The sequence below is a fragment of the Vibrio sp. NC2 genome, assembly GCF_025195005.1.
In the GTDB taxonomy this organism is placed as follows: Bacteria; Pseudomonadota; Gammaproteobacteria; order Enterobacterales; family Vibrionaceae; genus Vibrio; species Vibrio splendidus.
This window is the reverse complement of the sequence record NZ_JANVFC010000005.1, coordinates 1-57,671: the sequence shown is the minus strand read 5'-3', so window position 1 is coordinate 57,671 and position 57,671 is coordinate 1. Positions and strand designations below refer to the sequence as shown.

51 protein-coding genes and 1 riboswitch (1 of these 52 running past the window's edge) are annotated in these 57,671 nt (G+C 44.6%); of the genes, 27 read left to right on the top strand and 24 right to left on the bottom strand.

What is annotated here, in order from left to right:
- The 10 genes from holA to lipA form a co-directional block, all read left to right on the top strand.
- Nucleotides 1-52 carry the 3' portion of a DNA polymerase III subunit delta gene (gene holA, locus NX845_RS09195; RefSeq protein ID WP_065682572.1) on the top strand. 974 nt of this gene lie to the left of the window's left edge, so the window shows 52 of its 1,026 coding nt (coding positions 975-1,026); its start codon lies off the left edge, out of view; the stop codon is at nucleotides 50-52.
- 64 nt (nucleotides 53-116) lie between these two features.
- Nucleotides 117-434, top strand: a complete 318-nt coding sequence (gene rsfS, locus NX845_RS09190) for a ribosome silencing factor (RefSeq protein ID WP_004735247.1) — start codon at nucleotides 117-119, stop codon at nucleotides 432-434.
- Between the two features lie 3 nt (nucleotides 435-437).
- A complete protein-coding gene (rlmH, locus tag NX845_RS09185; protein WP_108175885.1) occupies nucleotides 438-908 on the top strand; it encodes a 23S rRNA (pseudouridine(1915)-N(3))-methyltransferase RlmH in 471 nt (156 codons plus the stop codon).
- 6 nt (nucleotides 909-914) lie between these two features.
- Nucleotides 915-2,807: a penicillin-binding protein 2 gene (gene mrdA, locus NX845_RS09180; protein ID WP_260256771.1), complete on the top strand. Its 1,893-nt coding sequence runs from the start codon at nucleotides 915-917 to the stop codon at nucleotides 2,805-2,807.
- The gene (gene rodA, locus NX845_RS09175) at nucleotides 2,807-3,928 is read left to right on the top strand and encodes a rod shape-determining protein RodA (protein WP_004735244.1); all 1,122 of its coding nucleotides are present in this window, start codon (nucleotides 2,807-2,809) and stop codon (nucleotides 3,926-3,928) included. Before mrdA ends, rodA begins: the two co-directional genes overlap by 1 nt.
- Before the next feature lie 3 nt (nucleotides 3,929-3,931).
- On the top strand, nucleotides 3,932-4,771 hold the full coding sequence (locus tag NX845_RS09170) for a septal ring lytic transglycosylase RlpA family protein (RefSeq protein WP_065682570.1): 840 nt from the start codon (nucleotides 3,932-3,934) through the stop codon (nucleotides 4,769-4,771).
- A gap of 93 nt (nucleotides 4,772-4,864) precedes the next feature.
- Nucleotides 4,865-6,046, top strand: coding sequence for a serine hydrolase (locus NX845_RS09165; RefSeq protein ID WP_017079939.1), 1,182 nt, complete (start codon nucleotides 4,865-4,867; stop codon nucleotides 6,044-6,046).
- A gap of 235 nt (nucleotides 6,047-6,281) precedes the next feature.
- Nucleotides 6,282-6,557, top strand: coding sequence for a DUF493 family protein YbeD (gene ybeD / locus NX845_RS09160; protein ID WP_017079938.1), 276 nt, complete (start codon nucleotides 6,282-6,284; stop codon nucleotides 6,555-6,557).
- 195 nt (nucleotides 6,558-6,752) lie between these two features.
- Nucleotides 6,753-7,412, top strand: coding sequence for a lipoyl(octanoyl) transferase LipB (lipB, locus tag NX845_RS09155; RefSeq protein WP_017079937.1), 660 nt, complete (start codon nucleotides 6,753-6,755; stop codon nucleotides 7,410-7,412).
- A gap of 4 nt (nucleotides 7,413-7,416) precedes the next feature.
- Nucleotides 7,417-8,382 (top strand): lipoyl synthase, encoded by a 966-nt coding sequence (lipA, locus tag NX845_RS09150; protein WP_004735240.1) that lies wholly within the window; start codon nucleotides 7,417-7,419, stop codon nucleotides 8,380-8,382.
- A gap of 207 nt (nucleotides 8,383-8,589) precedes the next feature.
- Here lipA and NX845_RS09145 read toward each other — a convergent pair whose 3' ends face one another.
- The 3 genes from NX845_RS09145 to NX845_RS09135 form a co-directional block, all read right to left on the bottom strand.
- A complete protein-coding gene (locus tag NX845_RS09145; protein ID WP_260256770.1) occupies nucleotides 8,590-9,951 on the bottom strand; it encodes a sodium-dependent transporter in 1,362 nt (453 codons plus the stop codon).
- Nucleotides 9,952-10,285: 334 nt separating this feature from the next.
- A complete protein-coding gene (locus NX845_RS09140) occupies nucleotides 10,286-11,080 on the bottom strand; it encodes a YggN family protein (RefSeq protein WP_083994940.1) in 795 nt (264 codons plus the stop codon).
- Between the two features lie 86 nt (nucleotides 11,081-11,166).
- On the bottom strand, nucleotides 11,167-11,640 hold the full coding sequence (locus NX845_RS09135; protein WP_017080322.1) for a GreA/GreB family elongation factor: 474 nt from the start codon (nucleotides 11,638-11,640) through the stop codon (nucleotides 11,167-11,169).
- A 145-nt stretch (nucleotides 11,641-11,785) separates the two neighbouring features.
- On the opposite strand from NX845_RS09135, the gene NX845_RS09130 reads away from it, so the two are divergent.
- On the top strand, nucleotides 11,786-13,720 hold the full coding sequence (locus NX845_RS09130; RefSeq protein ID WP_065682568.1) for an ATP-dependent DNA helicase RecQ: 1,935 nt from the start codon (nucleotides 11,786-11,788) through the stop codon (nucleotides 13,718-13,720).
- 144 nt (nucleotides 13,721-13,864) lie between these two features.
- Here the strand turns inward: NX845_RS09130 and dinB are convergent, their stop codons facing one another.
- Nucleotides 13,865-14,941 carry a DNA polymerase IV gene (dinB, locus tag NX845_RS09125; protein WP_065682567.1) on the bottom strand — a complete coding sequence of 359 codons (1,077 nt, stop codon included), beginning with the start codon at nucleotides 14,939-14,941 and terminating at the stop codon, nucleotides 13,865-13,867.
- 163 nt (nucleotides 14,942-15,104) lie between these two features.
- Here dinB and NX845_RS09120 point away from each other — a divergent pair, with 163 nt between their 5' ends.
- Nucleotides 15,105-16,346, top strand: a complete 1,242-nt coding sequence (locus NX845_RS09120; protein WP_017079932.1) for a diguanylate cyclase — start codon at nucleotides 15,105-15,107, stop codon at nucleotides 16,344-16,346.
- A 127-nt stretch (nucleotides 16,347-16,473) separates the two neighbouring features.
- Here NX845_RS09120 and nqrM read toward each other — a convergent pair whose 3' ends face one another.
- From nqrM to bolA, 9 genes are all read right to left on the bottom strand, one after another.
- Nucleotides 16,474-16,728 carry a (Na+)-NQR maturation NqrM gene (nqrM, locus tag NX845_RS09115; RefSeq protein ID WP_004735214.1) on the bottom strand — a complete coding sequence of 85 codons (255 nt, stop codon included), beginning with the start codon at nucleotides 16,726-16,728 and terminating at the stop codon, nucleotides 16,474-16,476.
- A gap of 16 nt (nucleotides 16,729-16,744) precedes the next feature.
- On the bottom strand, nucleotides 16,745-17,749 hold the full coding sequence (locus NX845_RS09110) for an FAD:protein FMN transferase (protein WP_004735213.1): 1,005 nt from the start codon (nucleotides 17,747-17,749) through the stop codon (nucleotides 16,745-16,747).
- Between the two features lie 174 nt (nucleotides 17,750-17,923).
- A complete protein-coding gene (nqrF, locus tag NX845_RS09105; protein WP_004735212.1) occupies nucleotides 17,924-19,150 on the bottom strand; it encodes an NADH:ubiquinone reductase (Na(+)-transporting) subunit F in 1,227 nt (408 codons plus the stop codon).
- Between the two features lie 29 nt (nucleotides 19,151-19,179).
- Entirely contained in the window at nucleotides 19,180-19,776 is a 597-nt protein-coding gene (gene nqrE / locus NX845_RS09100; RefSeq protein ID WP_004735211.1) for an NADH:ubiquinone reductase (Na(+)-transporting) subunit E, read from the bottom strand.
- A 7-nt stretch (nucleotides 19,777-19,783) separates the two neighbouring features.
- Nucleotides 19,784-20,416: an NADH:ubiquinone reductase (Na(+)-transporting) subunit D gene (locus NX845_RS09095; protein ID WP_004735210.1), complete on the bottom strand. Its 633-nt coding sequence runs from the start codon at nucleotides 20,414-20,416 to the stop codon at nucleotides 19,784-19,786.
- Nucleotides 20,416-21,183 (bottom strand): Na(+)-translocating NADH-quinone reductase subunit C, encoded by a 768-nt coding sequence (locus NX845_RS09090; RefSeq protein ID WP_065682566.1) that lies wholly within the window; start codon nucleotides 21,181-21,183, stop codon nucleotides 20,416-20,418. Before NX845_RS09090 ends, NX845_RS09095 begins: the two co-directional genes overlap by 1 nt.
- Entirely contained in the window at nucleotides 21,173-22,417 is a 1,245-nt protein-coding gene (locus tag NX845_RS09085) for an NADH:ubiquinone reductase (Na(+)-transporting) subunit B (RefSeq protein WP_004735208.1), read from the bottom strand. Before NX845_RS09085 ends, NX845_RS09090 begins: the two co-directional genes overlap by 11 nt.
- A gap of 5 nt (nucleotides 22,418-22,422) precedes the next feature.
- Nucleotides 22,423-23,763, bottom strand: a complete 1,341-nt coding sequence (locus NX845_RS09080) for a Na(+)-translocating NADH-quinone reductase subunit A (protein WP_017080319.1) — start codon at nucleotides 23,761-23,763, stop codon at nucleotides 22,423-22,425.
- A 521-nt stretch (nucleotides 23,764-24,284) separates the two neighbouring features.
- Nucleotides 24,285-24,593: a transcriptional regulator BolA gene (bolA, locus tag NX845_RS09075; RefSeq protein ID WP_017079929.1), complete on the bottom strand. Its 309-nt coding sequence runs from the start codon at nucleotides 24,591-24,593 to the stop codon at nucleotides 24,285-24,287.
- 175 nt (nucleotides 24,594-24,768) lie between these two features.
- On the opposite strand from bolA, the gene NX845_RS09070 reads away from it, so the two are divergent.
- The 4 genes from NX845_RS09070 (at nucleotide 24,769) to NX845_RS09055 (ending at nucleotide 28,517) form a co-directional block, all read left to right on the top strand.
- The gene (locus tag NX845_RS09070) at nucleotides 24,769-25,920 is read left to right on the top strand and encodes a methyltransferase (RefSeq protein ID WP_065682564.1); all 1,152 of its coding nucleotides are present in this window, start codon (nucleotides 24,769-24,771) and stop codon (nucleotides 25,918-25,920) included.
- A gap of 66 nt (nucleotides 25,921-25,986) precedes the next feature.
- The gene (locus NX845_RS09065) at nucleotides 25,987-26,556 is read left to right on the top strand and encodes a YajG family lipoprotein (protein ID WP_017084461.1); all 570 of its coding nucleotides are present in this window, start codon (nucleotides 25,987-25,989) and stop codon (nucleotides 26,554-26,556) included.
- Complete coding sequence (locus NX845_RS09060) at nucleotides 26,556-27,104, top strand: peptidylprolyl isomerase (RefSeq protein ID WP_065682563.1); 549 nt, start codon at nucleotides 26,556-26,558, stop codon at nucleotides 27,102-27,104. Before NX845_RS09065 ends, NX845_RS09060 begins: the two co-directional genes overlap by 1 nt.
- A 54-nt stretch (nucleotides 27,105-27,158) precedes the next feature.
- The gene (locus NX845_RS09055) at nucleotides 27,159-28,517 is read left to right on the top strand and encodes an AmpG family muropeptide MFS transporter (RefSeq protein WP_017079927.1); all 1,359 of its coding nucleotides are present in this window, start codon (nucleotides 27,159-27,161) and stop codon (nucleotides 28,515-28,517) included.
- 76 nt (nucleotides 28,518-28,593) lie between these two features.
- On the opposite strand, the gene NX845_RS09050 is transcribed toward NX845_RS09055, so the two are convergent.
- Entirely contained in the window at nucleotides 28,594-29,940 is a 1,347-nt protein-coding gene (locus NX845_RS09050; RefSeq protein WP_065682562.1) for a DUF4397 domain-containing protein, read from the bottom strand.
- 586 nt (nucleotides 29,941-30,526) lie between these two features.
- On the opposite strand from NX845_RS09050, the gene NX845_RS09045 reads away from it, so the two are divergent.
- The 3 genes from NX845_RS09045 (at nucleotide 30,527) to csdA (ending at nucleotide 33,630) form a co-directional block, all read left to right on the top strand.
- On the top strand, nucleotides 30,527-31,327 hold the full coding sequence (locus tag NX845_RS09045; RefSeq protein WP_004735200.1) for an outer membrane protein OmpK: 801 nt from the start codon (nucleotides 30,527-30,529) through the stop codon (nucleotides 31,325-31,327).
- A gap of 110 nt (nucleotides 31,328-31,437) precedes the next feature.
- Nucleotides 31,438-32,331 (top strand): 2-dehydropantoate 2-reductase, encoded by an 894-nt coding sequence (gene panE / locus NX845_RS09040; RefSeq protein WP_065682561.1) that lies wholly within the window; start codon nucleotides 31,438-31,440, stop codon nucleotides 32,329-32,331.
- Nucleotides 32,332-32,418: 87 nt separating this feature from the next.
- Nucleotides 32,419-33,630 (top strand): cysteine desulfurase CsdA, encoded by a 1,212-nt coding sequence (csdA, locus tag NX845_RS09035; protein ID WP_065682560.1) that lies wholly within the window; start codon nucleotides 32,419-32,421, stop codon nucleotides 33,628-33,630.
- A 75-nt stretch (nucleotides 33,631-33,705) separates the two neighbouring features.
- On the opposite strand, the gene csdE is transcribed toward csdA, so the two are convergent.
- The 4 genes from csdE to NX845_RS09015 all read right to left on the bottom strand — a co-directional run bounded on the left by csdE (nucleotide 33,706) and on the right by NX845_RS09015 (nucleotide 36,798).
- Nucleotides 33,706-34,134 (bottom strand): cysteine desulfurase sulfur acceptor subunit CsdE, encoded by a 429-nt coding sequence (gene csdE / locus NX845_RS09030; RefSeq protein WP_065682559.1) that lies wholly within the window; start codon nucleotides 34,132-34,134, stop codon nucleotides 33,706-33,708.
- Between the two features lie 73 nt (nucleotides 34,135-34,207).
- Nucleotides 34,208-35,017 (bottom strand): tRNA cyclic N6-threonylcarbamoyladenosine(37) synthase TcdA, encoded by an 810-nt coding sequence (tcdA, locus tag NX845_RS09025; RefSeq protein ID WP_004735196.1) that lies wholly within the window; start codon nucleotides 35,015-35,017, stop codon nucleotides 34,208-34,210.
- Nucleotides 35,018-35,130: 113 nt separating this feature from the next.
- A complete protein-coding gene (mltA, locus tag NX845_RS09020) occupies nucleotides 35,131-36,243 on the bottom strand; it encodes a murein transglycosylase A (protein ID WP_065682558.1) in 1,113 nt (370 codons plus the stop codon).
- An 81-nt stretch (nucleotides 36,244-36,324) separates the two neighbouring features.
- Nucleotides 36,325-36,798: a DUF2850 domain-containing protein gene (locus NX845_RS09015; RefSeq protein ID WP_004735194.1), complete on the bottom strand. Its 474-nt coding sequence runs from the start codon at nucleotides 36,796-36,798 to the stop codon at nucleotides 36,325-36,327.
- Between the two features lie 164 nt (nucleotides 36,799-36,962).
- Here NX845_RS09015 and argA point away from each other — a divergent pair, with 164 nt between their 5' ends.
- A complete protein-coding gene (argA, locus tag NX845_RS09010; protein WP_065682557.1) occupies nucleotides 36,963-38,300 on the top strand; it encodes an amino-acid N-acetyltransferase in 1,338 nt (445 codons plus the stop codon).
- A 283-nt stretch (nucleotides 38,301-38,583) separates the two neighbouring features.
- Complete coding sequence (locus NX845_RS09005) at nucleotides 38,584-38,775, top strand: hypothetical protein (RefSeq protein WP_004735192.1); 192 nt, start codon at nucleotides 38,584-38,586, stop codon at nucleotides 38,773-38,775.
- Between the two features lie 81 nt (nucleotides 38,776-38,856).
- Here the strand turns inward: NX845_RS09005 and recD are convergent, their stop codons facing one another.
- The 5 genes from recD to NX845_RS08980 all read right to left on the bottom strand — a co-directional run bounded on the left by recD (nucleotide 38,857) and on the right by NX845_RS08980 (nucleotide 49,769).
- Nucleotides 38,857-41,082 carry an exodeoxyribonuclease V subunit alpha gene (gene recD / locus NX845_RS09000; protein WP_065682556.1) on the bottom strand — a complete coding sequence of 742 codons (2,226 nt, stop codon included), beginning with the start codon at nucleotides 41,080-41,082 and terminating at the stop codon, nucleotides 38,857-38,859.
- Nucleotides 41,082-44,756: an exodeoxyribonuclease V subunit beta gene (recB, locus tag NX845_RS08995; RefSeq protein ID WP_065682555.1), complete on the bottom strand. Its 3,675-nt coding sequence runs from the start codon at nucleotides 44,754-44,756 to the stop codon at nucleotides 41,082-41,084. The genes recD and recB overlap by 1 nt, the downstream gene beginning before the upstream one ends.
- Nucleotides 44,757-45,016: 260 nt before the next feature.
- Nucleotides 45,017-45,163 (bottom strand): hypothetical protein, encoded by a 147-nt coding sequence (locus NX845_RS08990; RefSeq protein ID WP_175400154.1) that lies wholly within the window; start codon nucleotides 45,161-45,163, stop codon nucleotides 45,017-45,019.
- A gap of 6 nt (nucleotides 45,164-45,169) precedes the next feature.
- Nucleotides 45,170-48,646, bottom strand: coding sequence for an exodeoxyribonuclease V subunit gamma (gene recC / locus NX845_RS08985; RefSeq protein WP_260256769.1), 3,477 nt, complete (start codon nucleotides 48,644-48,646; stop codon nucleotides 45,170-45,172).
- A gap of 127 nt (nucleotides 48,647-48,773) precedes the next feature.
- Complete coding sequence (locus NX845_RS08980; RefSeq protein WP_260256768.1) at nucleotides 48,774-49,769, bottom strand: TDT family transporter; 996 nt, start codon at nucleotides 49,767-49,769, stop codon at nucleotides 48,774-48,776.
- Nucleotides 49,770-49,930: 161 nt separating this feature from the next.
- On the opposite strand from NX845_RS08980, the gene NX845_RS08975 reads away from it, so the two are divergent.
- From NX845_RS08975 to NX845_RS08955, 5 genes are all read left to right on the top strand, one after another.
- Nucleotides 49,931-50,827: a LysR family transcriptional regulator gene (locus NX845_RS08975; RefSeq protein ID WP_017110226.1), complete on the top strand. Its 897-nt coding sequence runs from the start codon at nucleotides 49,931-49,933 to the stop codon at nucleotides 50,825-50,827.
- A gap of 88 nt (nucleotides 50,828-50,915) precedes the next feature.
- On the top strand, nucleotides 50,916-51,209 hold the full coding sequence (locus tag NX845_RS08970) for a YebG family protein (RefSeq protein WP_004735185.1): 294 nt from the start codon (nucleotides 50,916-50,918) through the stop codon (nucleotides 51,207-51,209).
- A 155-nt stretch (nucleotides 51,210-51,364) separates the two neighbouring features.
- A riboswitch (Fluoride riboswitch) is annotated at nucleotides 51,365-51,449 on the top strand.
- A gap of 194 nt (nucleotides 51,450-51,643) precedes the next feature.
- Nucleotides 51,644-52,336, top strand: coding sequence for an iron-sulfur cluster assembly scaffold protein (locus NX845_RS08965; RefSeq protein ID WP_102491984.1), 693 nt, complete (start codon nucleotides 51,644-51,646; stop codon nucleotides 52,334-52,336).
- Nucleotides 52,337-52,360: 24 nt separating this feature from the next.
- Entirely contained in the window at nucleotides 52,361-53,350 is a 990-nt protein-coding gene (locus NX845_RS08960) for a GGGtGRT protein (RefSeq protein ID WP_102491985.1), read from the top strand.
- A 228-nt stretch (nucleotides 53,351-53,578) separates the two neighbouring features.
- Nucleotides 53,579-54,220 carry a MarC family protein gene (locus NX845_RS08955; RefSeq protein WP_017079911.1) on the top strand — a complete coding sequence of 214 codons (642 nt, stop codon included), beginning with the start codon at nucleotides 53,579-53,581 and terminating at the stop codon, nucleotides 54,218-54,220.
- An 84-nt stretch (nucleotides 54,221-54,304) separates the two neighbouring features.
- Here NX845_RS08955 and ushA read toward each other — a convergent pair whose 3' ends face one another.
- Nucleotides 54,305-56,005 carry a bifunctional UDP-sugar hydrolase/5'-nucleotidase UshA gene (gene ushA, locus NX845_RS08950; RefSeq protein ID WP_260256767.1) on the bottom strand — a complete coding sequence of 567 codons (1,701 nt, stop codon included), beginning with the start codon at nucleotides 56,003-56,005 and terminating at the stop codon, nucleotides 54,305-54,307.
- A gap of 505 nt (nucleotides 56,006-56,510) precedes the next feature.
- On the opposite strand from ushA, the gene dapD reads away from it, so the two are divergent.
- Nucleotides 56,511-57,542, top strand: coding sequence for a 2,3,4,5-tetrahydropyridine-2,6-dicarboxylate N-succinyltransferase (dapD, locus tag NX845_RS08945; RefSeq protein ID WP_108091795.1), 1,032 nt, complete (start codon nucleotides 56,511-56,513; stop codon nucleotides 57,540-57,542).
- The last annotated feature ends 129 nt before the right edge of the window (nucleotides 57,543-57,671 follow it).

The following is a 57,671-nucleotide window of genomic DNA, read 5'->3' as shown; positions in this document are numbered from 1 at the left end:
GTTAAGCGTAGAGTTTTGTATCCCTTCAGCTTCAATCCCATTTCACGCATAAAAGCGTGGTATATTCTAGGGTCAACAGATCCTAAAAAGCTAAATTCAGATTAAAGGAACACTCCGTGTTACGTGAAGAACTAAAAGATTTTCTTGCAGACAAAGCCGACGACATGAAAGCAGAATCGATTGTTACTATCGATGTAGAAGGCAAATCAAGTGTTACTGATTACATGATTGTCTGTACTGGCACCTCTAAGCGCCATGTTGCCTCTATCGCACAACACGTTGCCGATGAAGTGCGTAAAGCTGGTATGCAACCACTAGGCATGGACGGGCAGCAAGAAGGTGAATGGGTTGTTCTAGATATGGGAACAAGTATGCTTCATGTTATGCAAGAAGAACATCGTGAGCTGTACCAACTAGAAAAACTTTGGGGCTAAGCGTTGAAGATCCAGTTAATCGCAGTTGGTACAAAAATGCCAAAGTGGGTTGAAGAAGGCTTTAAAGAATATAAACGCCGCTTCCCTCATGATATGCCATTAGAACTCATTGAGATCACTGCGGGAAAACGTGGTAAAAATGCTGATATTGCACGTATTCTTCAAAAAGAAGGCGAAGCAATGTTGGCAGCAGTGCCAAAAGGCAACCGCATTATCACGCTTGATATCCCAGGTAAAAAGTGGGATACCCCACAACTGGCAGAACAATTGGAAAGTTGGAAGTTGGATGGACGCGACGTTTCTATCCTTATTGGCGGGCCTGAAGGATTAGCGCCTGCATGTAAAGCGGCTGCAGACCAAAGCTGGTCTCTATCGGCGCTTACTCTCCCTCACCCATTAGTACGCGTTATCATGGCTGAAAGCTTGTATAGAGCTTGGAGCATCACTGCTAACCACCCTTATCATCGAGAATAAGCGTTAATGTTACGTAAACGTAGCCAAATCCGTGATTACAAAGCAGAAGCACGACTATTTACTAGTCGTGCTTTTGTTGCGTTTGCGGGGATCATAGTCATGATGTCGATGTTGGTTGTTAACCTGTACAACATTCAGGTCAACCAATATCAGGACTATAAAACCCGCTCTAACGACAACCGTATCAAGGTCGTTCCCATCGCGCCTAACCGTGGTTTGATTTACGATCGCAACGGTGTACTTCTTGCCGAAAACCGCCCAGTTTTCAACCTAGAAATTACACCCGAAAAAATCAAAGATATGGATGACACGCTCGTCCGTCTACAAACGTTAATCGAGATTCCACCTGAACGTATCGAGCGTTTTAATCGTGATCGCCGCAATTCACGACGCTTCAAGTCAGTACCAATTCTGAATCAGCTCACCGAAGAGCAAGTTGCGGTGTTCTCTGTAAACCAGCATAAATTTCCGGGTGTTGAGGTAACAGGCACATTAAAACGTTTTTATCCGTATGGTGATGTACTGACTCACGTTATTGGCTATGTATCGCGCATCAACGATCGCGATATACAACGCTTAGTACGAGAAGAAAAAGACGCCAATTACAAAGCAACACGTGACATCGGTAAACTTGGCATTGAGCGCTACTACGAAGACATGCTGCACGGTACCGCTGGCTATCAAGAAGTCGAAGTGAACAGCCGAGGACGAGTGATCCGCACACTAAAATTTGTCCCTTCGGTTCCGGGCAAAGATATCGTACTTAACTTAGATATCAATCTTCAACTATATGTGCACAAACTGCTCGATGGACGCCGTGGCTCTGCCGTCGTTCTCGACCCGAAAGACAATGGCGTGTTAGCGATGGTGTCTAGCCCAAGCTACGACCCTAATGCATTTGTGCATGGTATCTCCTCTAAAGGTTATAACGCCCTACTACAGAACAAAGATCGACCTTTGGTTAACCGTGCCACTTTAGGTATTTATCCACCAGCTTCAACGATCAAGCCGTTTATCGCCGTTGCTGCTCTACAAGAAGGTGTGATTACACCGAATACAACGCGTAATGATCCAGGCTATTGGAAAATACCTAACTCTAAAACCAAGCCGTTTCGCGACTGGTTACGTTGGGGACACGGTGTTGTTAATATAGAGAAAGCGATTGAAGAATCAGTTGATACCTTCTTCTACCAAATCTCCTTTGATCTAGGTATCGACCGTTTATCTCAATGGATGATGCTATTCGGCTTTGGTGACTATACAGGCATTGATATTTACGAAGAAAGCAAAGCCAACATGCCAACTCGCGAATGGAAAATGGCAAGACACCGTGTGCCTTGGTACCAAGGTGACACCATCCCTGTTGGTATCGGACAAGGCTATTGGACAGCAACACCGATGCAAATCGCAAAAGCCACGTCTGTATTGGTCAACGAAGGTGAAGTAACAGCGCCTCACCTATTACGTGCGACGATCGATAATGGTCAGCCATTCGATGACCAAACGGTATCAGAGATCGAAACTTATCCTCCAATCACTGGTGTTAAGCAGAAATACTGGGATATCGCGCAAGAAGGCATGAGACTGGTAAACCACGGAAAGAAAGGTACTGCAAGACGTTCATTCCAAAAGATGTCTTACCAAACCGCTGGTAAATCAGGAACTGCGCAAGTATTCGGTCTCAAAGAAGACGAAGAATACAACGCGGACGAAATAGCAGAGCATTTACGCGATCATGCACTCTTTACTGGTTATGCTCCTTTTGAAGATCCAGAAGCGGTTGTGACTATCGTATTAGAAAACGCAGGTGGCGGCTCATCAAATGGCGGCCCTGTCGTTAGAAAAATATTAGACCATATTATTCTCGCTGAAGAAGATGAAAGTAAGGCAACAAAATAATGAAACTTGATCCTTCTACTGGACGAAATAGAGCCTTGTTTGAAAGGCTCCATATCGATCTTCCATTACTGCTCGGTATTCTGGTGTTGATGGGCTTTGCCTTATTGATCATGTACAGCGCCAGCGGACAAAGCCTTGCGATGATGGATCGTCAAGCAATGCGTATGGTGCTGTCTTTAGGTGTCATGATCTTCTTAGCGCAACTTTCGCCTCGTACCTATGAAACCTTGGCCCCGCTGTTATTTGCAGGCGGTGTCATCTTACTCTTGGGCGTGTTGTTCTTTGGTGAGGCATCTAAGGGTGCCCAACGTTGGTTAAATTTCGGTTTTGTTCGATTCCAACCCTCTGAACTATTAAAGCTTGCAGTACCTTTGATGCTGGCTCGATTTATCGGTAAACGATCACTGCCGCCAACCTTTCAAACATTAGCGATCTCGCTAGTAATGGTGTTTGTACCTACCATTTTAATCGCTAAGCAACCCGACTTGGGTACATCCATCCTTATCGCCGCATCCGGTATCTTCGTGATATTCCTAGCTGGTATAAGTTGGAAAATCATTGCTAGTGCCGCCATAGCGTTAGGGGCATTTATCCCAATATTATGGTTCTTTTTGATGCGTGAATATCAAAAAGTACGAGTAAGAACCCTTTTTGATCCTGAATCAGATCCATTAGGTGCGGGCTACCACATCATTCAAAGTAAGATTGCGATAGGTTCTGGTGGTGTATCAGGAAAAGGTTGGCTACAAGGTACTCAATCTCAATTAGAATTCATTCCAGAGCGCCACACTGACTTCATTTTTGCGGTAATTGCCGAAGAATGGGGCATGATTGGTATTTTGTTCTTGCTTGCTATCTACCTATTCATTATTGGACGGGGTTTAGTGCTCGCGAGCCAAGCTCAAACGGCATTTGGTCGAATGATGGGTGGCAGTATTGTACTGAGCTTCTTCGTTTATATCTTTGTAAACATTGGCATGGTAAGCGGTATTCTACCCGTGGTTGGTGTTCCTCTACCTCTCGTCAGCTATGGCGGTACTTCGATGGTTACCCTTATGGCTGGTTTTGGTATTTTAATGTCGATCCATACACACAGAAAAGCATTCTCAAAGGCGACCTAATCGATGTCTATTACAATATTTCAAAGAAAAGCATCTTTGGTTGATGAGCTGCCAATCAAAAAAATAGTCTCTATCCTAGGCTTAGCGATTTTAATCAACGGCTGTTCTTCACAAAAGCCTACCGGTCGCTACGATATTGATTCGGATATTGCACCGGATGCACCTATCTCGGTAGAGCATCTAGAAGATGCTCACCCTCAATATGAACCTTATAGTTTGGGCGGAAACACTAACTACACACTGCGTGGTGAAGACTACAAGATCATAAAAAGAACCGAAGGGTTTACCGAGAAAGGAAAAGCATCTTGGTACGGTAAGAAATTTCATGGCCATTTAACCTCAAATGGCGAGATCTACGACATGTATTCCATGTCTGCAGCACACAAAACATTGCCGATTCCGAGCTATGTAAAAGTGACGAATACCGATAACAATAAAACGACGATTGTTCGTATCAATGACCGAGGCCCATTCCACGAAGGCCGAATCATTGACCTTAGTTATGCGGCAGCTTACAAGCTCGATGTCTTGAGAACCGGCACCGCAAATGTTGAGATAGAAGTCATCACCGTGGCGATGCCAACCGACGCGAATAAAAAGGCCGCTTTGCCGCAATTTATTATTCAGGTCGCCACCTCTCCACATGAAGATAGGACCGAGAAGTTAGCTAAAGATCTAGGCGAAAAGCTAGCTGTAGCAACGTTCTTGCAGCCAAATGACGATAACTACCGTCTGATGCTTGGGCCATTTCATGACTATGCTCTGACTCAAGAGAAATTAGAACAAGTTAAGCTAATGGGTTACCCGTCAGCTTATATAAAAAAACACACACTAACCCGCTAATTAATCTAACAGTTACTTCTGGTAATCAGCGCTCTGGTGTGACAGAGTGATTCTGTTAATATATGAATAGTTCACCAAATAATTGCATTCAAAATGATTAAATCTAATAAACTTGTTAAATCGATTTTTGCTACTTCTGTTGCTCTTTCTGCAACGATAGCTACATCGTCATTCGCCGCTCCAATTGTAGTCCCTGATGCACCGCAAATCGCCGCTAAAGGTTTTGTTCTGATGGATTACCATTCAGGCAAAGTACTAGCAGAGAAAGAGATGAACACTCAACTTTCTCCAGCAAGTTTAACCAAGATGATGACAAGCTACGTGATCGGCCAAGAGCTAGAACGTGGCAACATCAATCTAAACGACGATGTTGTAATCAGTGAAAATGCTTGGGCTAAAAACTTCCCAGATTCATCGAAAATGTTCATTGAAGTGGGCACAACGGTTAAAGTGGAAGAACTGAACCGTGGCATCATCATTCAATCAGGCAACGATGCGACTGTTGCAATGGCTGAGCATATTGCTGGTTCTGAAGATGCATTCGTTGACCTAATGAACGCATGGGCAAGCTCTATCGGCATGAAAGACACGCACTTTGCTAACGTGCACGGTCTAGACAACCCGAATCTATACTCAACACCTTATGATATGGCGCTACTTGGTCAGGCGCTGATTCGCGATGTTCCTGATGAGTACCGTATCTACTCAGAGAAAAAATTCACTTACAACGGCATCACCCAGTACAACCGTAACGGTCTGTTATGGGATAAGAGCATGAACGTTGATGGCATCAAAACGGGCCATACAAGCAAGGCAGGTTATAGCCTAGTCAGCTCAGCAACCGAAGGCAAAATGCGCCTAGTTGCTGTTGTGATGGGAACTAAAAATGCTAACGCTCGTAAAACAGAAAGCAAAAAGCTGCTTAGCTACGGCTTCCGTTTCTTCGAAACAGTGGCACCACATACTGCTGGTGAGACATTCGTTGAAGAAAAAATCTGGATGGGTAGCAAGGACACGGTTGCTCTAGGTGTCGACGAAGATACTTTCGTTACCCTACCTCGTGGCCAAGCGAAGAACCTTAAGGCTAGCTTTGTTCTTGAAAAGGAACTGGAAGCACCAATTAGCAAAGGCGATGTTGTCGGTAAACTATTCTACCAAGTTGATGGTGAAGACGTTGCTGAATATCCACTACTTGCACTAGAAGATGTAGACCAAGGCAGCTTATTTAGTCGTCTATGGGACTACCTAGTATTGCTGTTTAAGGGTTTATTCTAAACCAGTCAAAGCTTTGCTCTAAGCAATACACAAGCTCAGTGCAAAGCTAACTCAATGAGTAAGTTCATTATTTACTCATTGACGAACTAAAAGCCGCCATGTGCGGCTTTTGTTGATCTTGAGTTCAGCGATATTTACACGTAATATTCCGCCCTATTACTCGTGTCTGTTGACCGAACACGCTTTTTATCGACATTTCGCCAATTTGCGAGAGTCTAGCCTTTTGGAGCTATTCATGAACATCAATTCTGATGCAAAACTAAAAGATCTCTTAGAGTTCCCTTGTTCATTCACTTACAAAGTAATGGGCTATGCTAAGCCAGAACTTACTGAGCTAGTGCTAGAAGTGATCCAGCGTCATGCTCCTGGTGACTACAGCCCAACGCTAAAACCGAGTGCGAAAGGTAACTACCACTCTGTTTCTATCAATATTACGGCGACTTCAATTGAGCAAGTAGAAACGCTATATAAAGAACTGGGCGAGATCGAAATCGTTCGTATGGTTCTGTAATCTCCGATTACACATGAAAAACAGCGGCTTATTGCCGCTGTTTTTGTTTGAAGCACCCTATCTAGGTCAAATTCATTCAACTTAATTTTCAATAAATACAAAGAAAGTTGAAAAACCTTGCAGTCCGTCTGTAGTTAGAAACCTGTTTCGCGTTTATAATGCGTTCACTTTATTAATCCTTGAGGGAGTGCAGCTTTGCAAAATAAGCTAATCGTAAAAAAATTAGGCCGTCAGGATTACGAACCTGTATGGAAAGCCATGCATAAGTTCACAGACGAACGCACAGAAGAAGACGTAGACCAAGTTTGGTTGGTTGAACACAACCCTGTCTTCACTCAAGGACAAGCAGGCAAAGCCGAGCATGTATTAAATGCTGGGGACATCCCTGTAATTCAAAGCGATCGCGGTGGCCAAGTGACTTATCATGGCCCAGGTCAGTTAGTCGCTTACTTTTTGATTAACATCCGTCGCAAAAAATTCGGAGTACGTGATTTGGTGACTCATATCGAGAACCTCGTAATCAACACTCTGAAAGCTTACAATATAAATTCAACTGCCCGACCTGACGCTCCTGGTGTTTATGTCGATGGCAAGAAAATCTGTTCACTCGGATTACGTATTCGACGTGGCTGCTCGTTCCACGGGTTAGCACTCAACGTCGATATGGACCTGTCTCCATTCCTACGTATTAACCCATGTGGTTATCAAGGTATGGAAATGGCACAAGTAAGCCAGCTAGGCGGGCCAAGTGAACTAGAAAACGTTGAGCAACAGTTAATACAAGAGCTCGTAGAGCTACTCGGCTATGACCAAGTAGACATTCAAGCCACCAGTAACATTACAGCAGAAGCATAAAATCATGAGCAAACCAATCCAAATGGAAAAAGGCGTTAAATATCGTGACGCTGACAAAATGGCATTAATTCCCGTAAAGAATATGCCTGCTGAACAGAAAGAAGTTCTACGTAAGCCTGCATGGATGAAGATTAAACTTCCTTCAGACAGCCATCGTATTCAAGAAATCAAATCAGCAATGCGCAAGAACAACCTGCACTCAGTTTGTGAAGAAGCGTCTTGCCCTAACCTAGCCGAGTGTTTTAACCACGGCACGGCAACGTTTATGATTCTTGGCGCTATCTGTACTCGTCGCTGCCCGTTCTGTGATGTTGCCCATGGTCGCCCTGTTGCTCCTGAAGCAGAAGAGCCGAAGAAACTGGCTAAGACGATTAAAGACATGAAACTGAAGTACGTAGTAATCACTTCAGTTGACCGTGATGACTTGCGTGACGGCGGTGCTCAACACTTTGCTGACTGTAACCGTGAAATTCGCGAACAGAATCCAAACATTCGCATTGAAACCCTGGTACCAGACTTCCGTGGTCGTATGGATGTTGCGCTTGATCTAATGAAAGACAACCCGCCAGATGTTTTCAACCACAACCTAGAGACAGCGCCGCGTCTATACCGCAAAGCGCGTCCAGGTGCGAACTACAAATGGTCTCTTGATCTATTGAAGAAATTCAAAGAACAGCACCCAACTATCCCAACAAAATCAGGGGTGATGATGGGCCTTGGTGAGACGAAAGAAGAGATCGTTCAAGTACTGAAAGACCTTCGTGAACATGGCGTAACGATGCTGACACTAGGCCAATACCTAGCACCAAGTCGTCACCACTTACCAGTAGAACGCTACGTGCCGCCTTCTGAGTTCGATGAACTGAAAGAGATTGCTCTAGAGCTAGGCTTCACTCACGCCGCTTGTGGTCCGTTTGTACGTTCTTCTTACCATGCAGACTTGCAAGCTCAAGGTATGGAAATTAAGTAATCACGATTGCTTAACTAGAAACGTGAAGGCGCTGACTATTATGTTCAGCGCCTTTTTTCTATCTTGTTCGTGCCACTAAGCTTTATATTTCATACCACTATAGCTTTATATAAAAACAACAGAGCCACTCTTTATGAGTGGCTCTGTGCTTAACGTTTCAAGTTCTTCTGAAGGTTTAGGTTCAGAGAGTCCAGATAGGGATCAGCGTTAGCCGAAGGATGCCCAGATAACCGTTGCGACTAGGATTGGGCATACAAACTTCACATACATTGGCCAAACCTTACCAAACCAACCCAATTGGAAATCAGGGCAACCTTGCTCAAGCTCTTTCACCTTAGAAGCTCGACTCCATACCCAACCACCAAACACGCAGAACATCAGTGCTGCGACCGGTTGAAGGTACTGAGTCGCTATCATCGCAACCATGCCAAACATCGCGGCAAAGTTGTAAACAATCACCACACTAAACAACGCGATAACACCACCAATTACCCCGCTCGTAGGCGTTCGTCTAGTATCAAAACGCTCGCTCACTAGTGCTACAGGGCCTTCAAGCATCGAAATCGATGAAGTCAGTGCCGCAATCGTTAGCAATAAGAAGAAAACAATCGCGAAGATCTGACCAAGCACGCCTAAGCTATCAAACATCAACGGCAGAACTGTAAATACAAGCGTATCAGAACTTAATAGTGAGCCATCTTCCGCATAGATTTGTACCCCTTTCTGCATCGCAACAAACATTGCAGGCATCACGACTAAACCCGCAATAAAAGCGACCGCAGTATCAACTAAGGTAACGTTCATTGCCATTTTGGGCAGGTTCTCTTTCTTACTCAAGTAAGAGCCATAAACCAACATCGAGCAACCACCAATGGTGAGCGAGAAGAAGCCCTGTCCCATTGCTGCCAAAATCAATTTTCTATCCCAAACTTTTTCAAAATCCGGAACCAAGTAGTGTTTTAGGCCTTCCATCGCGCCAGATTGCGTCATGATGTAAACAAACAATAAGCCAAATAAAACAAATAGTGCAGGCATCAAACGAGTCGACCATTTCTCGATGCCTTGCTTAACACCGCCCTGCACAATCAAGATAGTCAGTACATAAAATGCGACGGTACCAAATACGTTGCGCTCAACACTAAAGCCTTTAAACCAATCAGCAACACCCTCTAGACCCATCAGATCAGCGACAGCACCAATGAGGAAGCAGATCAACCAACCACCAACAATACTATAAAATGCCAACACGGCGCTTGGCACACTCAATCCGACCCAACCGACAAACTCACCGACTTTCTTACCCAAAGGGTTCGTAGTCAAAGAACGCATGCTATCGACAGGATTTGCTTGGCCGTGACGACCAATAGCCATCTCAACCACCAGCATTGGGAAAGCGACCACGAAGATCATGATCAAATAGACTAAGAGAAAAGCGCCACCACCGTTACTGGCAACTTGAGTTGGGAAACCCCAAATATTACCTAAGCCAACCGCTGCACCAGCCGCTGCTAAAATAAAGCCTAAACGAGAGCTAAAGTGCTCTCTTGAAGAGGAAGATTGTTGGTTCATATTGCCCGCATCAAAAATCAGTGAACTAGTTGAGAAGTACAGTAATAAAAAGCAATGATAGGCACAACCAATAAATGAACAATTCTCTGATTTTTACAATCAATGCGCTATTTATAACCACAAAGTTAACAACCTACTGGTGTTATCGTTTACCAAATGACAACCAGTCAAGATGTAGACCTAGGAAAGCGAAGAAACGAAGAAACGAAGAAAGTATATCGAGTTAAATGCTCGTTCGGCTGAGCCCATAGATCCATAAACACCTACATCCATAAGCACATACATACAAAAAGAGCACCAAACGGTGCTCTTGTGATTCATCAGTCAATTCAGATTAAATCGTGAATACTTGATAGTCTTTTAGGTTCGGAATGATTTCATGCAGCTCTTGCTCTTGTTCCGCCATCTCATCAAGAGAATCACAGAACTCGTTCGCTTCTTCTTGTACTTGTTGAGAGTGTTCTTTCATTCGCTCTTCAACTTTCAGCTTTAATTCAGCCATACTGTCAGCCAATTCAGTCAGGTTTAGGCCACCATCTTGTTTCATTTTTTCTGACATCGCATTAAAAGCGCTGGAGATAAATTCTTGATTAAAGATTTCTTTCGCCTTCTCGAAATCTTCAGACCAACCATTGGCCATCGAATCAAAGCTTTCAGCTGGTAACACTAACTCGCCATCTTTGTAGTAACGAGCTTCCAGTTCAGCAAAGTAGGTTTTCATTGATTCTTTTACATTATCAAATGATTCCGGTGAATCTAGGCTAGCCGCAATATCATCAATCACGTCATTCGCTAATGCTAGGCTATCGTTAGCCATTTGTTTCGCTCGTGGTAAGTACTCACTCATGCTTTCGCGGTATTTTTCAATCGCCGCTTGTTGGTCTGCATCAAGCTCAACCTTCTCACCATGGATATATAAGTCGTTGTTGCCATCGAAAACGGCAGTATCACCATTCACTTGATGGATTTCGACTTTTTGGTCATCGATTCGCAATTCATTTTTCAAATCAACTCGACACTGAGCAGCAAAAGTTGGCAGGCTCAAAAAAGAGATTACCGCTGTTAACGATGCGATTAATACATTGTTTTTAATAAATATTTTGTTTTTCATAAATACATTGTTTTTCATAACATCCTCTCATCAATCTGACAGATTACTATACCCTTGGTATATGCTTCTTTGTCAGAGAAACGTTTTATATATACGTTACTCAGTTAGTCGATAGATATTACTTCATAGCAAAACTGTTTATCTGCGACCTTAAACTCAATTTCATCACCGACTTCTTTACCCATTAGAGCCTGACCAAAAGGTGCATTTGCCGTCACGATGGCAATCTCATTCTCATTCCACGTGACAGAAAGTCCGCCGACTCTCGGCCCCATAAAAAAGTGTTTATATTGATCATGCTCGTCAATGACCACAACGTAGCTGCTCACCGTAATTCGCTCACTGTCGCGCAACACTAAGTTACGATAACACTGAATGTCGTCTTCACACTCTTGCACTCTTACGGCTTGGCCATGAGCAAGATATGAAGCTTCTAATGCCAATGTATCGTACTTATGTTCAGGCACAGTCTCTTCATCGGTCGCAGCATCAATCGCACGCTGAGTCGCAGATTGGGCGATACGTAGTCGGGATTCGAGTTGCTCTAAGATTATTTGGCGAAGCTCTGACTTATTCATACTATTGGGGTGCTTTTCTATAGGAGCTACAGAATAGAATTAGGTACAATCAGGTGCAAGACATTTGATTCATCAAGCGACGCGATCATGAATGGACGCTCGCTTTATCATCAATACGACACTTAATAATTCAGGTAGAACATAAATGATTGAGCAGAAGTTAAAACAAGTATTCGGATTCGACTCACTGCGTAATGGGCAAAAGCAAGTCATTGATAATGTTCTATCTGGTCATTCGACGGCGGCCATATTCCCAACCGGCTCAGGTAAGTCGCTTTGCTATCAATTGCCAGCGCTAGCATTGCCACATTTAACCTTAGTGATATCGCCACTGTTAGCTTTAATGAAAGACCAGCTCAGCTTCTTGCACAGCAAAGGCATTAGCGCAGCTGCAATCGAATCAAGCCAAGACAGACAAACCACCCAACAAGTGATGCAGTCGGTACGTAACGGAGACACCAAGATCCTCATGATCTCCGTTGAACGCTTGAAGAACGAACGCTTTCGCCAGTTTATCTCCCAAGTGCCGATCTCGTTACTGGTGGTCGATGAAGCGCACTGTATTTCAGAGTGGGGACATAACTTTAGACCAGATTACCTAAAGCTTCCCCAATACCAAAAACAGCTCAATATTCCTCAGGTACTGCTGCTGACAGCAACCGCGACCACATCAGTTATCCAAGATATGAAGTCTAAGTTTGATATCGATGAGGAACGTGTTGTGGTTACGGGTTTCTATCGTCAAAACCTCGATCTGTCGATTCAACCTTGCGAACAAACCAGCAAACTAGAAACCTTGTGCAACGTCGTTAATCAAGCTTCTCTTGCTCCGACTATTGTTTATGTCACCCTTCAACAAACAGCAGAGATGGTGGCTCAGCAACTTCGTAACGCTGGCGTTAATGCTGTTGCTTATCATGCAGGTCTTAAGCCTGAAAACCGAGATGTAATTCAACATCAATTCATGAATGATGACGTGAACTGTATCGTGGCCACCATTGCGTTTGGTATGGGCGTCGATAAATCCAACATTCGCCGAGTCATTCACTTTGATTTACCAAAATCGATAGAGAACTACTCGCAAGAGATCGGTCGAGCAGGCCGAGATGGCCAGCCTTCAGTATGTATTCTTCTCGCCAACAAGTACGGCCTCAGTACACTGGAGAACTTCGTATTTGGCGATACGCCAGACAACATATCGATCCAAGCGGTATTAAAAGAGATCTACGAAAACCAGAACATTGGCGCTGCTGGCTCGAATCAATGGGAGATCATGCTTAACCAGCTATCACGTGAATCCAATATTCGTCAGTTACCGCTAAAAACACTACTGGTGTATCTCGAAATTGAAGGCGTGATTGAGCCGAAGTACAGCTACTTCGCTGACTACAAATTTAAGTTCGTTCGCCCGAAACAGCAGATCACCGAACAATTCCAAGGCGAACGTCGTCATTTTGTCGAAGCGATTTTCCAGTGCTCGCCTCAAGCCAGAGTCTGGTGCCAAGTTGATTTCGATGCGCTGTGGACACACTTCCAGACAGATCGTCAGCGTGTGATTGCGGCAATCGATTATTTCAATGAACAAGGTTGGATTGAATTGGAAAGTAAGCAGATCACAGATGTGTATGCTATCCACAACACCTCTGAAGACATGATGCAGTTATCGGAACGTCTAACTGAATTGTTTAAAGAAAAAGAGAACAGTGAAATAAACCGTCTTAACCAAATGCTGAGCTTCTTTGAGGCAGACACTTGTCTAAGCTCACGCCTAGCGAGCTACTTTGCCGATGATAAGGCACCAACAAACTGTGGTCATTGCTCGGTATGCCGTGGTGAGGTAGCAATATTACCAACCGTCGATGTTGAACCCGTTGACGACGAAACCGTAATGACATGGATTCATGAATTTGTATCTAAGAGCCAACAATTGATCACCGACGAAGCCATTACGCGTTTTCTATGCGGAATTGCAACCCCGCTTTCAACCAAGCTTAAAGCCAGCAAAATGGTTGGTTACGGCAAGCTAGAGCAGCAACCATTCAGTGATACCTTAGCACGAGTTAAACAGCTTCCTAGATAAGGTATCTCACGTATCGATATAGAACACTGGCTAGGCTATGAAGTCTAGTCGGTGCTTATCTGTGTGCATCTCATTACTCTCTATTCCCACTTATCCTCTATTCTCACCTACCCTCTATTCTTATTACTCTCTAAACAAGACAGCCTAAAAGAAACTCAGCTGACGCATTTGATCTTTGGGTTGTAGCATCACGCTCAAACCAAGCAGGCGTATTTCTCGCCCTTGTTGTCTTTTCAGTATTTCACTTAACAGTTCTTTGAAGTGCTCGCGATCAAGAGAGGCGTGGATGTGCTCAATAGTGGTTTGTTGAAAGTCGGCGAACTTGAGCTTAATACCCTGCTTGATGATCGCTTTACTTGGGCTGGCTTTTTCGAGACGAGTTTCAAGCTCAGGAAACAGCTTATCTTCGATCACCTGCCAACATTCCTCGTAGGTAGAAATGTTTTGAATAAAGGTGCGCTCCACACCTACCGATTTTCGTTCACGTTCGATGATAACTTCTCGGTCATCAACTCCATGACTCCGCTTCCATAGTGATGCACCTTGACGGCCAAACCTGAGCAATAGATCGCGATAGTCAGACTCCTTAATGTCCTTACAAGTAAAGAAGCCTGCTTGATGCAGTTTTTCGATACTGACCTTGCCAACACCGGGAATCTTTTCGAGTGGGAGCTCATCAATCACAGCTTGTACGTCTTGTGGAGGAATCACAAACTGTCCGTTAGGTTTGTTCATATCCGACGCTACTTTCGCTAGAAACTTTATTGGAGCGATGCCAGCCGAAGCGGTCAAGTTGAGTTCATTCCAGATATCGTGACGAATCGCCTCTGCAATCAGTGTGGCCGAACCATGACATTGCTTGGAATCGGTGACATCAAGGAAAGCTTCATCCAAAGAAAGAGGTTCAATGATGGATGTGTATCGAGAAAAAATTTCGCGGATCTTTTTCGATATCTCGACGTAGACCGACATTCTCCCAGGGACAACCAACAGGTTGGGGCAAAGCTGCAGCGCTTTTCCTGTTGGCATTGCAGAATGAATACCAAACTTGCGAGCTTCATAATTACATGTACTCAAAACCCCGCGCTGTTTTTCATGTCCCCCGACTGCGAGCGGTCGATTTCTATAAGATGGGTTATCTCGCATTTCTACAGCTGCGTAAAAACAATCCATATCAACATGGATTATTTTTCTAACTTTCTCTTCGCCCGCACTACACATTTAGGAATAACTCAACCTTACAACTGTATCTATGAACAGTATAATCAATTATTCTCAGATTTAAAATGATCTGGAGTCCAGCTCAACAGGTTTCTCTTCAATAGCCGCCTACTATTCTGATAGTATTGTTAAGGAGTATTTAGTCTATAAGTAGGGATAGCTTTTGAGTGAGAAAATACTAGTAGTAGAAGACAGTCGTGCATTCAGAAACTACCTGTACCAGCAATTTAAAAATGATGGCTATGATGTTTCACTGGCTGAATCAGTAGCAGAAGCCAAAGCTATCTTAGAGCAAGAGACGGATTTCTTGTGTGCGGTGCTCGATTACTGCTTACCCGATGGCCAAGATGGTGAGATCATTGATTTGGTACTCGGCTATCAACAAAAAATCATTGTGCTCACGGGTATGTTCAACAACACACTTCGAGAGCAAGTACTCGCAAAAGGTGTGCTTGATTACATCCTTAAAGACAGCATGTCGTCAGTCAGTTACTTACTTCCTCTGGTTAATCGAATATCGAATAACCGATACCATAAAGCCTTAGTAGTTGATGATTCTGCTGTGGTTCGTCGATATGTTGTCCAACTTCTTGAGCATCAATATATTCAAACGATTCAAGCGGTAGATGGAGAGCAAGCACTAGAGCTCCTCCAAAACGATCCTGATATCACTTTTGTCGTTACCGACCATGACATGCCGAACAAAGACGGCATTTCGATGACCCGTGATATTCGAGTCCAACACGATCGTAATCAACTTGCTATTCTCGGCCTATCTGGCAGTGATGATCGCACAATGACCGCTCGCTTCCTTAAAGCTGGCGCCAACGACTTCCTTTATAAGCCATTTAACCAAGAAGAATTTTTCTGCCGTATTCACCAATTGCTCGACATGAAAGAAGCAACCAACGAACTGTTTCGTCATGCAAACGAGGATGCTCTGACCGGACTTTGGAACCGTCGCTACCTTTTCAATCAAACATGCAAAGGCTGCGAACATCGCAGTATCGCTATGATGGATATCGACTTTTTTAAAAAGGTGAATGATACCTACGGCCACGATGGTGGTGACGCAGTATTAATTGAGGTTGGTAAAATCATCAAAGAGCACTTTAAAGATGATTTAGCAGTTCGCTTCGGTGGCGAAGAGTTTTGCATTCAGTCATGTGAACCATTTGAAGATTTTATAGAGACCTTGGAGTCGATGAGAGTCGCAATTGAAAATCATGAAGTGCAGCATGATTCACATGTGATTAAAGTGAGCATGAGCATTGGCGTGACCGACCAAGAAGGCTCTTTAGACGAGCAAATCAAAGCAGCAGACGAGCTACTTTATACCGCGAAAAAGCAAGGTCGAAACCAGTTGATATGCGCTCGTAATAACCTTCAACGCGTTAATGAGTAACTCCTGCTTTCCTAGAGCACGAACCGAGTCAGTATTTAAAATGAAAAGAGCCCAAGGTGTTAACCTTGGGCTCTTTGTTTTTTGGGGAGCAGGTTTCGCTGCTAATCGTTATTGCTGCTAATCGCAATTAAGCAATACGATCTTTATTCCAAGAAGCTTCTTTTTGCTGACGCTCAGCCAGTTTCTCTTCGCGGTATGCTTCACGTGCTTCACGCTTTTTGCGCGCATCACAAGGTTCAGGGCAGTTACATACTTTATCAATACCAACAGCGCCTAAGCCACCACAGCTACCCTTCACAACTTTCTTTTGGATAATATAGCCAATAGACATCGCTGCGATTACTGCAAGAAAAACACCAAATGTAATCAGAAATGTATTCATAATTATCTCGCTTACCTTATTTACCTAAGTATGGCTTAAATGCTTCAGAAGCAATTTCTTTAAAGCCATCTGCTGTTTTTACCACCATGAACACAGGGATGTTATGTTGGTTCGCGACTTCCAGTCCTTTTTCTTCACCTAAGACCATAAGGCCTGTAGATAAGCCATCTGCAGTCATTGAAGACGGGTTTAAAACGGTTACAGAAACCACTTTATGATGAAGCGGCTTGCCTGTTTCAGGGTTAATGATGTGTGAGTAACGAACACCATCGCGCTCAAAATAGTTACGGTAGTCACCAGATGTTGCGATCGCCATATCACCCGGCTCGATGATCTCTTGAATGTTACGCTCGTCGACAGTTGGCTTCTCTATGGCGATACGCCAACCCACACTTTCACGGTTTAAACCCTTCAAGCGGATTTCACCACCTACTTCAACCATGTAATTATGAATACCAATTGAATCAAGGTAATCAGCAACGACATCCACACCCCAACCTTTTGCGATAGTTGAAAGGTCAACATACAAGTTAGGCAAGTCTTTGCTTAACTTATTACCTTCAACGCTCAAGTGATGAATACCAACCTTAGCCTTGCGAGCCGCAAGCTCTTCATCTGATGGAACCACTTCAGGACGCGCTTCAGGACCAAAACCCCAAAGGTTAACTAATGGTCCAACCGTAACATCCAATGCACCTTCAGTAAGACCGTTCAAACGAATCGCTTCTTTCACAACAGTAGCTGTTTGTTCAGATACTTCGAATGCATCGGCACCTTTATGCTGGTTAAAACGGCTCAGTTCTGAGTCTTCACGGTAGGTCGACATTTGATCATTCACTTCTTCAAGCAGACGGTCGATCTCGGTATGAACTTCGTTAGACTCAGGAAATTCATCACCATTGATGTACTTGATATTGTAACTGGTACCCATTGTAGGGCCACTTAAATGCACTTGCTCTCTTGCCTGATCACAGCCCGCAAGAAAAATCAAAGAAGTTAATGCAACAAGCCAAATTCTCACTTGCTTACTCCTGTTTAAGGTTAAGGATTTATATAAGGAAAAATAAGAGTAAAAAATAGGTATTTTGAATGCCTTACTCTTTCTTATATAAGCCAGTTTGTTGTCACGAGTAGTCTTAGAAAAACAAATGGCTGACTCGTAAGAGTCAGCCATAATATCAATCACTTAAATGGATTAACCACCGAAGTCATCTAGTAGAATGTTTTCATCTTCTACACCAAGATCTTTCAGCATGCCGATAACAGCCGCGTTCATCATTGGTGGACCACACATGTAGTACTCACAGTCTTCAGGAGCTTCATGATCCTTCAGGTAGTTTTCGTACAATACGTTGTGGATGAAACCTGTGTAACCATCCCAGTTGTCCTCTGGTTGAGGATCAGACAGTGCACAGTGCCACACGAAGTTCTCGTTTGCAGCCGCTAGGCCATCGAAATCTTCAATGTAGAACATCTCACGCTTAGAACGTGCACCGTACCAGTAAGACATCTTACGAGTAGAGTTAAGACGCTTAAGTTGGTCGAAGATATGTGAACGCATTGGCGCCATACCTGCACCACCACCGATGAATACCATTTCATTGTCTGTGTCTTTAGCAAAGAACTCACCAAATGGACCAGAAATAGTACATTTGTCGCCTTCTTTAAGAGACCAGATGTATGAAGACATCACACCAGGAGCTACGTCAGGGTTGTTTGGCGGCGGAGTTGCGATACGCACGTTAAGCTTGATGATGCCTTTCTCTTCTGGGTATGAAGCCATAGAGTAAGCACGAATCGAATGCTCTTTAACAATAGACTCGTAACGGAACAAGTTGAACTTATCCCAGTCACCACGGTATTCGTCAGGAATATCGTAATCTGCGTATTTCACGTGATGTGGTTCAGCTTCAATCTGAATATAACCACCCGCGCGGAATGGAACTTCTTCACCTTCAGGGATAGCAAGTGCTAGCTCTTTGATGAAAGTAGCTTCGTTATCATTAGAGATAACTGTACATTCCCACTTCTTAACACCAAAGATGTCTTCGTCTAGCTCAATCTCCATGTCAGTTTTCATAGCAACTTGACATGCAAGACGTTCGCCTTCGCGAGCTTCGCCTTTGGTGATGTGATCAAGTTCAGTTGGTAGGATGTCGCCACCACCAGACTTAACTTTTACACGACACTGACCACAAGAGCCACCGCCACCACAAGCAGACGATACGAAGATACCAGCGCCAGCTAGGGCACCAAGTAGCTTGCTACCAGGTTGAGTAACGATCGCCTTTTCAGGGTCGCCGTTTACAGCAATAGTGATGTCACCTGATGGTACTAGCTTAGACTTAGCGAAAAGAATCACTAGTACTAGAGCCAATACAATAATGGTAAACATCGCTACGCCAAGAATAATGCTTTGCATTTGTTATTCCTTATTACTGGGTGCTTACCCTACAGTTGAACACCAGAGAAAGACATAAAGCCTAACGCCATCAGACCAACAGTAATGAACGTGATACCAAGGCCACGTAGACCTGGAGGTACGTCAGAGTACTTCATCTTCTCACGGATACCCGCAAGAGCAACGATAGCTAACATCCAACCCACACCAGAACCGAAGCCGTAAACAACAGATTCAGCAAAGTTGTAGTCACGAGTTACCATGAAAGATACACCACCAAAGATTGCACAGTTAACTGTGATCAATGGAAGGAAGATACCTAGTGCGTTGTACAAAGGTGGGAAGAAACGGTCTAGAACCATCTCTAGGATTTGTACAAGTGCAGCGATAACACCGATGAATGCGATGAAGTTAAGGAAACTTAAATCGACACCGGCAACAAGTGCATTTTCTTTTAGGATGTGTGTGTAAACAAGGTTGTTTACAGGAACAGCGATTGTAAGTACTACAACTACCGCAACACCAAGACCAAAAGAAGTTTTAACTTTCTTAGAAACCGCTAGGAATGTACACATACCTAGGAAGAAAGAAAGCGCCATGTTTTCGATGAAAATCGATTTAACTAGCAGACTAATATAATGTTCCATGACTACCTTACCCCTTCGCTTCTACTTGTTCTGGTTTGAACACACGAATTGCCCAAATCAAGAAACCAATTAGGAAGAATGCAGAAGGTGCTAGAAGCATCAAGCCGTTTGGCTGATACCAACCACCGTTGCTCACTAGAGGTAGTACTTCCATACCAAATAGTTTGCCAGAGCCTAGAAGCTCACGGAAGAAACCAACAGTGATAAGAACGAAACCGTAACCAAGACCGTTACCAAGACCATCGATGAAAGATGGGATTGGCGCAGACTTCATTGCGAATGCTTCAGCACGACCCATTACAATACAGTTAGTAATGATTAGGCCAACGAATACAGATAGCTGCTTAGAGATATCGTATAAGTATGCTTTAAGCACTTGGTCTACCACGATTACTAATGATGCGATAATTGCCATCTGAACGATGATACGCACACTGTTAGGAATGTGGTTACGGATCAAAGAAACGAAGAAGTTAGACAGAGCAGTAACGAACATTACCGCGATAGTCATAACAAATGCAGTTTCTAGCTTAGTGGTTACCGCAAGAGCAGAACACACACCAAGAACCTGTAGCGCGATTGGGTTGTTATCCAACACAGGCGCTAAGATGCTCTTTTTAATTTCTTTTGCACTAGACATTAGTTCAGACCTCCGTCACGAACTTTTGCTAGGAACGGACCAAAGCCCATATCACCTAACCAGAAGTCAAATGTATGTTGAACACCAACGCTGGTCAGTGTTGCACCAGAAAGGCCATCTACACCGTGATCAGAACCTTGAGGAGCGCCACCTTTAACAACCTGGATAGCAGGTTTGTGGTTTTCGTCGAATAATTTCTTACCAACGAATTGAGCGCGCCAAGTTGGGTTCTCAACTTCACCACCAAGTCCAGGAGTTTCACCTTGCTCGTAGTAAGTGATACCAGAAACTGTGTTGCCATCAGTTTCTACTGCAACGAATGCGTACATCATTGACCATAGACCGTTACCGTGAACAGGGATGATAACTTTAGAAGTTTCAGCGCCATCTTTCACTAGGTATACCGTACCCGTGTTAGCACGACGAATGATCTTAGCGATGTCATCTTCAGCTGAAAGCTTGATTGACTGAGCCGGATCTTTTGCCGCTTTACGTTGGTCGTATGCAGCAGCGTCGCCGTCAACGAAATCGCCAGTAGCGAAATCAACTAGACGAGGTTCGATGTTCTCTGCGTACAGTGCTGGGATATTACCCGCAAGTTCAATGCCCGCAACTTCAAGGATCTTAGTTTGCTGATCCAGAACTGCGTTAGCTTGTTGCTTAGGTTTAAGAACAACTGCAGCTGTTGAAACGATGATTGAGCACACTAGGCTCAATGCGATAACAACAAACAGCGTCTTTTTAATGCTATCGTTATTACTTGCCATAGCGCGCTAGTCTCCGCTTAATGTTCTTCTCGATTACAACGTGGTCAAACAGAGGAGCAAATAGGTTTGCGAATAGAATCGCAAGCATCATGCCTTCTGGGTATGCAGGGTTAACTACACGAATCATTACACACATTGCGCCGATTAGGATGCCGTACCACCACTTACCTTTATTGGTAAATGAAGCTGATACTGGGTCAGTCGCCATGAAGAACATACCGAACGCGAAGCCACCTAAAACTAGGTGCCAATGCCAAGGCATGCTGAACATTGCATTAGTGTCAGAACCAATCACGTTAAATAGTGTTGATACTGCAACCATACCGATCATTACACCCGCAATGATGCGCCATGAAGCAATGCCCATGTAAACAATCATTGCTGCACCAATCATAAGTGCAAGCGTTGAAACTTCACCGATAGAACCTGGAATGTTACCAATGAATGCGTCCATCCAAGTGATAGCTTCACCTGATGTTACGTTCATTAGTGCACTACCGCCGCCTTGAGCCCATTGGCTAAGAGCAGTTGCACCAGAGAAGCCATCTGCAGCAGTCCAAACTACGTCACCTGAAATCTGTGCAGGGTATGCAAAGAACAGGAACGCACGACCAGCAAGAGCAGGGTTCAAGAAGTTACGACCCGTACCACCGAAGATCTCTTTCGCAACAACAACACCAAAGGTAATACCTAGTGCTGCTTGCCATAGAGGAAGCGTTGGCGGAACGATAAGCGCAAATAAGATAGAAGTAACAAAGAAACCTTCGTTGACTTCGTGCTTACGCACCATACAGAACAGTACTTCCCAGAAACCACCAACGATAAATACCGTTGCGTAGATAGGTAAGAAGTAAGTCGCACCCAAGAGCATCTTACTGCCCCAACCTGCATCGGCCCCTAAGGAGGCTCCAAGCATTTCGGTTAGCCAGTAGTGCCAGTTACCATCAATGATAGAAACTAGTTCTGCACCTGAATACATGTGGTTTAGTGCTGCGATAGCCTGACCACCTGCGTTGTACATACCCCAGAACATTGCTGGGAATACCGCAAGCCAAACCATGATCATGATACGTTTTAAATCAACGCTATCACGGACATGCGAGCTTTTCTTTGTAACAGTACCTGGTGTGTAGAAAAGTGTTGCTGCTGCTTCGTAAAGCGCAAACCACGTTTCGTGTTTACCACCTGGTTCAAAATGATGCTCGATGTCTTCAATAAACTTTTTAAGGCCCATGAAAATTACCCTTCCTTCACAATTGTATCTAGGCATTCACGAAGTAACTGACCGTACTCGTACTTACCAGGACATACAAAGGTACACAGTGCTAAATCTTCTTCATCTAGCTCTAGCGCACCAAGTGCTTGTGCACTATCAACGTCGCCAGCGCATAGATCGCGAAGCAGCAAAGTAGGCTCCATATCTAATGGCATTACTTTCTCGTAGTTACCAATTGGAACCATAGAGCGATCACTACCGTTCGTTGTCGTTGTCATATTGAACAACTGACCTTTAAACACGTGACCAAGGAATGAACGAGTAACAGAGAACTTGTTCTTACCAGGCATAGCCCAGCCGAATAGCTCTTTATCACGACCTTCACGAAGAACCGAAACTTGTTGATGGTAACGGCCAAGGTAAGCATGTGGACCTGAAGCGTGAACACCAGATAGCACTGAACCTGAGATCAGGCGAACTTCACCTGGCATCAACTCGCTGTCCGTCAACTCTTCAAGGCTAGCACCAATTTGAGTACGAACTAGACGAGGATTGTTAACTACTGGACCAGCCAGAGAAACAACGCGCTCAGAGTAAATCTCACCAGTAAGGAAAAGCTTACCGAATGCGATCACGTCTTGGTAGTTAATGCTCCACGCTACATTTTGTGCATTTACCGGATACAGGTAATGCATATGCGTGCCTGCAAGACCTGCAGGGTGTGGGCCATCAAAAACATGTTCTTCAACGTTAGACTGAGCTGAACGAGGTAAGCTAGTACCTTTTTTACAAACGTACACTTTACCGTTAGTCAGAGTTGAAAGAAGATCTAAACCAGCAACGAAAGCATCAGACTGCTCGTTAATGATTAATTCTGGCTCAGCTGCTAGCGGATTAGTATCCATAGCAGTAACAAAAATAGCCTGAGTTTCAGAATCAACTGCTGGAACCTTGCTGAACGGACGAGTTCGCAAAGCGGTCCATGCGCCAGACTCAACTAACTGAGCTTTAACCGTTTCACGGTCAAGGCCTACTAGTTGGTTAGCTTCATAGCTATTGAACGTGATTTGCTCATTGCCTGCTACTTCAATCACTACTGATTGAAGAACACGCTTAGCACCACGGTTCACTTCAATAACTTTACCGCTTGCTGGAGAAGTAAATACAACACCTGGGTTCTTTTTATCTGCAAAAAGAACTTGGCCTTTCTTCACTTCATCACCAACGCGAGCATGCATCGTAGGACGCATACCAACGTACTCTTCGCCAAGCAAGGCGACTTTAGTGATGGACTTACCATCATTAATCACCTGGGATGGAGTTCCTGCGATAGGAAGATCCAAACCCTTCTTTATTGTAATCATACGCACTTGCACTACTTTATCGGGAAAAAGATTCTTTTAATTGCGTAAATTCAGGACGTTTTAAAATCGCCCTTAGACACGACATTACAGTGTCCGGTTTTGGTAAATTTGAGATACCAAAATCGCAACAATACATTAATAAACTCATCACAAGAATTATGTGAGATTTATCAGGTGCCATATTCTAGCATTTTTTGACAACTTGATGCCATGACCAATAACTTGAATACGGCCTTTATTTGGTGAGATTTGAAGCATATGGACTCTCAAATATGTATAAATTTGACGAGCCGCACAGATAGAATGGCTTTTAGAACGTGTTTTAAACAAGAGATTAATACTCTGTCACAAACTAATATTTTACGTGTTATGTTGAAACACTGTTAATAAAAACATTACTCATTGTAGGTATTTTTGGTCGGTCAATTTACCATCAGCTTGAGTGATATAACAACAGAAAACAGATAGATTTTGAGACAAAAGAGGCGGCCTAGCCGCCTCTTCTATATGGGTTAATTATCTTACTTACCACCACCCATACACATCGGGCTATCTGGCACGTTATTTAGCTGCTTCATCCATTCATCTTTTGTATAAGTGTGAATGGATAGTGCGTGAATATTATTCGCTAACTCTTCTGATAGTGCTTTATTTACCGCTCTATGACGAGCAATAAGACGCAAACCTTCAAACACATCGCTGACAACAATCACTTTAAAATGACTCTCAGAACCAGCCGGAACATTGTGCATATAGCTCTCATTCACCACGTTTAAATGACTTGGTGAAAACTCATTGTGCAATTTTGTTTCGATAACTTCTTGGATCATTGTGATTCCTTAAATAGCGTATTGGCATTATCTGTCGCTCCAGTATAAACCCTAACTAACCGACTGTCTGAGTATTTCATCGCTGACTCGAGGGGTTTAGTCGAGTTTTTTATATCTTGTTCAGGCTGCATTTGAGACAATATCTTTGTTATTTCTTACATAAGTATCTCAAGCAATGAAAACTGAACTTACCCTTCACGATAGAACTTTAACCCTAAATCGTTTCCCCAACCGTTCAAATGAAACCCTTCAAGCTTGGGATGCCGGCGACGAATATCTGATTAGCCATGTTGAAGAGATGAATCTTGAACCTGGTAAACACATCCTGATCATGAACGACAGTTTTGGCGCCCTATCCGCTTGGTTCTCCAAAGATCATGACGTGACCATGATGAGTGACTCTTTCATTTCTCATCGCGGAACGCTAAAAAACTTACAGCGCAATCAAAGTAACCGAGTGAACTTCTTGAACACGATGGATGATATCCCACACGGTATCGACCTTGTGATCATGCAATTGCCAAAAACCAACCGCCACCTAATATGGCAATTGAGCCAGTTGCGCCAAGCATTACCTGAAGGTTGCCAAGTGATTGGTGTGAATAAAGTAAAAGAGATTCACACTTCAACACTGAACCTGTTTGAAAAATATCTCGGTGAAACCAAAACCTCTCTGGCTAAGAAAAAGCACCGCCTTGTGTTCTCTTCTCCAGACTGCCAACCGATTCAAACAGTAGAGCCTTATGTTGAATGGGACGTAGACGGTGAAGATATCCGCCTGAAAAATTTACCAAATGTTTACTCTGGGGAAGCGCTCGATCAAGGCGCTCGTTATATGCTAGAGCACATCCCTCAAGATCCTGAGCTACGTCATATCATCGACTTAGGCTGTGGCAACGGTGTATTGAGTGTAAAAGCAGGGCAATTGAACCCACAAGCTCGTATCACCTGTGTGGATGAAAGCTTTATGGCGGTGGAATCGGCGCGCCAAAACGTCAAGGATAACCTTGGTGAAGAAGGCAACTTCCAGTTCATCGCCAACAACTGTTTAGATGGCTTCAAGAAGAACAGCACTTACTTAGTTATGTGTAATCCTCCGTTCCACCAGCAACAAGCGATTACAGACCACATTGCATGGCAAATGTTCTGTGATGCAAAGCATGTTCTTAGCAACGGAGGCAAATTAATTGTTATTGGCAACCGACACCTCGGATACGATGTCAAACTAGCAAGACTATTTGGTGAAGCTAACGTTGAAACGCTTGAACTAAACCAAAAATTTGAGATATTACAAGCAACAAGAGAGCCTGCGAATTTTAATAAATAAGCAGAAACGACTTCACAAGAATTTAAGATACCGAGCTTCTGGTGTGAATTTAGAAAGGATAAAGGAATGAAAAAACTGATTTTGGCTGCTTCTATTATGGCATTGACAGCATGTTCTGCCCCTCAGCAAGAACAGATCAATGTAATGCCAGAAGCTTCACTAAGCTCAAGCAACCTTGTACAAGGCAAAACATACACACTAACCAGTAAAGATGTTCGTGCCGCTCAATATGTAGCCTTGGTTGATAGTGGCCGTTCAAACATTCAGCCAATTCACGCTAAACAAAACATGCGTATTTCGCTAGAGAACGCAGTAGCTCAACAGTTAGAGTCTCAAGGTTTCCGAGCAAGCGTAAACAGTGAAAACTCTATTGTTTTAGAGATTCAAGAAGCACTTGTTACCGTAGAACACACCATTATGGAAAACCAAATGGACGGTAAAGTAACGCTTGAAGTAACGGCCGAGACACCTGAAGGTAAGCTCGTTAAAACATTCAACGGTACCGCAACTCGTACTGGAGCGCTAAGTGCTTCAAACGACGACATCTCAATGGTTCTTAACGATGTGATCAACTTGGTTCTTACTGAAATTGCGAACGACCCTGAACTACAAAACTACATGAAGGAACGTTTCTAATGAGCCGTATTCTAACTTCTATTGCATTAATGCTGGTGAGCGCGAGCGTTTGGGCAGGCCCAAAAGTGAACGTTGAAACAACATTAGGTGACTTCACGATTGAGCTAAACCAAGAGCAAGCTCCGGTTAGTACTGAAAACTTCCTAAAATACGTGGCAGACGGCAGCTACGAAGGCACTATCTTCCACCGTGTTATTCCTGGCTTCATGGCGCAAGGTGGCGGCTTCGATCAAGACATGAATCAACAAGCGACTTATGCCCCAATCAAAAATGAAGGCAGTAACGGTCTAAAGAATGATACAGCAACGATCGCAATGGCTCGCACTAACGCGCCAGACTCTGCGACTCGTCAGTTCTTTATCAACTTTTCGGATAACGACTTCTTGAATGCAAAAGGTGGTAACCCGGGCTACGCTGTTTTTGGCACGGTAACTGAAGGGTTTGATGTCGTACAAAAGATGGCAACCATTCCAACTATGCGAATGGGCCGCATGTCAGATATCCCAACCGACCCTATCATCATCAACAAAGTAACACTTCTTAAGTAATCTCATACAGCGCCCTTAACCTCTTAAGGGCGTTTTTCTATACAAGGACGCCCCATGTCATCTGGCACTCCCTCTCTTTCTTGGATGCAGACTTTCCGTAGCTACCTAGATAAACGTCTACTTTGGGTGTTTATGTTGGGTTGTTCGAGTGGCTTTCCTTGGGTTCTTATCGGCTCTAACATGTCAGGCTGGCTAAAAGATGCAGGATTAACTCGTGCTGCTATCGGTTATTTCGGTAGTGTGTTCGCCGTCTATGCGATTAACTTTCTTTGGGCACCACTGGTAGACCGAGTCAAACTGCCGATTCTACATGCGATATTGGGCCAACGACGCAGTTGGATATTTCTATGCCAAAGCTTTGTATTGATCTGCACGCTGTTCATTGCCGGGGTTAACCCTGCCAATGACTTGATGTTCACCTCAATGCTGGCTCTCGGAATTGCGATTGCGTCTGCAACCCAAGATATAGCCATTGATGCCTTCCGTATTGATTCCTTTCCTAAATCTGAATCTACCAAATTACCGCAAGCATCCGCAATGGCAGTGATGGGATGGTGGACTGGTTACTCTCTTCCTGGTTATCTCGCATTTATCAATGCAGATACAATAGGTTGGAATGGTGTTTATTACGGCATGGCCGGTGTCGTTATCATTCTGATGCTATTCACCCTGTTTGTCGGAGAACCAACAACGCAACGTGAAGCATTACAAAAAGAAGCACAACAGCGCCATAATAAAGTTGTGGGCTCTAAAGTTGTGGCCTGGCTAAGCGTTACAGTGTTGGAACCTTTCTACGATTTCTTCAAGCGAAACGGTGTTCAAGTTGCTATTACGCTTCTGTTGTTCGTATTCCTGTTTAAGATAGGTGAAGCCTTCTTAGGCAGAATGTCGATTCCCTTCTATAAAGAAATCGGCTTTAGCAATGAACAAATCGGCCACTACTCCAAGTTAATTGGCTGGGGAGCAACCATATTCTTCACCTTGCTAGGCAGTGTCTTCAATGTGAAATTTGGTATTGTACGTGGGCTAATGATTGGCGGCGTAGCAATGGCAGCCAGCAACCTAATGTTTGCATGGATTGCTCAAGTCGGACCCAATGAAAACTTATTCCTTGCAACGATTATTGTCGATAACTTCACAACCGCCTTTTCGACAGTGGCATTCGTTTCCTTCTTAACGCTACTCACTGGGCAAGCTTTCTCTGCAACACAATATGCTCTATTAGCATCTTTAGGTAATTTTGGTCGAACGACGTTGGCATCTTTCAGCGGTGAATTGGTCGACTTCCTCAATGACTGGTCAACCTTCTTTATACTAACGTCATTAATGGTGATTCCAAGTTTGATCATGCTCTACTCGTTACGCCACTTTTTCACTGATTTATTAGAAAAAGCCAAAAACAACCACGAATAAAAGTAAAAGAAAACAAAAGAGAAGAGGGTAGCCCAGTGCTACCCTCTTTTACATTCTGCCAATAGATACTTAAACGCTAATCTGTAGTATCACTTACGATCAAGTTAAAACCAGTTCCCGTCGAGTCATCAATCGCGACGACTTGATAAACAACACCGTCAGCCAAAGTTGCAGGCGCAGAGTCAATGGCAACAGTAGTTGGGTCTCCTGCGACAGTAATTGTCACGTAGTAAGATCCCGCTGCAACATAAATACCATTCGCGTAATCTTTGAACTTCACATCACTTAGTGCCGGAGTGCTACCAGATATTCCCACGTTCTCAGTCAAGTAGATATCAACCGGTGCTGCAACTGGGTTTGCCGCCGCATGAGTAATGTTTAACACCGCACTGGTCGCAACCGGGCGACGGTTTTCAGGGACAACTAGTGGTTCCAAATTGAGTGGACTTAACGTACCCACTGCATAAATGCTGTAATCCATCCCAGCAAATACAGCTAAACCATCAACATCGATAAATGTTGGAGTCGTCGTTGCAGTTTCGTAAATATCAATATCGTAGCTACCTGCAGCCAAGTCTAGGAAGCCGCGAATCTCTTTAAACATCAGAGCATCAAGAGGAGCAAACTTAGTAGAGTTAACGAACACATCGACATCAGGTGCACCATCAACCAAATGCCCCACTCTTACTTCTGCCGTTTCTGCCATGTCGTAGATTAAAGATGAACCGCTACCATCCATCACCATCAACTTCACCGGAGATGCACTGTTTGAATCAGCTCTTGGCACCGCCGCAATCGTTAGTTCGCTACCGCCAGAAAGAGTGATTTCTCCAGAGTCAAAAGCAATAGCACTGCCGCTCACGGTTTCTAATCTCACTCGGTATTGCCCTGCTGGAATATTGAGTACGTCAGTAAAGTCTTTATAACCGAGAGTGCCAAGCGGAGCGCCCAATGGATCATTCGGTGCCGTTACGTATAAGTTAACATCCCCAACCCCTGTTGCCGCGTGAACAACTTGCACATCTAAACTTGAACTCGTTGCCGTTCCCTCAGCAGGCCTTGTAACAACTAAAGCCTCAACTGGGTTATTCGAACCATCAGCATTGCCGACCACCATTACGGTGTAATCTAGATCACCGCTCAAATCGAATTGGCTTGTCGGAATCACAGTCGCTACTGCGTCACCTGGGAGTTGGACATCTACTTGCAGGGTTGTCTGTCCTTGATCTAATGAGGCATATCCGGATGCTTGAGCATAATCGACATCGCTCCAACGAGCCTGACTATTTACTAGCACATTAGCCAACGGAGCATCCGGCGATGCATGTACAGCTTGAAGTTGAGTTGTTGGTTGATCGTCATCATCACACCCAACAATGAACAGGGCTGACATCGCTACCGCGAGTATTGGTGAATATTTCATCGGTCTTCTCTCCAAAAAAGTTAGACCAGTTCGTCACACAAATGATTAGTCCAATAACTAATCTTTAAAAATTGTCTCAAAACCTAGTGCAGTGAACTGTCTTTAATTCTCCGTGATTCAAAAAGTAGCTAGGTTCAAATTCCTAGTCAGTCATCACATGAGTTGTTCATCAATTGATTCCAACATCATTACGCAGTTGGTCAAAAATAGATCAAAGACAAGATTGAAAGGAGGTTTGAATGAGTCATTTTTAAAGAGAAAACGCTTAGAAAGGAATACTGTTGATTTTGATATGCATGTCACTCTAATTAGTAGAATCGTTTGCTTAGCACAGTATTTCACCTATTTATCCACAAAATAATCTAATTTCACAAAATCAATAGAATTAGAGGTGCATCAAGATGCATTGATACATTAAAGTTCCGTCATTTAGATCATTAGTGTGATCAACTTCACCTTAATAATTGTAGTTTTCACTCTGTCTCACTTTTATTTGAGAACAAAATCGCTATTATGCTCGGCATTCGGACATCATAAACACGCACGGATTAGCGGGTTACTTATTTCAAACATAGAGAGTTCCATTATGCGTAAATCACTTTTAACTCTTGGCCTACTTGCAGCAGTATCTGCTCCAGTAATGGCAGCTGATTATTCTGACGGCGATACTCACAAGAACGATTACAAATGGCTTCAATTCAACCTTATGGGTGCATTTGATGAGCTTCCAGGTGAATCATCACATGATTACCTAGAGATGGAATTCGGCGGCCGTTCGGGAATCTTTGACCTTTACGGTTATGTTGATGTTTTCAACCTAACATCAGACAAAGGTAGCGATAAAGTTGGTGATCCTAAGATCTTCATGAAGTTTGCTCCACGTATGTCTATTGATGGCCTAACAGGAAAAGACCTATCTTTCGGTCCAGTACAAGAGCTATACGTTGCTTCATTAATGGAATGGGACGGTACTGATTACAAAACTAACCCATTCTCTGTAAACAACCAGAAAATCGGTCTTGGTTCTGACGTAATGGTTCCATGGTTTGGTAAAGTTGGCGTTAACCTTTACGGTACTTACGATGGCAACCGTAAAGACTGGAACGGCTACCAAGTTTCTATGAACTGGTTCAAACCATTCTACTTCTTCGAGAACGGTTCATTCATCTCTTACCAAGGTTACATCGACTACCAATTTGGCATGAAAGACGAATACGTTTCAGCTAGCAACGGTGGTGCAATGTACAACGGTATCTACTGGCACTCAGATCAATTCGCAGTAGGTTACGGCCTTAAAGGCTACAAAGATGTATACGGCATCAAAGATAGCGATGCGCTTAAGTCTTCAGGCTTCGGTCACTACGTAGCAGTAACTTACAAGTTCTAATAGAACTTCTAAGAAAGTTTCCAAAATGGCACCCTCGGGTGCCATTTTTTATTGCTTTCATTTAATGCCTCGCTATCCTTGCAGCATCACTTTCTTATCTCGGTATTGCTGTGAACATCACTATTGTTGGGCCAGGGGCCATCGGCTCTTTATGGGCAATAAAACTACTTCAAGCTGGTCATAATGTGTCTTTGTGGAGTCGTTCCACTGATAACTCAATTGACTTATCACTTGATGGACAAGCTTCCCTTTCCTTCAGTAACAACAATATCGAAAAGCTATCAGCGAGTGACTTGGTTATTTTCACGGTCAAAGCTTGGCAAGTAGCAGAAGCCACGACTCCGTTACTTCAACATCTCGATCCCAACACCATTCTTATGTTCATGCATAACGGAATGGGCGCGGTTGATGAGATAGCCACTCAAATTGATGCTTACCCCATAATATTGGCGACGACTACTCAAGCTGCATTCAAACCAGACCGTAATAATGTATCTCATACTGGATTGGGCCAAACTCAATTGGGTGCTTTCAACCAAACTGGCCAACAGTGTACGTTTTTAGTTGATGTCTTAGATGATGCTCTCCCTGCTGTGCGTTGGAACCCACAAATAGAAACCGCACTTTGGACTAAGCTCGCCATCAATTGTGCGATCAACCCACTCACGGGCCTTAAACAGATCAAGAATGGCGAGCTTGCAGATAAAAGGTTTGAGGATATTTTGAGTTCTATCGTTAAAGAGCTCACGCAGGTTATGCAAGCCGAAGGGATCGTTTGTTCATTCGATGAATTAGAAGCAAGCGTCAAACAGGTAATCCAAGCCACGGCGCAGAACAATTCATCCATGAAGCAAGATATGTTTTACCAACGTAAGACAGAGATCGACTTCATTAACGGCTACCTTATTAAGACTGCACTCAAGTATCAGATAGACGTTCCCGTTAACCAAAGACTGTTCGCTCAGGTCAAAGGGCAAGAAAATCGCTGGAATCATCAAGATTAGTCAGCAACGGTTAACAAGTCGCGATAAAATAACAATACCGCTAAGCATTACGCTAGCTCCAATATCCAAGATTTTAGGTAAGAATAGATGCTTGATATCAATCACATCCGAGAGCAGTTTCCTGCGCTATCACAAACCATCAATCAACAGCCGTTGATTTATTTAGACAGCGCGGCAACGACACAAAAACCTCAGGTGGTTATTGATGCCATTAGCCAATATTACTCCAAACAAAATGCCAATGTTCACCGTGGTAGTCATAGCTTAACAGCGAACGCGACCAGTCAGTTTGAAGCGGCAAGAGATAAGGTCGCTCAGTTTATTGGTGCAAGATCTTCAAAAGAGATCATTTGGACTCGCGGTGCCACCGAAGCACTTAACCTGATCGCTCAAACCTACGCAAGAAGTACCCTTCAGCCTGGCGATGAGATCTTGGTTAGCGAAATGGAGCATCACGCCAACATTGTGCCTTGGCAAATTGTGGCAGAACAAACCGGGGCTAAAGTCGTTAAAGTACCGATGACATCGGATTGCGAATTTGACCTAGTCGCGTTTGATACGCTTTTAAATGTACGAACCAAGATTGTTGCATTGGCTCAGATAACCAACGTGACGGGTTCTCGTCAGCCAATTGAAGCTGTCATAGAAAAAGCACACAAGATGAATGCGATTGTTGTGGTCGATGGCGCACAAGGCATCGTTCATGAGCCAGTTGATGTTGCTGCTTTAGGTGCGGATTTCTACGTATTCTCAGGGCACAAGCTCTATGCCCCTGCCGGTATTGGTGTGCTTTACGGCAAACTTGAATTGCTTGAAGCGATGCCACCTTGGCACGGTGGTGGAAAAATGGTTGAGCGCGTCTCTTTTTCTGGCACTACTTTTTCACAGCTGCCTGGGAAGTTTGAAGCGGGTACGCCAAATGTGGCCGGCGCGATTGCATTAAGCACCGCGATAGAATGGTTGAGTGGTTTTGCACAGCAAGATGTCGAAAATCATATCCACCAGCTACAGCACGAGACCTACCGTGCACTCAGTAAACTGGATGATATACAGGTTTTGGGGTATCAGCCCAACGCAAGCGTGATTACTTTTGTGATGGATGGTGTTCACCATCAAGACATTGCGACACTGTTGGATCAGCAAGGGATCGCGGTACGTGCCGGGCATCATTGTGCTCACCCATTAATGGATGCACTTAATGTGAAAGGAACGGTTCGAATTTCATTTGGTATTTACAACAACATGAATGATGTTGATAAGCTTATAGCTGCGATAGAAAAAGCCGTTGATATGCTTTAGGGAATGGCGAGTAGCAAATTATTTAGGGTTGGCGTTTAGCGTCAACCCTTTTTGTTTCTGTGTATCTGAGTGATATTAAGCACTTAACTCTTGGATTTGAGCAACAATCGCTTTTAATCCGTTTCCGCGAGATGGGCTAAGGTGGGTAATTAAACCGATTTGTTCAAAGTAACCATCAATATCGAACGCTTGAACCTGCTCTGATGTTTTTCCATCATACGCAGCCATCACTAATGCAATCAGACCGCGCACGATACGAGCATCAGAATCAGCACAAAAATACCAAACACCGTCGATGTTCTGAGAAACTAGCCAGACTTGGCTTTCACAACCAGAAACTACAACCTGCTCACTCTTCAGCTCATCAGGCATGCTAGGTAATTTCTTACCCCATTGAATCACTTGACGATAACGATCTTCCCAGCCGCTGAATGTCAGCATCTTCGCGACAATATCATCACTGGTAATTTCAGTGCCGAATGGAGAGCTTGGGAATGACATCATTTTAATATCCAATAGATTATGACTAAATGTAAAGGTAACAATGGTTTAGTGTTCTCAAGCAAATAATAGAGAACTACTTAGAGTGCTTTTGAATCAGCTTTTCAACAATACGTGAAACAGCCACAAAACCAAAAGTCGCGGTGACCACTGTCGCAGCGCCAAAACCCGTCGCACAGTCCATGCGTTTTGGACCTTCCGCTGTTGCTTTCGCAGCACATACACTGCCGTCGGCTTGAGGGTATTTCAGTTGCTCAGTCGAGAACACACAATCGATACCAAACTTACGCGCAGGGTTCATAGGGAAATTATGATGACGACGAAGGGTATCTTTTAGCTTCTTCGCTAGCGGATCTTGAATCGTCTTAGTCAGATCGGCCACTTTGATTTGAGTCGGGTCGACTTGCCCACCCGCGCCACCGGTGGTGATCACCTTAATTTTGTTACTACGACAATATGCCAACAGTGAAGCCTTAGCTTTCATACTATCAATCGCATCTAACACAAAGTCGAACTCTTTCGATAGGTATTCAGCCTGATTATCAGGACCAATAAAGTCGTCAATCAGGTTCACTTTACACTCAGGGTTAATCAGTTTGACGCGTTCTGCCATCACTTCGATTTTGCTCTTACCGACGGTACCCGACATTGCGTGGATTTGACGGTTGATGTTAGTCACACACACATCATCCATATCGATCAAAGTCAGCTCACCTAAACCGGTACGAGCAAGCGCTTCAACAGCCCATGAACCTACACCACCAATACCGATCACACACACGTGTGCTGCTCTAAGTATGTCGACTTCACTATTGCCATATAAGCGACGGGTGCCACCAAATCGTTGGTCATAGTTTTCTGAAGCTGGAGTGGTCAATTCACGCATTGTTGCCGCCAATTTATTTCTGAGAAAAAGAAAAGAGTGCGTTTTATACGCACTCTTGAATTAAAAGTCTAGGGGATTAGCGATTCGCTTTCAATGCCCTATTTTATTGTTGTTTACTCGACCTTTTCAGGAGGCAAAGCCCAAGGCGCTTCGGTGGCACTGCCATCTAAGCCAAGCTTCCATACACGACCAAAATGCTTGTAATGACCCGCTTCCGTTCCCGCTCTTGGCCCCATACCGTGGTAGAGATCTAAATGGTTCTGCTTAACTGCGCCACCGGTATCCAAAACCAGTAACAGCCTGAGTTGGTGCGCACCGCTCCAAGTACCATCGGCATTCAGTAATGGAACCTCAGCCAGAATTGGCGTCCCCATAGGCAATATAGAGCGATCACCCGCGACTGCCGCCATAGGTAATAAAGGAATCCCGGCGCTACCCATTACTGACAAATCATCTTTAGCACTAAAGAAAACGAATGATGGGTTTTGCTCAAGCAGCTCTTTGACTACTTCAGGATCGTTTGCCAATACCCACTCTTTGATTGCTTTCAGTGACATTTTTTCGCGTGGAACTAAGCCTCGCTCGATCAAAACACGGCCAATGCTCACGTAAGCTTTATTGTTCTTACCCGCGTAAGCGAAATACTGCAACGTATCGTCATCACCGAAATGCACGAATCCACTGCCCTGCACTTCCATCATAAAGGGATCGATGCGGTTCGCCGAGTAACCTAACTCAAGGCCCTGGCCTTCTAATGCACCGTTGTAGATCTCTTCGCGGGTTGGACACTCTTTATCGCACTCAGGAAGCCCGTAAACTGGGAAACGGTATTCTTCACTCGCTTCGTGGCGTAGCTCCATTACGGGAGAAAAGTACCCCGTGAACAAAACGTTGCCTTGCTTATCACCACCACCCAATTGAGCAGTTTGAACGCCAAAGTTAGCGAGCTCGCTTGGATCTCCACTTTGCATCGCCCACTCATTGAGTTGCTGATAAAGCGGCTCATAGATTTTAGCCATCGAAGGGGATTTAGAAACCACCATTTCAGCTTGCTCTGCAAATGCGGTGTAGTCTCTTGGTTTATTGGATTCAACCTGATCGACCTTATTTAAGGTGCGGGAAAATTCGTCATCAAGGTGTTGTTGAGCAAGATCAGTCGGTTGAGCACAGCCAAATAAGAAAGAGGCAGCGACAAGGGGAAGCCATTTTTTAATCACAAGAGTCATCCTAAAAATTCTATGCATCGAGGATGACAAAAACAGTCAGATAACACAATCGTAGATTGTAAGAGTTTACAATAAGATAACCTATCGGACTGAGTTCTCGATATGGCCTTTAAGGCGGAAGACGGGATTGTAGTGATTATCAGAATCGAGCACCATTTCTGTGTTGTCAGAATTGGTCATGCGGAAGCGATAGGTTTTATCACCCGCTTTATATTCGAAGTAGTTACCATCAAAGTCAAAACTCGTCGAAACAACAGACCCTCGCACTGACACGCCATTAGCGTTTAGTCGAAATTCGTCTGTCGCATAATGTGCAACGTCCTGCTCTACCCACGTACCGTATATCAGATTGTCGGGCGTTGCCGCATCTTGTACTCGGGAAAGCACATCACCGAACAAGGAAACCACAGCAAACGATCCCACCAAAGCTAAAACCATTAAACAGCGTTCAATAATCTTACGCTTCAACTTAGATTGATTGCGTTGCTCAACTTCACTGTAGAGGCCTTGGGTAATCTCATCGATTTTGTTCTTTGTTGCTGGAGCTTGTTGCATTCGGTTACGACTCATAAAGATGCTATATGCATTCTACACTGAGACAGTTTATATAATGAACCCTAGATGAGAATAGTTTGCGCTTTATTCCAAAAAAGGTGTTGTTTATATTTGAATTTAAATGCTAAATTAGCGAATAAATAAACACCAAATGGACTTGTTCTGTGAAATTAAGAAGTACAGCGCTAGTAAAAGGTTTCAGACAATCAACCCCTTACGTGAACGCTCACCGTGGCAAAACCATGGTTATTATGCTTGGTGGCGAAGCCGTTGCCGATAGAAACTTTGGCAACATAATTAGCGATATAGCCTTACTCCACAGCCTTGGGGTAAAGATTGTTCTCGTTCACGGAGCAAGACCACAGATCAACCAACTATTAGCAAGGCAAGATTGCCACACGCCTTACCATAAGAATATTAGAGTTACTGACGAATATTCTTTAGGTGTCGCGATGCAGGCTGCTGGTCAACTACAACTGGCTATCACAGCTCGACTTTCAATGAGCCTAAACAACACCCCTATGGCAGGCACTCAACTCAATGTGATGAGTGGTAACTTCATTACCGCTCAGCCGCTAGGTGTCGATGATGGTACGGATTATTGCCACAGCGGGCGTATTCGTCGAATAGACATCGAAGGGATTAATCGCACACTTGACCAAGGTTCCATCGTCCTTCTAGGGCCTATTGCTAGCTCCGTGACTGGCGAAAGCTTTAACCTGCTTTCTGAAGAGGTCGCAACCCAAGTTGCTATTCGTTTAAAGGCCGACAAGCTGATTGGTTTTTGCTCTGAGCAAGGGGTAACGGATCAAAACGGTAATGTACTCGCCGAACTCTTCCCTAAAGACGCCAAGCAAATTCTAGAACGCTTAACGGAATCTCAGAACCCTAAAGAAGATATGAGCACTGGTACGTTACGCTTCTTAAAAGGGGCTATCTCTGCTTGTCGTGCTGGAGTGCCTCGTTGTCATCTAATCAGCTACAAAGTGGATGGCGCATTAATTCAAGAGCTATTCTCTTTTGATGGTATTGGTACCCAAGTGGTCATGGCAAGTGCCGAGCAAGTAAGACAAGCTCAGATTGATGATATCGGTGGCATCTTTGACCTCATTCGTCCACTGGAAGAACAAGGCATCTTAGTTCGCCGTTCAAGAGAGCAGTTAGAGCAAGAGATCTATCGCTTTACCATTATCGAAAAAGACGGCCTAATTATTGGTTGCGCTGCGCTATACGCGTATCCAGAAGACCACATGGCAGAGATGGCCTGTGTTGCTATCCACCCAGACTATCGCGATGGAAACCGTGGCCAGTTACTGCTGGATTACATGCGCCACCAATCAAAATCTCGTGATATCGACCAGATCTTTGTCCTTACTACGCACAGCCTTCACTGGTTCCGTGAGCAGGGGTTTTACGAGATAGGCGTGGACGAGTTACCGATGGAAAAACAAGGGCTATACAACTATCAGAGAAACTCAAAAATCTTAGCGCTAAACGTATAAATAAAGTTTTGGAGCGGAATCTCAATTTAATGGGAAAATAATTGCAAATGTAATCGTTTACTATATGAGATTTATCAAATATGCACTTTCACTCACACGAATAATTGTATAGAATTTAGGCGCTTTATAATATTAACAAATGTTTTTATTGGAATTGCCATCTCGATAGTCCTATCGAACTCATTGAGATGGTCACTGCACGGATTGCTATACCCGTTGACGGTCAGCACGCTAACTATTAGCTCTGCTCGTTAATATAAACAGCAAAAAGAGCAACATTGATATGAGAACCATTGTTTGTAACTCGCTGCAAAGTTTTTGGGATATGGCTGATAACCAATTCTTAGAAGGGCTAGACGTACACTGCGTGTTCCCTGTTAGCGAGAATCTAAAAGAGTTTATTTTGAATTGCCAAGCAAAGTACAAGATAAACCATATATCGTTTACTCGAGCGTTTTTAAGCAAAGAGTCTTAATAACGTTCAAAGCAACCAGGGATGGTTGCTTTGTGTTTATCTAGTTCTAAGTTCAAGCCCTTTTCTAGCGGCCATTAAAGACTAATTCGTTAAGCGACTACCTAAACCACTCACTCGCTCTGTTTTCACCTTAATCCCACGCTTCAACACGTTGGTATCGCTGAACATCATCAGTCGTTTCTTCGCACGTGTAATACCGGTATAGATAAGCTCCCGCGTTAAAATAGGGCTGAAATCAGGCGGCAAGATCATTAAGGTCAGATCAAACTCACTGCCTTGAGATTTGTGTATCGTCATCGCATAAGCGGTCTCATGATCGGGTACTCGGCTTGGTAGTACGGCTTTCACGCTGCCATCTGGCAACTCAAAATACACCTTCAGTCTAGGTGTGGAATTCGCACTATTTGACTCTAAAGTCGTTGAATCGGCTTCGAGCATACAGATACCAATATCACCATTGTACAAACCTAAACCATGATCATTACGCGTCACCATGACTGGTCGCCCGTGATACCACAATTCATCGTTGTGCGGATTCACCAAGCGTCTTGCGGCAAGCGCCCTTTCGATTCTGTGGTTGAGGCCTTTAACACCAAAATCCCCTTCACGAATAGAACACAATAGTCGACATTGACTAAACAGGTCGAGCACTGATTTTGCGCGTGCTTCTTGGGTCTCTAGCTCTTCCAACGGCACATTCATTCTGTTGAGATACGCACCATACTCATTAACCAAAGTTCGCAGCATCAAGTTATAGCTGTCACTCGACAGGGGATGATTTTCGATATCCGAAAACCCTTTCGCAAACACTTGATCAACCTGATTAGCAGAGCCGTTATTGATCGCTTTTGCCAGTTGGCCGATACCGGAACGCGCATCAAAACGGTAACTCTTCTGCAGCATACACAAGCTATCAGCAATCGCAGGCGGATTCACCGATCCAGCTTTGTCTTGCCTTGGTTTAGCTATCGCATCAAAACCTGTCATCTCTGCAATCAAATTGCCTTGCGCTGTGCTGTACCCTGCAGAGTTGAATGAACAGATATCACCGAGCACAGCACCTGCCTCTACTGAAGCGAGTTGGTCTTTATCACCCAATAAGATGAGCCTTGCGTGCTCAGGAAGTGCATCCACCAGCTTATACATCATCGACAGATCAACCATAGAAGCTTCATCCACGACCAAGATATCAAGGTGGAGTGGATTGCGTCGGTTATGTCTAAACTCAGCACGGTTAGGAATCGCGCCGAGTAACCTATGTAAAGTACTGGATTCAGTCGGTATGTTGGCTTTTACTTCAGGCGCTAATGGCAGCTGTTCAATCGCTTTGCCAATCGACTCGGTTAAACGCGCCGCTGCTTTACCTGTCGGTGCCACTAGCTTGATCGTCGGTGTTTTGCCTTGGCTGAGCGATTGCTCGACCATCGCCGACAGTAATTTGGTTACTGTGGTCGTTTTACCGGTACCCGGCCCACCAGAAATCACCGCAAAACGACGACTCAACGCTACCGCTGCCGCGACCTTTTGCCAGTTCAAACAGACAGATAACGGCACGAGGCTATCCAGCGCATCTAAATCTGTCACTTGCTTGGCTTGAACAATCGCTTGGTCTATCGCGCCCCAATCTAGAACCTGCTCATTCACAATATCTAGATGGTCACACACCAGTTGTTGGCGTAATACCTGAGACGTTTGTTGGTTTGCTTCAGCCTTGGCTAAGGCATTAAACAGAAAATGGTAACTGCGTGCGAATAACTGATTCAACGTTTCGGTTAGCGCTTTTTTCTGCTCAGTGTTGAACTCTACAGGCTTAATTAAACGGTTTAAGGTCTCAGCCAACACAACCTCATAGTTCCAGTAACGCTGTAAGTAGACACGTTGCCCATCGAACATTAACGGCTTAACACAATCATTGGTCATACCCACTAAGTTAGATGATTGCAGAACAGTAGCCCAATCAATACCTAGCAATTTTTGGTTCAGTTGCAGTGCCGTCTCACCATACAAACCAAGTAACTGAGCAAGTTCTGCCGTTAGTTCAGGGGCTGCCGTATGCAGTTGTATAAGCTGAGTACAAATGTGCCCCTTGCCTAATTCATGGCTTACAACGCCAGCAAGAAAGCCGATCTCTTGAGAATGACTCGTCGCTTGCTGCGCAATAAAACGGGCAAACTGATAATCCAATTGACGAATTGAGCCCTTATCCGCAAGGAACTTGAGTACATCCATGAGCTGCTCAGGGATAAGTGAAACTGGCTTTACAGAGTTCGCTGTTTCTATGCTGGTATTAGTGGTCGTCGTTGTCATTATAAAAGCCCCATCTGTCCAGTTTCATTATCATTCAATTGTGCTGAACGTCTGTCTATCACTTTACCGTCAATCAATTGATCCATTTCATCGAGCAAAGCCAATGTAGGTTTCGCCGAGAAAATACCTTGTTGAGATTGGCCGTCCATTCCTCTTAAAAACAAGTAATAAACGCCACCGAAATGTTGTTCATAACTGTAATCCGCAACGCGGCTGCGTAAGAAGCGATGCAATGCCAACGCATAGATTTGATATTGCAGATCGTAGCGGTGGTCGGCCATCGCCGATTTCAATGCTTCACCATGGTAGACGGCAACGTCATCACCTAGATGGTTCGATTTCCAGTCGAGTACATAGTATTTACCTTGATGCTCAAACACCAAATCGATAAAGCCTTTCAGCATGCCTTGTACAGTTTGAAAACCTAGGTCACCCGCTTTTGCCGACAAGGGATCATGATACTGAATGGTTTGATTGAGCTCAGATGCAGCCAACACTTCGATCGGCAATAAGAACTCCATCTCAACTAAACGTTGCGTCGAATCTTTCTCGCTTAGCTTTAAGTTTTTACCGTCCAATGCTGTATTAAGAACGGTATCGACCAGTAGTTGAAGCACAGGTAACCACTCTAGTTCGTATTGCTCTGACTCTAATAAGTGAGTGATTACTTGCGTGTTATGCTCGCTGGTTGCTGGCTCGGTAAATTCAACATCCTCAAACAAGGTATGTAAGAAGGTGCCCGGACGAGCGCCTCGAGGGAAAGTGAATATAGAACGTTCAGGTTCTATCAACTCAGACTCGTCTTGTTCATCCGCCGAATCAATATCAAAGCCAGACACCTCAATGGACGCATCATGGCTTGCTCCGTGGCTGCCCTGTTTGACTAGTCCTGAGTAACTGGTGATACGCCAAGCTCGGTCAATTGAAGCCTTGAGTTCACTGGCCTGTAAGTCGTCACTCACTTGTTCTGCTTGTACAAAAACTTGCTCGTGAGCGGTTGGTGTTTCAGACAGCAGCACGCTTGGATTCTTACCCTCAATTGCTGACAGAGCTTGATGTAACTCGGCGATGCCTTGCTCTTGTCCGTTTTGAATCAAGTAGCCCATAGCACTCAAGTGAACGCCAGTTGGTTCTTTGGTTGAACGCCCTTTACGCAGCGGTGCCATACCAATGAAACATCCATAAACAGCACGAGTCAGCGCCACGTAAATCAAACGTAGGTCTTCCGCCAGTCGCTCTTTGTCGGCTTGTGCTAAGGCACTGTCGCTACCAGTAATGTCCAGTACTGTGGTATCGGAATCATGATCGTAGAACTTGCCTTCGCTCGCTTCTCGGTAACTTGCGACAAACGGCAGGAATACTAAGTCATATTCCAAACCTTTCGACTTATGAATGGTAACGATTTGAACCAAGTTTCTCTCTGATTCAAGGCGTTGAATGTCGTCGTCACTGCCCCCTAAACCATTTTGTGCATCGGATATCGCTTCTGCCAACCACCGCAGTAAGCCATAGTCACTGTCGAGTTCCTGCCTTGCTTGTTGTAGCAATTCGCCAATGTGCATCAAATCAGTGAGTGAGCGCTCACCATTTTCTTCTTCCAGTAAGCGTTCCGCGAGATGCCTTTTACTGATCACGCTGCGAAGCATTGGCAACACGCCGCGCTGAAGCCACAACTTACGGTATTCTCGAAATTCGTTAACGACGTTTTCCCACACCACTTCATCGTTGTTGAGTTCATCCAATGATGCGGCATCCAGAGCAAACAATTCCGACGCCAAACTCGCACGCAACGCACGGTCATTTTCAGGTGTCAGCACCGCCTGCAACAAACGTTGAATATCTTGTGCGACCAAGCTGGTGAACACGCTATCTCGGTTAGACAAATACACGCTCGCAATGCCTTGTTCCGACAATGCGTTCTTGATAAGGCGACCTTCACTACCGGTTCGAACCAAGACAGCAATATCACCTGCATTCACAGCATGTTGTTTTTTACCGTTATCAAAATAAGCTTGCTCGTTTTGAGAAGCGGTCAGAATGGTTTGAATTTGACTCGCCGTCGCCTCGGCCATGGCTTTGTGATATTCGCCTTTCGGCAATGGCTTATCTTCCGCTTCTTGTAGCCAAAAGGTCAGTGCATGCTGGGTTTCTCCGTTCATCACCCATTGGCGTTTATCAGCCGATGGGCTAGCAGCAACAGGTAAGAATGGAATGTCTTGATCGTAGATAAACGGGCTATCCGAATTCATAAATACTTGGTTTACCGCACTGACCATGTCGGCGCTTGAACGCCAGTTAGTCCCTAGCGTGTAGTGAGCACTAACTTGGTTTCTCGCCTTGATATAGGTAAAGATATCTGCACCGCGGAAACCATAGATAGCCTGCTTCGGGTCACCGATCATAAACAAGCCACACTGCGGATTATCGAGATAGATTCGGCTAAAAATACTGTATTGCAGCGGATCGGTATCTTGGAATTCATCAATCATCGCCACTGGGTATAAGGTGCGGATTCTCTCCACCAGCAGTGATTGCTCATCCACATCAATGGACGCGGATAACTGGGTCAGCAAATCATCAAACGATAACCACTGCTTCTGCTGTTTAGCCTTAGCTAACATGGTTCGACAATGAGTAATCGCATGCGCCAGCAATGGAGCTTTTAGATCTGCAGGAGAGTTTAAGAAATTCTCAATAGCCTCAAACACCGCGTGTTGAGGGGCAGTACCTTTTGGTGTTTTTTCAATTAACGTGGCTTGTGAGAACTTCTCTAACTTGTCTGGAAACTGGTAATCATGAGTGTCGCTCTGCGCCCATGCTGTGACGGCTTCTAACCAAGTCGGCAAAGACTTCTTGGTGTAGCTACGCTTGTTCACATCTGAACCTGAAATCAAAGCCAAAAAGTCCGCTTCGGATTCGCACCACAACACCTTAAGTTGCTTAACTTTATCTAGGTTTTGGTCGTGTAGAGTTTGCAAGTCACCCGACATTGCTTCCACGGTTAGCTTCAGAGGAGATCCTGTCAGGTAACGATTGACGTCAGCCAATAGAGAAGCGGGAGAACCCCAGATATTACGAACCTCACCTGCTAATTGAATTGGCAGCGGGTAGAACTGTTTACGCCAGTAGTCAGCAACCACTTGCGCTTTTAGGTGACTTTCATCGGTCACAAATTCATTATCAAAGCGGCTGCCAGACTCGAAGGCATTTTGAGTCAACATACGCTGACAGAAGCCGTGAATGGTGTATACCGCAGCCTCATCCATTTGTCTTTCAGCATTAAGCAGAGTTTTAGCCGCGCCAGCATGATCATCGATGGCTTGTAACAAAGGCGCAATCACTGGGTCGTCACTTTGCCCGCGAGCAAACGCAATACGTGCATCATGAATACGAGCACGGATACGATCTCGCAGCTCAGCCGTAGCCGCTTCAGTAAAGGTCACCACCAGAATTTGGTCTACGGTTAGTGGCTCATGGTGTCGTGTGGCTTCCGTCAGATCGCCTTGTGGCGCAGCTGTACCGTGCCCCAGCAGTAAGCGCAAGTACAAGCCAGCAATAGTAAATGTCTTACCTGTACCCGCCGATGCTTCAATTAAACGCGCGCCATGAAGTGGAAACGTCATGGTATCGAGTGTTTTTGGAGCGATTACCTGAACACTGCTTGTGGTCGTCATGCCTTACTGCCTTTTGATAGATGAGTCTGTTAAAAATGTGACTATTGCTATAAATGTGACCTAGCGTGGAAAACGTCATTCAATTTACGTCCTACGCATATTTGTTAATAGTTAGTGCGATCTCTCTCACGGATCAATTCAGATCGCCTCGCTACTATGCGCCCACGAGTTCAGGAGCGCCTATGAGTTTTGTACTTTACGGCGTTACTTTGAACCACAGAATAATGGTCCCTCTGACCTGTGGCCGTACAGCGAACGCCCTACACTAATAATGATTTACTGGCGGCCACTTTATTTCCTGTACCTTGCTTCTCTTCACCTTGAAAGCAAGCATCCCAAATGCTGACCAGCAACTCTCTTTCGTTTTTCATTAATTCAGCACACTCGTTATCGATCTTGTCGATCACAACCAATTACTCCTGATCTTCCAGATCGGCAGCAGCCAACCTTGCCGACTGCAGCACAAGCGTTGAATACATCCGTGACTCAGTAGCCAATTCATCACCCCACTTAGGCCAGATTCGAGAGATGTAAGTATCTCTACCCTCGCCCGTGAAGGCGAAGCTGTCATTAAAGGTATCGGCCATTTTCTTGAGTGACTTTTCTTCGTCATCGACCCACTTACCACGGCTAAAGCCAGCCTCAACGCCAGCCAATGCGGTTTTCGGAAAATAAGGCAATGGCGCTGTCATGCCTTGGTAAAACAGTCGCACTAACTCAGCTAATATACTCTTCGCTTGCTGTGCATCGCCGATAGGCTGTAGCGTTTGGTGAACCACGCCCTCTTTTCTGTCATAGCCAATAATATGGGTCGTTTTTCCGTGCCCCATAACAGCGCAGGATAGATGATCAATCCACGCTGCCAAGTAATCTTGAGAGCGTATTTTGCCGCTTCGGAAACGCACTAGACCTGATTGATAGTTTTGAGTTAACCAACCCATCAAGCGAACAGGTTTACCTTCGCCTAACACGTCAAACTCGATATTCACTTCGAGATCTTGCTGCGGCGAACCACTCACAAATCGAATCTCTTTGGCTAAGTCTTCCGCTTGAACACGGTTGGTTTCAAATTCGATATCCCCGAAAGCGCCGACCGGTAATCGGCCCTGTGCTTTTTGCTCAGAGACAAACAATCGAACCGCTTCGTCTGCACCTTCAGGGTGGTCTAGCAGCACTTGCAGCAAAGCATCCTTAAGTTGGAAACTCTCTAAACCATTAAGTACAAATGGCTCATCGTCTTCCATCACAGGAAGTGGTGGCTCAAATACCACTTTTAGGCGGCGATTAAAGAAGTACTGCACTGGCAAACGCCAAAAACGCTGTAACTCAACCAAGTCGAGTTCTAACGGGTACGTCGCACCCAGCAAATAATCATCCAATGCACGATTGAATTCACCACTGCGTTCGCCAGAACGATTTGCCGCAGGTAGCCACTCTTTGGCGTAGCTCAATACATGGCTTGCGTCACCTTGAGTAAACGCAGCAGGGCTGAACGGTGTCATGGTGTGTTCAAAGCTGATCGCTTGAGTCAGGTTGACCCCAGAATCATCGCTTGGTAGCGCTTGGTCTTCGCTTAAACAGTAGTTCTGTTGGCAGTATTCTATCAACTCTGAAACGAGCACCGATGGCACTCGCTCGGTATTATCTTGAATCGAGCGGCCGACATAGCTGATGTACAAACACTCTTGTGCTGACAGCATTGCCTCCAAGAATAGGTAACGGTCATCATCACGACGAGAACGATCGCCAGGTCGTGTGCGTCCGTTCATCAAGTCAAAACCTTCTGGCGGCATTGAGCGAGGGTAAACACCATCATTCATGCCTAACAAACAGACGGTTTTGAACGGAATAGAACGCATCGGCATCAGGGTACAAAAGTTAACTTGGCCCGCTAAGAAACGCTGACTAATACGCGCACCAGATAACTTATTATTGAGGTACTGGTAGATAATGCTTGGCGACAACTCTTGCTCATACAAGGCGTCATCAAGCTGTTCATTTAATTGAGAAAGTGCATCACGAATCGACTTAAGCACCACCTCACCTTCCAGCTCAACCGCAAAGAAATCATCAATCATTTGCAGCAAGGTTTCACGCCACATATCGATTGATTGGGTTTCAGTTAGTCGTTGGCGGTAATGAGCGATACGGTCAATAAAGTGCGCTAACTTACCCGCAAGTTCGGCGTTAATACCCTGAACTTCGTTATAAGCGGCAATCGGAGAGTGTTCAGTTTCAAACAAGCCCGCAGAGTCCGACATCGCATAGCCCAACAACATACGCTGGATACCAAATAGCCAGGTATTTTGCTCGGTTGCAGGTAGGTCAAATTCTGTCGCCGTTGAAGCGTCAACACCCCAACGAATTCCCGCTTCTTCAACCCATTGCTTGGCTTGCTCGAATTGAAACTCATCAATACCAAAGCGCGCCATCATTGCAGGAATTTCTAATAGCTCTAGTAACTCAGACGCTAAACAACGCGTATTCGGTAGCGCGACCAGCTGCATGAAGGCAGTCAATATTGGGCTTTCTTGGTCTGCGGTTCTGTCAGAGATCGAGTAAGGGATATAACGCTCACCTGGAGCATTACCGAATACCGCCTGAATCGCTGGGCTATAAGCATTAATGTCAGACACCATCACGATGATATCACGTGGTTTCAGGGTCGGGTCGGCATCAAACATCGCCAACAGCTGATCATGAAGGACTTCAACCTCACGCATTGGGCTGTGACACGCATGTACGGTCAGAGAGCGATCGCCAAGCTCAACCACCTGTTTATGGTTGCTGGAATCTAATATGTGGTCGTCTTGATGCTCTTCTAGCTGGAGAATATCGGCTTGCAGCTGATGAAGTAGGCTGTCTCTCTCAACATCAATGAAAAACTCGTGCTCTTCACTATCAGATTGAGATAACAAGAACAGGTTATCTCTGCCTAATTTACCCATAGACGCCAGCAAACTATTACCGACAGCTTGGCTGGTGTGTAGTTCGTCTTCAACGTTTGCTTCAATGCCATCTTTCAGTGGTGATACTTCGCCTTCTAGTTGAGGTAAACCATCAACCAACGCAAACTGCTTACGACGCTGGGCTTCAACTCTTGCCAAGTATTTACGATCGCGAATATCGCCCCAGTAATGTTGGCAAGGATTGGTAAACATTAAGTGCACATCAATCTGTTCGCCAAGCGCTTTCAATGCATCCATGTAGCGAGGAGGCAACGAAGAAATACCAAACACAAATAAGCGTTTAGGCAGATGTTGCAGTTGACCTTGTTGCTTGGCTAGCGCTTCAATGAAGTCGTGATACAAGTTGCCACGGTGATATTTAGATTGGCCTTGAGACAGAGTTTGCTCATAGAGTGCTTGCCACAAAATCGGTTGCCAAGGGTGCTCTTGTTGTCCCTCATCATCGATAAGTTCTGCAACGGGCTCTCCCGCTTCCCACATCGCCATCCATTCAGGTCGATACACCAAGTAACCATCGAAGATATCGGCAATTTTTTCTGCCAATTGATACAACTTCGAATCATCTTCGTCGTTTTCAAGGTAGCGTTGTAGAGGTAAAAAATCAGGGTGGTCAAGCTTAGCGGGTAGCAAACTCATCAGCTTCCATGTCATCGCTTCCTTGTTAAAAGCACTGCGTTTAGGTACATCAGGAAGCACTTGGGTAAACATATCCCAAATGAACGTTGCTGGAAGTGGGAAATCGATATTTGCTGCTACGCCAAACTCTTTGGCGAGTTCCATCTTAAGCCATTGAGACATACCTGGGCTCTGAACCAAGATCTGCTCTTTTTCGAAAGGATTGGCTAAAGGATCACTTTTGATTAAGTGAACGAGAAGGATTTTTAAAGTATCAACTTTATTGGAATGGTAAACAGTAAACAAAGTGCACTCACGCTAATCTTGCCACAATATAAAGCCAGATTAGCATAAGTGCCGTGTTTGGATTAGGAATATAAGCTTATGAAATACTGAAAACTTAAGGTCCGTTTATCTTTTGAACTATTGCTTCTTACAATCTACTGCCTACCGCACTTAGAACACGGTGAGGTTTGTAATTCATGTAATAACGAACCGCCACATAACCCACCACAAACGTTGCCACAATCAATTCTAGATACGCTAGGTTGAAGACTTGATCCACATAGTGAGTTTCCACACCAACAGTTTGCATCCAAGCCGACAATTTGAATAGCGCCGTTGCACCAATCACGATTGGGAATGTAAACGCCGCATAGCCAGGGCTGAAAGGCAGACGAAGTAGTTTGAAAAACGCGATGTAGATAATAAACGTCATCAATACTGCAATGCCAAAGAGTAACCCAATGATCACTGGCGAAGGATTTGCCGTCACCGTTAGGTAGCCAGCTAAAGATAGACTTGCTGGTGCCGCCATAATCGCAATGGTTGGTTTTGCTGCGTCAGGCACTTCATGAGAGAAGATCAAACGGTAGATCATGAGCGGTAGCATTACGGCATAAACCAATAAACCAAAGACTAAAGTCGCGTGAGCAACAGGCTCTAAGATTGGGTTACCTGAAAAAGAAACGTCTGCCACGATAATACCGGTTGGTGGCACAAACCAACTTGGCACCATGTGGTGAATCTCAAAGTTTTTAGCTCTGTGGTATAAGAAGCTCACCAAGAACACGACATGTAACGCTACCGAAGCGAGCCACACAGCTTCTTGTAAGAATTGAGAGATTGGAGCCAACGAAGCAGACACCACCATACAACCCATCGCGAATGTGGGTACAACACTACCAACAACAGGGTGAGCAAGGTCTTCACGTAATAAGTGGCCGTGAATCAAAAATTTCACAGCTAAAACAAGAAGTAATACCGCCGCAATGCCAGCACTGATCCACTGCACCAAACCCGGTGTGTGTAAAGTACCTTGTGCGACTAAAACACCATCCCAACACCAGCCTAAGCTTGCAATTGCGAGTGCTAACCCTGCCATGGGTGTTGGAGCTCCTGTTAATCTATATTTAATACGTTGAATCATGTCAGCCTCTCTTAAACTTAATTCACTAAACTTGTGAACTCATCAGCTTGTTGAAGCCATAATACGCTTGCGCTTCGTTAAACAATATCCAATTATATATAACAAGTGTTCATTAATACTGAACGATACCTTTCCACCAGCAGCGTAAAACTAGGAACCTGATGGCTAATATTTCAATCAAACAACTCAAAGTGTTTGTCACCATTACCCAACATTCGACGCTTACCGCCGCATCGGAAGCACTGTTTTTGTCTAAGGCTGCTGTCAGCATGGCGCTGGGCGAAATGGAGAAACAATTGGGCCACTCTCTATTTGACCGGGTCAACAACCGATTAATTCTCAATCAAGAAGGACAAAAGCTACTTCCTTTGGCTGACGAGATTCTTCACAGAGCCGCAGGTATCGATGTCTTGTTCCGAGATGACCAACCATTAAGTGGCAATTTAAAGGTTGGCGCGAGTGACACGATTGGTAATCAGGTCGCACCGTTTATTCTGTCTGGCTTTCGCGAGCTAACTCAGCATCAAGATCAGAGCTTGTTCATTTCAAACAGTGCGCTGATCTGCCAAAAGTTGGTGGATTATGAACTGGATATCGCGTTAATTGAAGGAAAAACACTCCATCCGGAGTTGATCTCTAGCCAGTTCAGTAGCGATGAAATGTGTATTATCGTTAGTAATCAACACCCTCTCCTTTCTCAAGACAAAGTTGCATTGCAAGATTTAGAAGGCAGCCACTGGATATTGAGAGAGTCAGGCTCAGGAACTCGCGAGTTTTTCCTGCGTGCTGTCGCACCTCGTATTGAGCATTGGTATGAATCCTTTGAACTCAACACCACCGAGGCCATCATCAATTCGGTTTCTGCAGGGCTTGGGCTCGCTTGTTTATCAAGGTTAGCCGCACAACGAGCGATTGATTCCGGCCGAGTAAAAGCACTCGATGTCCCGCTCGACATGAAACGCCGATTCTGGATGCTGGTGCACAAAGACAAATATCAAAGCCCGCTGCTGAAATCTTTCATGGGTTATTGTGAAGACTGGGCTACACATCAAGATTGAGGCCGCATAGTTAGGTCATCAACTGGACTTTTCGCATCAGAAACTGTATAAAAAGCCAGTAAAATTTATCAAACTTAGAGGATTAACCATGGCTGTTATCGTCAAGTACGTGGTCGAACGCAACGGAGAAGAGAAAATGACTTTTACCTCTAAAGCCGAAGCTGACGCATACGACAAAATGCTGGATATGGCTGATGAGCTTTTTGAACTGTTAAGCAAAAGCGATTTAGTTGAAGATGAAGGCAAGCAAGAAGAACTTGCAATGTACCTAGCGAAGAATAAAGAAGAAGTTCTTTACGCACTAGGTGCTAAGCGCAAACCAGCTCCGAAAAAAGAAAAGAAACTTGAAGCTGTTGAAGACGCAGAAGAAGATGCAGCATAACTAGCTGATACCTTTCTAAAAAACGTCAATAATGCCTCTAATAAGAGTCCGTTATTGGCGTTTTTTTATACTTATTGAAATATAATGAAGCTTGTTTATAGTCGAAAACGCTCTAAACATTCGCTTGCACAAAAGTGTGATAAAGATCTAATCTATAGTCATCAGGTGATGGGGTTCCACCTAAGCTTTTGCTTCAACCGCCCGTTCTTTTCGAACAGTGCTAATGACTCCTACAGAATCGAAAACAGGTAATACTGTTGGATGTATCGCTATTCCTCCATTTTGAAATGGACTTAGTCTATCAAGACCGAGCTCCACTACACCTTTGGATTACCGATACTCAAGATCTGTAGTGAATTAGCCGCACCTCTTCCAACACGTCCTGTTTTCTCAACGCCCTAGGCCTTAACTGGCTCTAACAGTGAGAAAACATTATGCACTACTCTTCAGAAATTCAATCAATGTGCCCTATTCAAAGGGGTGATCTTCACACTTCAGCGCCAATTCCAGTTGAAGGCGCTATGGTTAGCCCAAAAGATGTCATCGCTATTTCTGGCTTAAGCCATGGCGTAGGCACTTGTGCACCACAACAAGGTGCTGCCAAACTAACGCTAAACGTAAAAAACGGCATCATCGAAGAAGCACTAATCGAAACGATTGGTTGTTCAGGCATGACTCAATCAGCCGCGATGGCAGCCGAAATTCTCACAGGAAGAACCATTCTTGAAGCTCTGAATACTGACTTGGTGTGTGACGCTATTAACGTAGCCATGCGCGAAATCTTTCTGCAATTTGTTTACGGTCGAACTCAATCCGCATTCTCTGAAGGCGGTCTAGAAATTGGCGCTGCATTAGAAGACTTAGGTCAAACACAGCGCAGCCAAGTAGGCACTAGCTACTCAACCGCAGCGAAAGGCGTTCGTTACCTAGAGCTTGCAGAGGGCTACGTGACCAAGCTAGCACTTGATGACCATAGCGAAGTGATTGGCTACGAATATCTCAACCTCGGCAAAATGATGAAGGCGATTAATCAAGGTATGTCAGCCAATGAAGCAGCAGACCTTGCAGTGGGAACCTACGGTCGCTTCGATGAAGCTGTAACCACCATTAACCCACGCCAACAATAATTTTTGCCAATTTAGAGGAAAGATATGATGAACACTCAATTTAATGAATCAGTAACTCGCGTATTGGCAGAAATGAACTTCGACTCTTTGGAGCAAGCGAACCAATACTGTCTGTCACACAATGTCGACCCAAAAGCGTTAGTGATGGATACCCAACCTATTGCTTTTGAAAGCGCTGCCGATGCTTATATCCTTGGTTCAGCACTAGCAATATTTCGCGAAGCCACCAGCGCTGAACAAGCTGCGAATATCATTGGTGAAGGCCTTCAAGCATTCACCAAACCCGGCAGTGTTGCAGAGCAACGCCAAGTGGGTATCGGCCACGGCGCATTGGCTGCGCGTCTTCTCAATGAAGAAAGCCACTGTTTTGCTTTCCTTGCGGGCCATGAATCTTTTGCTGCTGCAGAAGGTGCGATTAAAATCGCACTCAACGTCAACAAATCACGTCACAACCCATTGAAGGTAATACTCAATGGTCTAGGTAAAGATGCGGCTTACTTAATCTCTCGCATCAATGGTTTTACCTATGTTCGCACTCAATACGATTACCAAACCGGTGAACTTGTTGAAACAGAACGTCGCCGCTTCTCACAAGGCCCTCGCGGAGAGATCTTGTGTTACGGCGCTGATGATGTACGTGAAGGCGTAGCGATTATGCACAGAGAAGAAGTGGATGTAAGTATTACGGGTAACTCAACTAACCCAACGCGCTTCCAACACCCTGTTGCAGGTATCTACAAAGCAGAACGTACTCGCCAAGGTTTACCTTACTTCTCAGTTGCTTCAGGCGGCGGTACAGGTAGAACATTGCACCCAGATAACGTGGCAGCAGGCCCAGCGTCTTACGGCATGACAGATACCATGGGCAGAATGCACGCTGACGCTCAGTTCGCAGGTAGCTCTTCTGTCCCTGCTCACGTGGCAATGATGGGCTTCATAGGTATGGGTAACAACCCAATGGTCGGTGCGACGGTTGCATTGGCTGTGGCGGTGAGCGAATCTTTGAACGCATAACGACAAAATTGAGCGCCGCAATCTATCCATTGCTTGATTCCGTTAATTGAGAATCAAGCAATAACGGACGACCAAAACTCTACACCTATCACTAAAACCAAACAGCCAGCCTTATGCTGGCTGTTTTTTATTCACACTTGCTCTACTATCTATTTCTAATAATTATTTGTATCTAAGATTAAATACACAAACCATTCGTATTTAACTGCATCTTTTCAAAGGAATAATATGAAAGAGCTCATCATTCATACCATTACCGTGTTCATGGGCTTTTTTGCCATTATGAACCCTATAGCTAATACGCCAATCTTTCTTGGATTAACCGGCGACAATGACAGGGAAACGGTTAAATCTATCGCATTCCGATCGGTACTCATTGCCTTCGTCATCGTCAGTACTTTTGCGATCTCTGGCAAACTGATCTTTGACCTCTTCGGTATCACGCTATACGCACTGCGCATCACTGGCGGCATTCTGGTCTTTTTGATTGGCTTTCACATGCTGCAAGGTGATTCAACACACTCAAAAGCAAAAGAGAAAGTAAACTCAGATGCCCAGCGAGACGCAGCTCTAAGTATCGCCGTATCACCTTTAGCTATGCCAATACTGGCTGGCCCGGGCACCATTGCTACTGCGATGAACTTTGCCAGTACCGAGGGGATTTACGAGACCATCATTACCATCGTGGCATTTGGCCTCCTCTGCACCCTAACCTACGTATTGTTTGTGTTCGGCGAACGCTTCGTTAAAGCTGTCGGACCAAGCGCATTGAACGTGATAACCCGAATGATGGGTTTGATACTTGCCGTCATCGGTATGCAGATGCTGATTGAAGGGATAGAACAGGCTTACAAGGCTCTGTTTATTTAAGAGCAGAACGACGAAGTTCTGATACAAAAATAGCCAGCGATTTGCTGGCTATTTTCTTTATCGTTTTTGTTTACGGATTATAAATTAGTTCGCTGGACAGCCTTTCACGTCTACTCCATTACTCCTATAGATTAGCTTGTCAGCAGCAGGAGCGTAATTAGCAGCAGTGACATCCGGGTTCTTAACAAAGAAATCACGAAGAACGGAGGCATCCGTTAACTGCGTCGATTCAACATCAATCACTGGGTAGTCATCACCACCAGCCGCACTGAAACTGATCACGGAGAACGTGTAAGTATCTGCTAAATCAAAACCTTTGCCATTGATGTCTCGAATAGTCACATCACTCAAATCACAGTCGACAGTTAAGCTAATATTATCCAATTGTGCGTAAGCGCCAGATCCTGCCGTCTTAGTCGCAACAACGTCTAAATACGCTTTTACTTCCGCACCCGTCATGGTTGCTTTGGTTACAAAATTGCCAAAAGGTTGGACTGTAAGTACATCACGATAAGCAATGTCACCTGCCGCAATTGAGTCACGAACACCACCGGAATTCATCACACCGAAGTCAGCGTCCACTAAATCGTAAGTACGGTAAGCGTGACCTAATAAATGACCAAGGTTGGTTTGCTCTGCGCGTACAACATCACGGTCACCTTCAAGCTTCGCATCGGTTTTCGATATGATCACATCCAACAACTCTTGACCTTGTTGCTGATAGGCGGAAAGAGTAGCAATTACTGTTGAATTAGGTTCAATTTCAGATTGGATAAATTGGTAATCACCATTTTCATCTTTTTCTTTTAAGTTCACAGGTATCAAGTCGTACTTCGCTAAATGCAGCTTTCCGTCATAAAACTCAAAATCAGCTCTACCGACATACTTGCCCCACTCGTGAGCTTGCATGATATAGGTACCATTTTGTTGATCCGGCTTACAATCATCTCCTGGGTTGAAATCAGCATATTCGTTGCCTTCCATACAAACCGGATTTTGAGAGTGCCCGCCGATAATTGCATCTAGCTGACCTTCTTCCAGAGAGCGTGCTAGTAGCACATCACCAGGCGCTTCGCTGCCGTGTTGACCATTAGCGTAATGCCCCATATGAGTGGTAGCAAAAATCAGGTCAACCGTTTCATTGGCCTCGATCTCTTTTATGGCTTTTTTGATTTCGACTTGTGGGTCGGCAAAGTGAATCGTCGCGACATTGTCAGGGTTAACTAATTTCGCCGTATCCTTGGTTGTCAGGCCAATAACAGCAACTTTTAAGCCATTGATGGTGAATACTTTATATGGAGAGAAAAGGCGTTCATCAGTAACTGTGTCTCCATCTTTAATATAAATATTCGCAGCTAGCATCGGGAAGTCAGCTAATTCAGCCTGCATATCTAGCACATCTAAGCTGTTATCAAACTCATGATTACCTAATGCCATCGCATCGTAACCAAGAAGGTTCATACCAACAAAATCTGGTACCGCATCCTGCATATCAGACTCTGGAACACCAGTATTAATGTCACCACCGGACAGTAGGATCGTCTCACCACCGTTTTGAGTCACTTCCGCACGAATACTATCAATCAACGTTTTACGAGCCGCCATTCCATACTCACCCTTACTGTTTTCCCAGAAGCGACCATGGTTATCGTTAGTATGTAAAACCGTAAACTTGGTACAAGAGTCCGCAGTGTCACATGTCACCGTGATGTCATCATTATCCGAGCCACAACCAACCATCGCTACGCCGATAGAGAGCACCAGTAAAGACTTAGTAAAATTCATAGAAGATCCTTTATTAATCGTTTTAATGTCGTTATGGCAGGCAATATACTGACATCTTGCAGGGTTTTAGTGATCGTTCTCTTAATTACATGTCTGGAAAATTGAGTATTTACCCTAACTGTAGGCACAAGCGATTAATCAACAGAAGTCGAACAATTCTGATAATAAACATGAATTTATAAAGAAAGTGTGACTCACTCTATTGATACTGCTAACAAGAGGATGGGCTAAAGATAATTGTCAGGTGTGGAAATGAAATGGCACCGCACTACTTAAGTAAGCACGCCCATATTTAAGAGCGAGGTATAATATCCGGATAATGAAAACTATCTCTCAAAAGACAAGCAATATCATTTTACAGACTTTATCCCGATACGCCCTTTCATAACGAGGGCGCTCTCTTTATGATGAACGCAATTAAATTAACTTTGCTAACGGCAGCGCTTGTTATTCGAGTCGCTGTTATGGAATAGCAAAATCAAGACTCAACACATGGAGATTCAACATGGCTTACTTTTCACTAGCCTTCGGTACGGCAACCAAAAACCGCGACAATAAAATCATTGAAGCGTTCTTCCCTAATCCACTTCTAAACCCAAGCGACGCTCTTGTAGCAGCTGTAGCTGAAGTGTCAGGTTACGCTGAAGGCAACCAAGCTATCGAAATCTCTGCTGCACAAAGCGCAGAACTAGCGAAAGCATTCGCAGCAAACGACGATGCAGCAAACGCATCTTTCGCAGAAAAAGCAGCAGCATCTGAGCAACCACTTGTTCTTGTTGTTCTTGCGACTGACGAGAAGCCAGCATCAGTTGCTGAAGGCTTCCTAAAGCTACAACTTATCTCTAACCGCCTAGTACAACCACACGGTACGGTACTAGACGGCATCTTCGGTCTACTGCACAACATCGCATGGACAAACGAAGGCCCAATCGACCTTCCTGAGCTACCAGAGCGTCAAATCGAAGCTCGCCTTGCGGGTCGCGCTCTGTCTGTAGATTGCGTAGACAAGTTCCCTAAAATGGTGGATTACGTAGTACCAACAGGTATTCGTATTGCTGATACTTCTCGTGTTCGTCTTGGCGCACACGTAGGCGAAGGCACAACGGTAATGCACGAAGGTTTCATCAACTTCAATGCGGGTACTACTGGCGTGAGCATGGTTGAAGGTCGTATCTCTGCGGGTGTTGTTGTGGGTAACGGTTCAGACATCGGGGGCGGCGCTTCTATCATGGGTACTCTGTCTGGTGGCGGTACTATGGTTATCTCTATCGGCGAAAACTGCCTGCTAGGCGCAAACGCGGGTCTTGGCTTCCCAATGGGCGACCGTTGCACGGTTGAATCTGGTCTTTACGTGACTGCGGGTACTAAGGTTCGCATGCTAGATAAAGAAGGCAACGAAGTAGAAATAATTAAAGCCCGTGACCTTGCTGGCGTTTCTGACCTTCTATTCCGTCGTAACTCGATTACTGGCCAAATTGAATGTCTTGCGAACAAGTCTGCTGTTGAACTGAACAGTGAGCTACACAGCAACAACTAATCTATGCTCTAGATGCTAGATGCTAGAAAATACGAAGCCGCTGGGGTTAAATTGAAGTGACCCCGTAAAGTTGGACATTTCTGTTAAGCGGCTTTCAAGGCCTGAGTTCGATATTCTATCGGAGTCAGG

Excerpts from the sequence above, each read along its gene's own strand:
- ushA (WP_260256767.1), bottom strand. The coding sequence starts at position 56,005 with ATGAATTTTACTAAGTCTTTACTGGTGCTCTCTATCGGCGTAGCGATG.
- nqrE (WP_004735211.1), bottom strand. The coding sequence starts at position 19,776 with ATGGAACATTATATTAGTCTGCTAGTTAAATCGATTTTCATCGAAAAC.
- lipA (WP_004735240.1), top strand. The coding sequence starts at position 7,417 with ATGAGCAAACCAATCCAAATGGAAAAAGGCGTTAAATATCGTGACGCT.
- NX845_RS08970 (WP_004735185.1), top strand. The coding sequence starts at position 50,916 with ATGGCTGTTATCGTCAAGTACGTGGTCGAACGCAACGGAGAAGAGAAA.
- mltA (WP_065682558.1), bottom strand. The coding sequence starts at position 36,243 with ATGACTCTTGTGATTAAAAAATGGCTTCCCCTTGTCGCTGCCTCTTTC.
- NX845_RS09005 (WP_004735192.1), top strand. The coding sequence starts at position 38,584 with ATGAGAACCATTGTTTGTAACTCGCTGCAAAGTTTTTGGGATATGGCT.
- NX845_RS09070 (WP_065682564.1), top strand. The coding sequence starts at position 24,769 with ATGAAAACTGAACTTACCCTTCACGATAGAACTTTAACCCTAAATCGT.
- NX845_RS09090 (WP_065682566.1), bottom strand. The coding sequence starts at position 21,183 with ATGGCAAGTAATAACGATAGCATTAAAAAGACGCTGTTTGTTGTTATC.
- NX845_RS09140 (WP_083994940.1), bottom strand. The coding sequence starts at position 11,080 with ATGAAAAACAATGTATTTATGAAAAACAAAATATTTATTAAAAACAAT.
- csdE (WP_065682559.1), bottom strand. The coding sequence starts at position 34,134 with ATGATGTCATTCCCAAGCTCTCCATTCGGCACTGAAATTACCAGTGAT.
- NX845_RS09055 (WP_017079927.1), top strand. The coding sequence starts at position 27,159 with ATGTCATCTGGCACTCCCTCTCTTTCTTGGATGCAGACTTTCCGTAGC.
- NX845_RS09050 (WP_065682562.1), bottom strand. The coding sequence starts at position 29,940 with ATGAAATATTCACCAATACTCGCGGTAGCGATGTCAGCCCTGTTCATT.
- NX845_RS09060 (WP_065682563.1), top strand. The coding sequence starts at position 26,556 with ATGAGCCGTATTCTAACTTCTATTGCATTAATGCTGGTGAGCGCGAGC.
- NX845_RS09170 (WP_065682570.1), top strand. The coding sequence starts at position 3,932 with ATGTCTATTACAATATTTCAAAGAAAAGCATCTTTGGTTGATGAGCTG.
- dinB (WP_065682567.1), bottom strand. The coding sequence starts at position 14,941 with ATGTGTAGTGCGGGCGAAGAGAAAGTTAGAAAAATAATCCATGTTGAT.
- NX845_RS08960 (WP_102491985.1), top strand. The coding sequence starts at position 52,361 with ATGATGAACACTCAATTTAATGAATCAGTAACTCGCGTATTGGCAGAA.
- NX845_RS08980 (WP_260256768.1), bottom strand. The coding sequence starts at position 49,769 with ATGATTCAACGTATTAAATATAGATTAACAGGAGCTCCAACACCCATG.
- mrdA (WP_260256771.1), top strand. The coding sequence starts at position 915 with ATGTTACGTAAACGTAGCCAAATCCGTGATTACAAAGCAGAAGCACGA.
- NX845_RS09130 (WP_065682568.1), top strand. The coding sequence starts at position 11,786 with ATGATTGAGCAGAAGTTAAAACAAGTATTCGGATTCGACTCACTGCGT.
- NX845_RS09135 (WP_017080322.1), bottom strand. The coding sequence starts at position 11,640 with ATGAATAAGTCAGAGCTTCGCCAAATAATCTTAGAGCAACTCGAATCC.
- NX845_RS09095 (WP_004735210.1), bottom strand. The coding sequence starts at position 20,416 with ATGTCTAGTGCAAAAGAAATTAAAAAGAGCATCTTAGCGCCTGTGTTG.
- NX845_RS08955 (WP_017079911.1), top strand. The coding sequence starts at position 53,579 with ATGAAAGAGCTCATCATTCATACCATTACCGTGTTCATGGGCTTTTTT.
- csdA (WP_065682560.1), top strand. The coding sequence starts at position 32,419 with ATGCTTGATATCAATCACATCCGAGAGCAGTTTCCTGCGCTATCACAA.
- tcdA (WP_004735196.1), bottom strand. The coding sequence starts at position 35,017 with ATGCGTGAATTGACCACTCCAGCTTCAGAAAACTATGACCAACGATTT.
- dapD (WP_108091795.1), top strand. The coding sequence starts at position 56,511 with ATGGCTTACTTTTCACTAGCCTTCGGTACGGCAACCAAAAACCGCGAC.
- bolA (WP_017079929.1), bottom strand. The coding sequence starts at position 24,593 with ATGATCCAAGAAGTTATCGAAACAAAATTGCACAATGAGTTTTCACCA.
- nqrM (WP_004735214.1), bottom strand. The coding sequence starts at position 16,728 with ATGAATACATTTCTGATTACATTTGGTGTTTTTCTTGCAGTAATCGCA.
- NX845_RS09045 (WP_004735200.1), top strand. The coding sequence starts at position 30,527 with ATGCGTAAATCACTTTTAACTCTTGGCCTACTTGCAGCAGTATCTGCT.
- NX845_RS09015 (WP_004735194.1), bottom strand. The coding sequence starts at position 36,798 with ATGCAACAAGCTCCAGCAACAAAGAACAAAATCGATGAGATTACCCAA.
- NX845_RS08975 (WP_017110226.1), top strand. The coding sequence starts at position 49,931 with ATGGCTAATATTTCAATCAAACAACTCAAAGTGTTTGTCACCATTACC.
- ybeD (WP_017079938.1), top strand. The coding sequence starts at position 6,282 with ATGAACATCAATTCTGATGCAAAACTAAAAGATCTCTTAGAGTTCCCT.
- recD (WP_065682556.1), bottom strand. The coding sequence starts at position 41,082 with ATGACAACGACGACCACTAATACCAGCATAGAAACAGCGAACTCTGTA.
- NX845_RS09080 (WP_017080319.1), bottom strand. The coding sequence starts at position 23,763 with ATGATTACAATAAAGAAGGGTTTGGATCTTCCTATCGCAGGAACTCCA.
- rodA (WP_004735244.1), top strand. The coding sequence starts at position 2,807 with ATGAAACTTGATCCTTCTACTGGACGAAATAGAGCCTTGTTTGAAAGG.
- recB (WP_065682555.1), bottom strand. The coding sequence starts at position 44,756 with ATGACGACCACAAGCAGTGTTCAGGTAATCGCTCCAAAAACACTCGAT.
- NX845_RS09065 (WP_017084461.1), top strand. The coding sequence starts at position 25,987 with ATGAAAAAACTGATTTTGGCTGCTTCTATTATGGCATTGACAGCATGT.
- NX845_RS09085 (WP_004735208.1), bottom strand. The coding sequence starts at position 22,417 with ATGGGCCTTAAAAAGTTTATTGAAGACATCGAGCATCATTTTGAACCA.
- NX845_RS08965 (WP_102491984.1), top strand. The coding sequence starts at position 51,644 with ATGCACTACTCTTCAGAAATTCAATCAATGTGCCCTATTCAAAGGGGT.
- NX845_RS09145 (WP_260256770.1), bottom strand. The coding sequence starts at position 9,951 with ATGAACCAACAATCTTCCTCTTCAAGAGAGCACTTTAGCTCTCGTTTA.
- nqrF (WP_004735212.1), bottom strand. The coding sequence starts at position 19,150 with ATGCAAAGCATTATTCTTGGCGTAGCGATGTTTACCATTATTGTATTG.
- NX845_RS09165 (WP_017079939.1), top strand. The coding sequence starts at position 4,865 with ATGATTAAATCTAATAAACTTGTTAAATCGATTTTTGCTACTTCTGTT.